Annotated in this window: 51 protein-coding genes and 1 tRNA gene (2 of these 52 running past the window's edge); 20 read left to right on the top strand and 32 right to left on the bottom strand. The window is 66.5% G+C overall.

Translation table 11 applies throughout. The features are described from left to right. Both Q8T13_19565 and Q8T13_19560 read left to right on the top strand, forming a co-directional pair. On the top strand, positions 1-966 hold the 3' end of the coding sequence (locus Q8T13_19565) for a sigma 54-interacting transcriptional regulator (GenBank protein MDP3719965.1). The gene continues 1,983 nt to the left of window position 1, outside the view; the window shows 966 of its 2,949 coding nt (coding positions 1,984-2,949); its start codon lies beyond the left edge, outside the window; the stop codon is at positions 964-966. Positions 967-1,172: 206 nt separating this feature from the next. Further along, on the top strand, positions 1,173-1,577 hold the full coding sequence (locus Q8T13_19560) for a hypothetical protein (GenBank protein MDP3719964.1): 405 nt from the start codon (positions 1,173-1,175) through the stop codon (positions 1,575-1,577). 55 nt (positions 1,578-1,632) lie between these two features. On the opposite strand, the gene Q8T13_19555 is transcribed toward Q8T13_19560, so the two are convergent. The 6 genes from Q8T13_19555 to Q8T13_19530 form a co-directional block, all read right to left on the bottom strand. Next, the gene (locus Q8T13_19555; protein ID MDP3719963.1) at positions 1,633-2,529 is read right to left on the bottom strand and encodes an MBL fold metallo-hydrolase; all 897 of its coding nucleotides are present in this window, start codon (positions 2,527-2,529) and stop codon (positions 1,633-1,635) included. Next, the gene (locus tag Q8T13_19550) at positions 2,526-3,107 is read right to left on the bottom strand and encodes a cysteine dioxygenase family protein (GenBank protein ID MDP3719962.1); all 582 of its coding nucleotides are present in this window, start codon (positions 3,105-3,107) and stop codon (positions 2,526-2,528) included. The genes Q8T13_19555 and Q8T13_19550 overlap by 4 nt, the downstream gene beginning before the upstream one ends. A gap of 38 nt (positions 3,108-3,145) precedes the next feature. Beyond that, a complete protein-coding gene (locus Q8T13_19545; protein MDP3719961.1) occupies positions 3,146-5,560 on the bottom strand; it encodes a prolyl oligopeptidase family serine peptidase in 2,415 nt (804 codons plus the stop codon). Next, positions 5,557-6,075, bottom strand: coding sequence for a GNAT family protein (locus Q8T13_19540; GenBank protein MDP3719960.1), 519 nt, complete (start codon positions 6,073-6,075; stop codon positions 5,557-5,559). Before Q8T13_19540 ends, Q8T13_19545 begins: the two co-directional genes overlap by 4 nt. A 1-nt stretch (position 6,076) precedes the next feature. Beyond that, positions 6,077-6,799, bottom strand: coding sequence for a diguanylate cyclase (locus Q8T13_19535; GenBank protein ID MDP3719959.1), 723 nt, complete (start codon positions 6,797-6,799; stop codon positions 6,077-6,079). Between the two features lie 155 nt (positions 6,800-6,954). Further along, a complete protein-coding gene (locus Q8T13_19530) occupies positions 6,955-11,118 on the bottom strand; it encodes a kelch repeat-containing protein (GenBank protein MDP3719958.1) in 4,164 nt (1,387 codons plus the stop codon). 183 nt (positions 11,119-11,301) lie between these two features. On the opposite strand from Q8T13_19530, the gene Q8T13_19525 reads away from it, so the two are divergent. Further along, the gene (locus Q8T13_19525; GenBank protein ID MDP3719957.1) at positions 11,302-14,715 is read left to right on the top strand and encodes a carboxypeptidase-like regulatory domain-containing protein; all 3,414 of its coding nucleotides are present in this window, start codon (positions 11,302-11,304) and stop codon (positions 14,713-14,715) included. On the opposite strand, the gene Q8T13_19520 is transcribed toward Q8T13_19525, so the two are convergent. After that, positions 14,692-15,990 carry a hypothetical protein gene (locus Q8T13_19520; protein ID MDP3719956.1) on the bottom strand — a complete coding sequence of 433 codons (1,299 nt, stop codon included), beginning with the start codon at positions 15,988-15,990 and terminating at the stop codon, positions 14,692-14,694. The genes Q8T13_19525 and Q8T13_19520 overlap by 24 nt on opposite strands. A 426-nt stretch (positions 15,991-16,416) precedes the next feature. Between Q8T13_19520 and Q8T13_19515 the strand changes: the two genes are divergently transcribed. Next, on the top strand, positions 16,417-17,142 hold the full coding sequence (locus Q8T13_19515) for a hypothetical protein (protein MDP3719955.1): 726 nt from the start codon (positions 16,417-16,419) through the stop codon (positions 17,140-17,142). Between the two features lie 652 nt (positions 17,143-17,794). Here the strand turns inward: Q8T13_19515 and Q8T13_19510 are convergent. Then, positions 17,795-18,637 (bottom strand): neutral zinc metallopeptidase, encoded by an 843-nt coding sequence (locus tag Q8T13_19510; GenBank protein ID MDP3719954.1) that lies wholly within the window; start codon positions 18,635-18,637, stop codon positions 17,795-17,797. A gap of 124 nt (positions 18,638-18,761) precedes the next feature. On the opposite strand from Q8T13_19510, the gene Q8T13_19505 reads away from it, so the two are divergent. Both Q8T13_19505 and Q8T13_19500 read left to right on the top strand, forming a co-directional pair. Then, positions 18,762-19,562: an Ig-like domain-containing protein gene (locus Q8T13_19505; GenBank protein MDP3719953.1), complete on the top strand. Its 801-nt coding sequence runs from the start codon at positions 18,762-18,764 to the stop codon at positions 19,560-19,562. A 46-nt stretch (positions 19,563-19,608) separates the two neighbouring features. Next, positions 19,609-19,794, top strand: a complete 186-nt coding sequence (locus Q8T13_19500) for a CPXCG motif-containing cysteine-rich protein (GenBank protein ID MDP3719952.1) — start codon at positions 19,609-19,611, stop codon at positions 19,792-19,794. 30 nt (positions 19,795-19,824) lie between these two features. Here the strand turns inward: Q8T13_19500 and Q8T13_19495 are convergent, their stop codons facing one another. The 15 genes from Q8T13_19495 to Q8T13_19425 form a co-directional block, all read right to left on the bottom strand. After that, positions 19,825-20,328, bottom strand: a complete 504-nt coding sequence (locus Q8T13_19495) for a nuclear transport factor 2 family protein (GenBank protein ID MDP3719951.1) — start codon at positions 20,326-20,328, stop codon at positions 19,825-19,827. Between the two features lie 163 nt (positions 20,329-20,491). After that, entirely contained in the window at positions 20,492-20,764 is a 273-nt protein-coding gene (locus tag Q8T13_19490; protein MDP3719950.1) for a HigA family addiction module antitoxin, read from the bottom strand. A 6-nt stretch (positions 20,765-20,770) separates the two neighbouring features. Then, on the bottom strand, positions 20,771-21,061 hold the full coding sequence (locus tag Q8T13_19485; GenBank protein MDP3719949.1) for a type II toxin-antitoxin system RelE/ParE family toxin: 291 nt from the start codon (positions 21,059-21,061) through the stop codon (positions 20,771-20,773). An 85-nt stretch (positions 21,062-21,146) separates the two neighbouring features. Beyond that, a tRNA-Leu gene (locus Q8T13_19480) sits at positions 21,147-21,235 on the bottom strand. Positions 21,236-21,376: 141 nt separating this feature from the next. Continuing rightward, entirely contained in the window at positions 21,377-21,850 is a 474-nt protein-coding gene (locus Q8T13_19475; GenBank protein MDP3719948.1) for a DinB family protein, read from the bottom strand. Continuing rightward, positions 21,850-22,197: a hypothetical protein gene (locus tag Q8T13_19470; GenBank protein MDP3719947.1), complete on the bottom strand. Its 348-nt coding sequence runs from the start codon at positions 22,195-22,197 to the stop codon at positions 21,850-21,852. Before Q8T13_19470 ends, Q8T13_19475 begins: the two co-directional genes overlap by 1 nt. Before the next feature lie 13 nt (positions 22,198-22,210). Continuing rightward, a complete protein-coding gene (locus tag Q8T13_19465) occupies positions 22,211-22,984 on the bottom strand; it encodes an enoyl-CoA hydratase/isomerase family protein (GenBank protein MDP3719946.1) in 774 nt (257 codons plus the stop codon). Continuing rightward, positions 22,981-25,107: a thioredoxin domain-containing protein gene (locus tag Q8T13_19460; protein MDP3719945.1), complete on the bottom strand. Its 2,127-nt coding sequence runs from the start codon at positions 25,105-25,107 to the stop codon at positions 22,981-22,983. Before Q8T13_19460 ends, Q8T13_19465 begins: the two co-directional genes overlap by 4 nt. Positions 25,108-25,363: 256 nt before the next feature. After that, complete coding sequence (locus Q8T13_19455) at positions 25,364-26,269, bottom strand: YihY/virulence factor BrkB family protein (protein ID MDP3719944.1); 906 nt, start codon at positions 26,267-26,269, stop codon at positions 25,364-25,366. Position 26,270: 1 nt separating this feature from the next. Continuing rightward, entirely contained in the window at positions 26,271-26,516 is a 246-nt protein-coding gene (locus Q8T13_19450; GenBank protein ID MDP3719943.1) for a hypothetical protein, read from the bottom strand. After that, the gene (locus Q8T13_19445; GenBank protein ID MDP3719942.1) at positions 26,513-27,937 is read right to left on the bottom strand and encodes a sigma-54 dependent transcriptional regulator; all 1,425 of its coding nucleotides are present in this window, start codon (positions 27,935-27,937) and stop codon (positions 26,513-26,515) included. Before Q8T13_19445 ends, Q8T13_19450 begins: the two co-directional genes overlap by 4 nt. Positions 27,938-28,170: 233 nt before the next feature. Continuing rightward, complete coding sequence (locus Q8T13_19440) at positions 28,171-28,320, bottom strand: lmo0937 family membrane protein (GenBank protein ID MDP3719941.1); 150 nt, start codon at positions 28,318-28,320, stop codon at positions 28,171-28,173. Positions 28,321-28,335: 15 nt separating this feature from the next. Further along, the gene (locus Q8T13_19435) at positions 28,336-28,713 is read right to left on the bottom strand and encodes a YtxH domain-containing protein (GenBank protein MDP3719940.1); all 378 of its coding nucleotides are present in this window, start codon (positions 28,711-28,713) and stop codon (positions 28,336-28,338) included. Positions 28,714-28,728: 15 nt separating this feature from the next. Beyond that, positions 28,729-29,220: a hypothetical protein gene (locus Q8T13_19430; GenBank protein ID MDP3719939.1), complete on the bottom strand. Its 492-nt coding sequence runs from the start codon at positions 29,218-29,220 to the stop codon at positions 28,729-28,731. Positions 29,221-29,243: 23 nt separating this feature from the next. After that, a complete protein-coding gene (locus tag Q8T13_19425; protein MDP3719938.1) occupies positions 29,244-29,684 on the bottom strand; it encodes a response regulator in 441 nt (146 codons plus the stop codon). Positions 29,685-29,765: 81 nt separating this feature from the next. On the opposite strand from Q8T13_19425, the gene Q8T13_19420 reads away from it, so the two are divergent. Further along, positions 29,766-30,419 carry a hypothetical protein gene (locus tag Q8T13_19420; GenBank protein ID MDP3719937.1) on the top strand — a complete coding sequence of 218 codons (654 nt, stop codon included), beginning with the start codon at positions 29,766-29,768 and terminating at the stop codon, positions 30,417-30,419. Beyond that, complete coding sequence (locus tag Q8T13_19415; protein MDP3719936.1) at positions 30,416-31,945, top strand: sigma-54 dependent transcriptional regulator; 1,530 nt, start codon at positions 30,416-30,418, stop codon at positions 31,943-31,945. Before Q8T13_19420 ends, Q8T13_19415 begins: the two co-directional genes overlap by 4 nt. On the opposite strand, the gene Q8T13_19410 is transcribed toward Q8T13_19415, so the two are convergent. The 3 genes from Q8T13_19410 to Q8T13_19400 all read right to left on the bottom strand — a co-directional run bounded on the left by Q8T13_19410 (position 31,942) and on the right by Q8T13_19400 (position 35,170). Continuing rightward, the gene (locus Q8T13_19410; GenBank protein ID MDP3719935.1) at positions 31,942-33,135 is read right to left on the bottom strand and encodes a sensor histidine kinase; all 1,194 of its coding nucleotides are present in this window, start codon (positions 33,133-33,135) and stop codon (positions 31,942-31,944) included. The two genes, Q8T13_19415 and Q8T13_19410, sit on opposite strands and share 4 nt — an antisense overlap. Continuing rightward, positions 33,132-34,712 (bottom strand): ATP-binding protein, encoded by a 1,581-nt coding sequence (locus Q8T13_19405; protein ID MDP3719934.1) that lies wholly within the window; start codon positions 34,710-34,712, stop codon positions 33,132-33,134. The genes Q8T13_19410 and Q8T13_19405 overlap by 4 nt, the downstream gene beginning before the upstream one ends. Positions 34,713-34,879: 167 nt before the next feature. Beyond that, positions 34,880-35,170 (bottom strand): hypothetical protein, encoded by a 291-nt coding sequence (locus Q8T13_19400; protein MDP3719933.1) that lies wholly within the window; start codon positions 35,168-35,170, stop codon positions 34,880-34,882. Between the two features lie 176 nt (positions 35,171-35,346). Between Q8T13_19400 and Q8T13_19395 the strand changes: the two genes are divergently transcribed. The 3 genes from Q8T13_19395 to Q8T13_19385 are packed head-to-tail and all read left to right on the top strand — an operon-like array spanning position 35,347 to position 37,384. After that, positions 35,347-35,565 (top strand): DUF3185 domain-containing protein, encoded by a 219-nt coding sequence (locus Q8T13_19395; protein MDP3719932.1) that lies wholly within the window; start codon positions 35,347-35,349, stop codon positions 35,563-35,565. 18 nt (positions 35,566-35,583) lie between these two features. Beyond that, a complete protein-coding gene (locus Q8T13_19390) occupies positions 35,584-35,763 on the top strand; it encodes a hypothetical protein (protein ID MDP3719931.1) in 180 nt (59 codons plus the stop codon). Positions 35,764-35,776: 13 nt separating this feature from the next. Beyond that, positions 35,777-37,384: a carboxyl transferase domain-containing protein gene (locus Q8T13_19385; GenBank protein ID MDP3719930.1), complete on the top strand. Its 1,608-nt coding sequence runs from the start codon at positions 35,777-35,779 to the stop codon at positions 37,382-37,384. 55 nt (positions 37,385-37,439) lie between these two features. Here the strand turns inward: Q8T13_19385 and Q8T13_19380 are convergent, their stop codons facing one another. Beyond that, a complete protein-coding gene (locus Q8T13_19380) occupies positions 37,440-37,940 on the bottom strand; it encodes a hypothetical protein (GenBank protein MDP3719929.1) in 501 nt (166 codons plus the stop codon). Between the two features lie 167 nt (positions 37,941-38,107). On the opposite strand from Q8T13_19380, the gene Q8T13_19375 reads away from it, so the two are divergent. The 7 genes from Q8T13_19375 to Q8T13_19345 all read left to right on the top strand — a co-directional run bounded on the left by Q8T13_19375 (position 38,108) and on the right by Q8T13_19345 (position 47,261). Next, complete coding sequence (locus Q8T13_19375) at positions 38,108-38,899, top strand: enoyl-CoA hydratase-related protein (GenBank protein MDP3719928.1); 792 nt, start codon at positions 38,108-38,110, stop codon at positions 38,897-38,899. Continuing rightward, positions 38,896-40,437 (top strand): biotin carboxylase N-terminal domain-containing protein, encoded by a 1,542-nt coding sequence (locus Q8T13_19370; protein ID MDP3719927.1) that lies wholly within the window; start codon positions 38,896-38,898, stop codon positions 40,435-40,437. Before Q8T13_19375 ends, Q8T13_19370 begins: the two co-directional genes overlap by 4 nt. After that, the gene (locus tag Q8T13_19365; GenBank protein ID MDP3719926.1) at positions 40,430-40,816 is read left to right on the top strand and encodes a biotin/lipoyl-containing protein; all 387 of its coding nucleotides are present in this window, start codon (positions 40,430-40,432) and stop codon (positions 40,814-40,816) included. Before Q8T13_19370 ends, Q8T13_19365 begins: the two co-directional genes overlap by 8 nt. Beyond that, a complete protein-coding gene (locus tag Q8T13_19360) occupies positions 40,816-41,712 on the top strand; it encodes a hydroxymethylglutaryl-CoA lyase (GenBank protein MDP3719925.1) in 897 nt (298 codons plus the stop codon). Before Q8T13_19365 ends, Q8T13_19360 begins: the two co-directional genes overlap by 1 nt. Positions 41,713-41,811: 99 nt before the next feature. Next, entirely contained in the window at positions 41,812-43,857 is a 2,046-nt protein-coding gene (locus Q8T13_19355; GenBank protein ID MDP3719924.1) for an ATP-binding protein, read from the top strand. Positions 43,858-43,942: 85 nt separating this feature from the next. Beyond that, positions 43,943-45,430 carry an OmpA family protein gene (locus Q8T13_19350; GenBank protein MDP3719923.1) on the top strand — a complete coding sequence of 496 codons (1,488 nt, stop codon included), beginning with the start codon at positions 43,943-43,945 and terminating at the stop codon, positions 45,428-45,430. Positions 45,431-45,722: 292 nt separating this feature from the next. Continuing rightward, complete coding sequence (locus tag Q8T13_19345) at positions 45,723-47,261, top strand: AsmA-like C-terminal region-containing protein (protein ID MDP3719922.1); 1,539 nt, start codon at positions 45,723-45,725, stop codon at positions 47,259-47,261. Here the strand turns inward: Q8T13_19345 and Q8T13_19340 are convergent, their stop codons facing one another. Beyond that, positions 47,262-48,101: a hypothetical protein gene (locus Q8T13_19340; protein ID MDP3719921.1), complete on the bottom strand. Its 840-nt coding sequence runs from the start codon at positions 48,099-48,101 to the stop codon at positions 47,262-47,264. It lies immediately after the preceding gene. Positions 48,102-48,345: 244 nt separating this feature from the next. Between Q8T13_19340 and Q8T13_19335 the strand changes: the two genes are divergently transcribed. Further along, positions 48,346-48,546, top strand: coding sequence for a hypothetical protein (locus tag Q8T13_19335; GenBank protein MDP3719920.1), 201 nt, complete (start codon positions 48,346-48,348; stop codon positions 48,544-48,546). 4 nt (positions 48,547-48,550) lie between these two features. Here Q8T13_19335 and Q8T13_19330 read toward each other — a convergent pair whose 3' ends face one another. Further along, positions 48,551-49,147 (bottom strand): ferritin-like domain-containing protein, encoded by a 597-nt coding sequence (locus tag Q8T13_19330; protein MDP3719919.1) that lies wholly within the window; start codon positions 49,145-49,147, stop codon positions 48,551-48,553. Between the two features lie 112 nt (positions 49,148-49,259). Continuing rightward, entirely contained in the window at positions 49,260-50,363 is a 1,104-nt protein-coding gene (locus Q8T13_19325) for an AI-2E family transporter (protein MDP3719918.1), read from the bottom strand. A gap of 89 nt (positions 50,364-50,452) precedes the next feature. Here Q8T13_19325 and Q8T13_19320 point away from each other — a divergent pair, with 89 nt between their 5' ends. Then, a complete protein-coding gene (locus tag Q8T13_19320; protein ID MDP3719917.1) occupies positions 50,453-51,118 on the top strand; it encodes a DUF4159 domain-containing protein in 666 nt (221 codons plus the stop codon). Here the strand turns inward: Q8T13_19320 and Q8T13_19315 are convergent. Next, positions 51,087-52,814 carry a response regulator gene (locus tag Q8T13_19315; protein MDP3719916.1) on the bottom strand — a complete coding sequence of 576 codons (1,728 nt, stop codon included), beginning with the start codon at positions 52,812-52,814 and terminating at the stop codon, positions 51,087-51,089. The genes Q8T13_19320 and Q8T13_19315 overlap by 32 nt on opposite strands. Then, on the bottom strand, positions 52,811-57,671 hold the 3' portion of the coding sequence (locus tag Q8T13_19310) for a response regulator (GenBank protein ID MDP3719915.1). It continues 263 nt past the right edge of the window; 4,861 of the gene's 5,124 nt are visible here — the last part of the coding sequence; the start codon falls outside the window, past its right edge; it ends in the stop codon at positions 52,811-52,813. Before Q8T13_19310 ends, Q8T13_19315 begins: the two co-directional genes overlap by 4 nt.

The raw sequence follows: 57,671 nt of genomic DNA, 5'->3' as shown, positions 1-57,671 counted from the left end.
GCCGCCATGCACCGCGTGGTCGATCAAATCCAGCGGCTGCAGGGCAACGACCTCACGGTGCTCATCACCGGCGAGAGCGGCACCGGCAAAGAGCTGGTGGCGCGGGCCATTCACGTGGGCTCGTCGCGCAACTCGGCCACCTTCCTGCCGTACAACTGCACGACCACGACCCGCGAACTGGCGGACAGCCAGCTGTTCGGGCATCGCCGTGGCTCGTTCACGGGCGCGGTCTCGGACCAGCCCGGCCTGATTCGCACCGCGACCGGCGGCACCCTGTTCCTCGATGAAGTGGGCGACTTGCCGCTCGACGTGCAACCGAAGCTGCTGCGCTTTCTCGAGCAAGGCGAGATCATGCCGGTCGGCGAAAACCGGCCGCAGCCCGTGGACGTGCGGGTGATCACCGCAACCAACGCGGACCTCGAACAGCGCGTGGCCGAAGGCAAGTTCCGTGAAGACCTCTACTATCGGCTGAGCGTCATTCGCATTCACGTGCCGCCGCTGCGCCAGCGCCGCGAGGAGATTCCCCACCTGACCACGTTCTTCCTGCGCGAGGCGTCGGATCGCCTGGGCAAGCCCGACATGCAGTTGAGCGCCGAAGTCCTCGACCTGTTCGCCCAGTACTTTTGGCCCGGTAACGTACGCCAGCTGCGCAACGAGGTCCAGCGCGCCGTGGCCATGGCCCCCGCCGGCGGCACGATCGGTCCGGAGCATCTCTCGGCCGACCTGACCGCGGCCGCAACCCCCGCCTCGTCGGCATCGAGCGGCGGCCGGGTCTCGCTACGGGGCGGCCAGACGCTGGCCTCGGTTGTCGATGAAATCGAGCGTGACTTGATCCGCGAGATGATGACCCGCCATCGCGGCAACATCTCCGAAACGGCCCGCGCCCTCGGCCTCACGCGCCGCGGCCTTTACCTGAAGCTGCGCCGCCTCGGCATCGAGGGCGGTCCAGAAGTGAATACTAAGTAGCCAATCAGTGCTGTTGGTGGATACCTGCTAACCAGTCCCCAAGCCTTCCAGCCCAGGCACACTGTGCCTCATTGTCTGCTACTGGCAGCAAGCTGTATCTAACCATCCACGGAAGTGGAAGCTGCACGGAATCGGCGTGAATCTTGGAGTGATTGCACGCATTGCAAGCCTTTGATTTTGGCAGCTAGTTTCCCTGGAGTCTCCCCGTGACTGACAAACGAATGATGACGGGACAAAACATACAACGGTCGTCGGAACGGCGGGCGCTGGCCCTGCCGGCCCGGCTGACCTGGAAAGATGCCTCTGGCGCCGTGCGGTTCATTTCGGTGATGACGCGCGACGTGAGTGAGGCGGGTGTGTTCGTTGAATGCGAGGCGGGCGCCGCCATTCCGCTGTTTCGCCTGGTCCATCTGCAGGTCGAGCGCTCGACCCGCATGTCCGAATTGCCGATGCGGATGCGCGAAGGCAAGGTGCTGTCGGCGGTGTGGCGCGTCGCGCCGTGCCGGCGCTCGACGGGCACCCCCTCGGGCTACGCGCTGCGATTCCTGGTCGAGCCGGGGGTCATGTCCATCGCCGGGCGCTCGCCACTGGTTGAGGCGATCGCCGTCTAGGGCCACAGATACCGATTAACACCGATAACGGAAACGGCGCTTGCTCCAACCAGGACTAGGTAGGCTGCTGCTTGCTCCAGTAGCGAGCCAGTCCCTGCCACAGCTGATCGAACGGCGCGGCTAATTCCGTTGCCCGGGCTTCGTGCTCGGGCAGCGCCTTCCGGATCTCGCGCCGCAAGCGTTCCACAAACACCTGCGTCCGTTCCTCGTCGGTATTCCCTGCGGCGAGCGACTCGCGCACGGCCTCGGCCTGCCGGGTCAGCACCTCGCGAAACCGCGCGAGGTGCGCCTTCGCCCCGGTCACCACGCCGAAATGCGTCAGGAACAGCGACACCGGTTGCCACGCCTCGATGTCGTCGAGGCTCTGTCGCCACGCGGCCAGATCGATATCCGGCGGCGGCGTCGGCGCCAGCAGGTAATCGCCGCTGACGCGAATGCCCCCGGTATCGCCCACGTAGGCCGTACCGGTGGTCTCGTCCAGGTAGCTGACGTGGTGCTTCGCGTGTCCGGGTGTGTAGGCGACCCGCAGCGTGGTGCCGGCGACGGCCACCCGTTCGCCGCCCTGCAGCACGTTCACGTTGGCGGCCGGCACCGGGAGAAACGCGCCCCAGAGCGTGTCCATCTGGTCGCCGTACAGCCGCGTGGCACTCGCGAGCAACTTGGCGGGATCGATCAGGTGCGGTGCGCCGCGCTCGTGGACATAAACGCGAATGCCGGGGACGCGCTCGACGATCGTGCCGGTGGCGCCGGCGTGATCCAGGTGGATGTGCGTGACGAGCAGCGCGCGCACGTCGCGCAGCGTGAGCCCGCGCTGGCGCAAGCCGTCTTCGAGCGCCGGCAGGCACGACGTCGGCCCGGGATCGACCAGCGTCACGCCGTCGGGCCCCGACAGCACGGCGGTGGCGATCACGCGATCGCTGCCACGGAACCGGAGATCGATGTAGTCGCTCATTCGTGGAACGACAGCGCCTTCATGGTTTCGGCGTAACGGCCATCGGGCGTGGCCGGCACGAAGACCTTGCAGGCGTCCAGGTCGCCGCCGTAGATATGCAGGGTAATGGACGCGGCCGCCGGCCGCGCGTTGGCCAGCACGTGATGGTCGGTCGGCGGAATCAGGCAGCCGGCCGAGCCGGTGCCGGCCAGCAGCGCGCCAATCGGCGTCACTCGAAAGAAGCCTTCGGCATCTGGCTCCACGCGATACTGCGTCACGGCGATCTCTCCGTCCACGACGCCTTCCACGCACCACAAGCCGCCGTGATCGTGTACCGCCGTGCCCTGCCCTGGTCCCCAGGTCATGACGATCGCGCTATAGCGGCCGGCGGGATCGCGATGCAGCAACCGGCGCGCATACGCGTCGGGACGCGGGTTGGTGAGCCGAGCCGGCAGCACCAACGCGCGCGTGCCCAGCACGTGCTCGAGGTCGGCCTTGACGGCGGCGGTGACGGCGCCGGCGTCGCCGGCATCGACCGATCGGTCGAGCCGGGCAATCAAATCCGCCAGTCCGGGACAACTCAAAGACGCTGGGTTCATTTATCTATGAATGGTAGCGAAAAATGAACCCGGCGTCCTTACTTCTTCAGGTTGACCTCAAACAGCTTGAGGATGCGCTTGTACTCGTCGGCCCAGCTGGTGGCCTCCACGAAGCCGTGGTCCTCGACGGGATACGACGCCAGTTCCCAGTTCTCCTTGCGCAGCTCGATCAACCGCTGGGCCAGCCGGACCGAGTCCTGGTAATGCACGTTGACGTCGACCATGCCGTGGGCGATCAGCAGCGCCGACTTCAACCCTTCGGCGAAATAGATCGGCGAGCTCTTGCGGTAGGCCTCGGCATCGGCCGGCGGTTCGTTGAGGATGTTCGAGGTGTAGCCATGGTTGTAGTGGGCCCAGTCGGTGACAGGCCGGAGCGCGGCGCCCGCGGCAAACGTGTCGGGCGAGGTGAACAGCGCCATCAACGTGATGAAGCCGCCGTAGCTGCCGCCGTAGACGCCAATGCGCCGGGCGTTGACTTTTTGCGACTTCACCAGGAACCCGGCCCCGTCCACCACGTCGTTGAGATCGTGGCCGCCCATCGAGCGATAGATCGCGGTCCGCCAGTCGCGGCCGTAACCGGCGCTGGCGCGGAAGTCGGGGTCGAGCACCACATACCCTTGCGACGCGAGCAGGTGGTGGAACATGTACTCCCGGTAGTAGCTCGACCAGTACTTGTGTGCGTTCTGCAGATAGCCGGCGCCGTGCACGAAGATCACCGCCGGCGCTTTCGGATCGCGCCTGGCGCCGACCATCTCTGGCGTGTACATGCGCGCGTAGACCTGCTGGCCGTCGCGCGCCGTGTAGGTCACCAGTTGCGGCTCCACCCACTTGAACGATTGCCACTCGGCCGACGAGCTAGTCGTGACCTTGGTGGCCGTGGCCCCGGCCTGGTTTGCCATGAGAAACACTTCGGGCGGGCGATTCGGGAACGACGAGACCAGGCCGAACATCGATCCGTCGGGGGCAATCGTGCCCTCGTGGCCACCGGCCGGGGTCGTGAGCTTCGTCCGCGGGCCGCCGTCCACGCTTAACGAGTAGAGGTGGCGCTCTCCCGGGTGCTGCTCGGTCGATTCAATGTAGAAGGTGCGGCCGTCAAGCGACACCTCCACCTGATCGATCTCAAACTGCCCCATCGTCAACTGCTTGCGCGCCGGGGCTGCCGCGGTCGCATCCACCGTGTAGAGGTGCATCCAGCCGTCGTGCTCGGCCAGGAACCACACGCGGCTGTTGTCGGGCAGCCAGCCCTGGCCGCCGTCGCGAATCCAGGCTTCGTCCCTGAGGTGATCGAGCACCGTGGTCCGGCCAGTCGCCGGATCCACCAGCGCGAGCCACCGTTCGGTGTTGTCGGCGGCGCGCACCGACACCACGGCGTGCTTGCCGTCGGGCGACAGCACGGGCGAGCCCCAACGCACGTCACGTTTCCCCTCGACTTTGCCCGGGGCAAGTGCTGCCGCGGCGGGCTTCGCGGCCCCCTCGGTGGCCGCAGGCGCCGGTTTCGTGTCGTCGTCGACCGGTTTCGGAATGGCGATCGCATCGCTCACGCCTTCGAGTCCCACCCAGAAGCCGTCGCCGCTCTCGAGGTTGAGCGTCACCAGGCGGCGGCGGTCCTGGGCATCGCCGACCTTGGTGCGGGCGTTGATCTCTTCGGTGAACGCCGACTCGCTGACATATCGCGGCACCTGCGAGGCGCGGGCTTGGGCGCGGTCGTTGACGACCAGGAACGCGAATTTCCCGTCGGCCGACACGGCGGCATCGGCAATGGTCTGGCGCTCGGTCAGGTCGAATCGCGGCAACGCCCGGGCGCGATCCAGCGCCTCGCGCCGCTTCCGGCGGGCCGTTTCATTCTCGACCCAGTCGAGCAACTGTTGCTCTTCGTCCTTGAGGTACTTCTGGCTGTCGGTCGGCTTCGGGTCGGCGCGACGCACGGCCGCATCGGTCAACTGCACGAGCGTCCCGGCAGTTACGTCCTGGACGGGCACGATGAACAGGTTGTTGTCGCGCACGAAGGTCACGTGCGTCTCGCCGCGCGCCCAGCGCGGGTTGGACTCAACGCCGGTCGTACGCGTCACGTCGAGCCGCGTGTTCGCCACCGTGTTGATGATGACGATGTCGCCGCGATCGGTGCCGAGGATGCGGCGCCGCTTCGCATCCCAGTGGCCGTTGGCCGGAGGCGCGAGCCGCCGTTCGGCGTCGGTCAACCGTCGTGGCGCGCCGCCCGAGCGGGCGACCACCCAGGTGGCCGGCAGGTCTTCCTTCGGCATCAGCCACTCGAAGTACAGCGACTGCGAGTCGCCCGACCAGCGCAGGTTGTTCGGCGGGTTGCCGACCAGCTCGGGTCCCCGCATGATGCTGTCAACGGTCAGCGGAAAGCCGGCCGTCGCCGGTTTTTGCTCGGTGGCGACCGACACCACCGTCAGCACGGTAGCGCACACAATCAGGGCGAGCTTCTTCATAGGGGTTTGTAAGCGGCGTACAGCCGTTGATCGCGAATCGTGCCGTCCTTGATGGCGCTCTGCCGCAGGTGGCCTTCCAGGGTATAGCCGGCCTTCTCGAGGATACGAATCGAGGCGTGATTGTCGGCGAACGGCAAGGCGTAGATGCGGGTCAGGTCGTGCAGCCGGAACACTTCGGCGGTCACCGCCGTCAGCGCTTCGGTGCCGATGCCGCGGCCCCACGCGCTTTCGCCGAGCCAATAGCCGATCTCGGCCGACACGCGCTCGACGTCGGTGTGCAGCTCGACGCCAATGCCGCCGGCGGCCTCCCCGCCCACTTCCAGGGCCCACACCGTCGGCGCGGGCTGCCGGACGATCCACTCGAGAAACTTCTGGCCGTGCTCACGTTCGTACGGAAACGGAAACCGATCGCGCAGGTGCATCGACACGTGGCGATTGTTGGCGTGCCTGATCAGGGGGTCGAGGTCGGCCACGGCCCAGGGCCGGACCGTGCACCGTGCGAGTTCGAGCCGCATGCTAGGATCGCGCGCCCACCAGCTCGGGCGGACCGGCCAGCCCGAGATTCGCGCGCAAGACCCGGTTGCCGCCGCCGGCCCGGGCTTCGCGCAGGGCGTGGCGGGCGGCCTTGATGAGATCGAGCTCTTCCCACGCCGATTCGCGCTGGGGCACGGCCGTCGAGGTCGCCACCGACGCGGTGATGAATTCGTCGGGGCCGTCCTTCGCCGCCGGCAGCTTCAGGTCACGAATCGCGGCGCGCACCTGTTCGGCGATCTTGAACCCTCCAGGGCCGTCGGTCGAAGCCAGCACCAGGGCAAACTCGTCGCGGTGATACCGCGCAACCAGGTCGCCTGGCCGGCCAACGAGGCTCGCCAGGCAGCGGCCGACCTGCTTCAGCACGTCGTCGCCGGCCTTGCGGCCGAATTGCCGGTTGTAGGCCCTGAAGTGATCGACGTCGATGAAGATCAGGGACAGCGGCAGGCCGTCGCGGCGGGCCCGCCGCCACTCGCGCTCGAGAAATTCCAGGAACTGTTCGTGGTTGGCGACCGCGGTGAGCTGATCCTCGGTGCTGAGGCGCTGCAACTGCAGGCGCGCCGATTCAAGCTCGGTGGTGCGCTGCTCGAGGGTCTTGTCGAGCTCGGCGGCTCGAAGTTCGAGCCGCCGCCGGCTGATGTAGACCCAGACGCTGAAGGTGGATAACGCGCCGATTAACGCCGCGGCGAATCCCCAGGCAATTTGCACTCGTTCCTCCACCCTGGGTTCGGTCGATTCAGGGTGAGCGCATTCTACCTCGGCCGCTCGATTTCGCAGTCAGACGTGCAGGAGGGCCTCAAGCCTCCTGCGGCCGATCGGCGCGTGAAGATTCGGCGGGCCCCGTCCGAGCCGGGCCCGCGCCGCTACTGAGACTGAATGCCGCCACCGTGAATGGCCGACGAGACCGTCGCCACCAGGGTCCCGGCGCCATCACGCACCGTAATCGCAAACAAATCCCCGTTCTTTCCAGGCTCGCCGCGATCAGCCGCCTCGGCCTGGAACGTGAACCCGCCTACCCCGTTCCACGTGCCCGACCCGGAGAAGTGGACGGTATCCGCCACGATGCCTTGACCCGGATCGGACCCAGGGTGGTCAGAGAATCGCACGCTGGTGAGCGCGGACGCTTCAAATCGGCCCGGCCCCTGGCCCCGTTGCTTGTAGTCCACCTTGACGTCCAGGCGGCGCAGTCCACCCCGGTCGGGAGAGCCGATGCGGAAGTTGAAGGACACGCGCGCAGCCGCTCCGTCAATAAAGCCGCTGCCATGCATCAGCCCGGAGAGGTTCTGATCGACGATCAACGTCGCGCAAGTCTGTGTGGTCAGGCAGCTGACGCCGCCCACCTCGATCACAACCAACGTTTGTCCCGGCGCCAGGGCGGTGACCAGGCCGTTCTGATCGATCGTCGCCACCGATTCGTCGAGCATCCGCCAAGTTGGACCATCGTCTTCACCGCCGCCCTGGCCGGCACAGTTCCCGCCACCCGCCGAGGTCGAGATCTGCAGGTGACTGGCCGGCGTCACGCTGTAGGACTCGAATGTCGCGAGAGAGGCGCTGCCATCGGCCGCCAGTCCGCCGGCGGCATAGATCACGTCGCCGATGGCCGCCAACGCGAACTGGGATCGCGAGGTTGGCATGCTGGCCAGCAGCGCCCACCCGTCGGGATTGCCGTTCACGCCGGGAATGAACACCTGGCCCACGCCGCACTGCGCCCCGCCGAAGACATAGAACGCGTTGCCGACCGTGGCACCGGCTCCAGCGCTGATGCCCGAAGGCATGGACGGCCCCTGCAACCACTGGTTGAGCGCCACGTTGTAGAGGAATGTGGTCTGCGCCACGGCACCACCGGGACCGGCGCCGCCAGGCGCCACCAGGTGCGTGCCGCCACCAAGCGCCCCTGCCGTGATGAACGCGCGCGCCTCGGGCAGCGGCGCCATTGTCACCCACGCGCTTGTCGCAGGGTCGAAACGCTCAACGCTGCTCAGCAGGGCACCGCCCACTGCGTTGCCGCCGATCGCAAACAGGCGGCCGTTGGCGGCCACCAGCGCAAAGTGGCTGCGGGCCGTGAGCAAGCCGGGGGCGGACGACCAGGTGTTGGTCACCGGGTCGAAGACTTCAACCGTCGTCAGGGGCGTTCCGTTGGCGCTGCCCCCAACGGCGTAGATCCTCCCGTCGAGGGCGACAATCCCCATGCCCTCGCGACGAGTCGGCATGGACGCGGCGGTGGACCACAGGTTGGTGGCCGGGTCGTAGACCTGGTTCGCATCCTGCGTGGTCGTGCCGTTGGCCCCGCCGATTGCGTAGAACTTGCCGCCGACCGTGGCGCCGCCAAGCGCGAAGCGCGAGACGCCCGGAGCGCTCGGCTTCGACGACCACCCTTTGATGACGACGCTGCCGCTCTGCCCACCGAGGGAGTATGAACCCGTGAACCGGGTCGCTGCTGGCCCGGCCCACGTGGCGGTGATTGAGCCCGGGCTCCCGTTGCCATTGGTGCAAGTCAGCGTCGCAGTGAACTGGCTTTCCGGGGTCAGCGTACCGACTGCGCGAACGACCGCCGTGTTCGGTGACCACACGACGTTCACCGCGCCGGTGGCATCGGCGGTGAATGCCTGCGAGGAGAACCCGCCGTTCACGAGACCGCACTGACTGACGTCCAGGGACGGGGCAAACTCGATCGACCACAACGAGTTCGACGGGGAACCTCCGCCCTCGTTACCACCGCCGCCGCCGGGGTCAGCCGTCGTTCGCACCGAGCCGTCACTGAAGCGAGCGGTGCCAACGAACTGCTGCGTCTCGCCCGGCAACAGCGACACCGCTCGCGGATCGACCTCGAGCGACACCAGAGCCGGCTCCACATTGACGCTGAAGTTCACGAACCTGGTATTGTTGCGCGAGTCGGACGAGGAACAACTGACGCGCGTGCTGCCCATGGGAAACTGCGAGCCCGGGGGCGGTGAGCAGCTGACCGGCCTCGGGCCGTCCACCGTGTCGATTGCAACGGGCAGCTGATAGCTGACGATCGCGCCGGCGGCCGAGGTCGCCTCGACGTTGACATTGGCGACGGGCCCGAAATTCGGCGCCGTGGTGTCATGCACCGTCACGGTGAAGAGGCGCGGCGCCGACAGGTTGCCGCGCGTGTCTGACGCCGTGCAGGAGACACTGGTGATGCCAAACCCGAACAGGCTGCCTGAGGGCACCGTACACTGCACCGGACGAGGTCCGTCGACCGTGTCGTTCGCGGTCACGTTGTAGAACACCGTTGCGCCGCCCGGACCGGTCGCCTCGCGAACGATGTTGAACATCGGTGACACGATTGGTGGCCTCGTGTCATGCACCGTAACATCAAACGTCTTCGTGGCGGTGTTGCCGGCACCGTCGGTCGCGCTGCACAGCACAGTGGTAACGCCAATCGCGAAGATCCCCGACGGAGGGGTGCAGACCGCTGTGAGCGAACCGCTTACGGTGTCGGTCGCCGTGGCAAAGAAGCTGACCGATGCTCCGGAAGGCCCGGTGGCTTCGACCGGGCCGACCGCCATCGGCGTAAACAGGCTCGGCCGTGTCGTGTCCTGAACGGTAACCGTGAAGCTGACAGGCGCGGCGCCATTGCCGGCCGCGTCGAGCGCGCTCAGCACGACCGTGGTCGTGCCCAGCGGGAACATGGGACCTGGCGGATTGGCCGTCACCATGACGACGCCGCTGCCGCCATAGTCGGTCGCGCTCGGCGTGAACGACGTGAACCCGCCGGATGACGACTGCGCTTCGACGGTCCGGTCCGCAATGGAAACCAAGACCGGCGGGGTGCGATCGATGCGAACAATCAAGGATCGCGGAATCTCGGCGTTGCCCTCGCCATCGGTTGCGTAATACGTGATCGTCGTCACGCCTTCATTGGCGACCTCAAACGAGGCGGTGTCGCCGGCGACAGTGGCACCACCGCTTTGTGCTCCCGACATCTGGTAGACGAGCGAGGCCACTCCACTTTCTTCGTCGGTGGCCTGCAGAGACACCCAAACGCTACCGTTGTTCCAGCCGTTGCCGTTCGGCAGCGAACGCGTCGCGGATGTGACCGGCGCGGTGACATCGCCGGTCTCGACCAGGGCCAGGTGCTGATCGCTAACGACCCCGCCTGTGGGCTGGAGTCCGCCCAGCACGAAGACTTGCCCGTTCAAGCTGACGGCTTCAGGCGACGTCCATGCCGACGGCAACGACGCGTGGAGCGTCCACGTATCGCTGGCCGGGTTATAGCTGGCCGTCGAGGCCTCGAAGCCTTCGCTCCCGAAACCACCAGCGATAAACAGGCGCCCTGCCGTCACCGTCACGCCGGCGTTATCCCTGCCGACATGCATGGCGGCACGCGGCGACCAGGCGCCGGTGACCGGGTCGTAGGCGTGGACGTCGGCCGTAGGCGCATGACCATAGGATCCGCCGGCTATGTAGATGATCCCGTCGATGGCCCCGGCCATCATGGCACGGCGCGGCTGAGGCATCGGCGCCAGCACGGTCCACGAGTCGGTTTGCGGGTCGTAGCTTTCCACCGAGGCCAGGGTGACGCCACCGTCCGAAGGATAGAGGCCGCCAAACACAAAGATCCGGCCGTTGACCGCCGCGATGCCGAAGTTGGCGCGCGGCGTTGTCATGGGCGCGATTGGCGACCACGAGTTGGTCGCCGGGTCGTAAACCTCACCACTGGCGAGATCGAGACTGCATTGACGGGTTCCGCCGACCACGTAGAGCAGGCCGTCCATCACTACGGCCCCGGGGTGTGCTCGCGGCACCGACATCGGCTCCGCCGGCGTCCACAGTCCGGTTGCGGGGTCGTAGACGGTGTGGGATGAAAGGAACGAGCAACTCTGCGCGCTGGTGCCACCGACCACATGGATGCGGCCAGCCATGACAACAGCCCCGTGAGCGTAGCGTGGCTCTGGCATGGGGGGCTGGGCCACCCACCCGCCGGCTGCCCAAACGCCAACCGCGCCGGCCATCAAGAAACCACCGACCACCACCCGTACCAGTGCACGTCCTGAAATCATGGGGAGACTCCAAGCGAGAGCATCGCCGCACCGTGCAAGCTGATCAATGGGCGAATGTGGGCATTAGCGTCCACACGCGATCGCTCGCCCGGTTTCGCCCAGGTTTCGCGGGGCCTTCCGCCGCCCTGTGATTGCCGGACGGGGATAGAGGCCGCGCGCCGCGCTGATATAGGATGCTGCCGGATGAGCTTGGTCCCCTCCGTGCTCTTGCTGCTGCTGATCAGCCCCTCGTCCGCCTCCGGGCAAACTTTCCACGGCAGTATTCGCGGGCGGGTGTCGGACACCAGCGCCCCGGTTGCCGCGGCGCGCATCGTTCTCAACGACGCCCAAACCGGCGCGACGACGACCACCACGACCAATGCGGCAGGCGAGTACATTTTTCCCTCGCTGCCGCCGGGCACCTACCGCCTCCAGGTCAGCGCGACCGGGTTCAAGCTCGCCGAAGGCGAGCCCCTGCGCATCGGCCCGCGCAGCGCCGTCACTTTCGACGTGCGGCTGGACATCGGCGCGGTGAGTGAGTTTGTGACCGTCACCGCGCCTGCGGTGCCCGACCGCCTGAACGGCATCCTGGGCCTGCCATTCCGTGGTGCGGAGCTCGTGGCGCAACCGACTGCGGGCCGCAATATCTTCATCATGGGAACGCTGGCGCCGACGGTGATCCCGACGGGCAATGCGCTGTTCGTCCGGCAGCAGGATCAGTCGAACTCATCGCTGATTTCCATGGCCGGCAGTGCCCGCCGCGCCAACACCTACCTGTTGGACGGCGTGCCGATCGTCGATATCCAGAACCGCGCCACGATCATTCCCGGCATGGAATCGGTGGAGGAAATGCGCGTCGAACTCGGACCGTACGACGCTGAGGTCGGACGGACGGCCGGCGGCGTCTTCAATGTCACGGCGCGAGCCGGCGGTAGTTCCTTGCGCGGCAGCGGCGTCTACCAGAATCGCCCCAGTGCGACACAGGCGCAGCTGTTCTTTGCCGAGAAAGCCAACCTCCCCAAGACCGATACCTCGTACCACCTGTTTGCCGGATCGATAGGCGGGCCGATCGTGGCCGATCGCGCGTTCTTTTTCCTGGGGGGCGAAGGGTATCGGACCGAAAGCAGCCGGAACACCGTGCTGAACCTGCCAACACCCGCCGAGCGCCGTGGCGACTTTTCTCAGTCCGGTCTCACGATCTACGACCCGCTCACCACCCGTCCGGATCCGCTGAGGCCGGGCGGGTTCATTCGCGACCCGTTTCCAAACGCTCAGATCCCGGCATCGCGCCTGAACCCGGTCGCCCTGGCCATGTTGCCGTACCTGCCGCTCGCGCCGGCCGGCACGTCACTGCCGGTCAGCGTGTCGGTACTGGATGAAGCCAGGCAGTTCACGACCAAGCTGACGCACCGGTGGACCGATCGGCTCAGCCTGTCGGTCGCCTACGCCTGGTATCGCTCCGCTGAACCCGACGCCCGGTTCTTCGGCGGCGAGCTCTTCGCCAACGGCGCCGACCCCGGCGACGGCGCGCTGGTGCGGACCGTCAACTTTCTCTCCCTCCACCAGTCGTGGACAGTCAGCGACCGTTCGGCATGGGAAGTACGGTACGGGTTGAACCAGTTCGTTGACGACAACCGCGGGGCCGACTTCGATCCGGCCACGCTCGGCTTTGACCCGCGCTTCATCGCGCAGCTGCCGCTCAAAAAATTCCCCTCGATCTCGGTCAGCGACTACGGCCAGGGCGGCGCCTTACTCGGTGATCGAGACCGTCAGCGAGGCGTCTTTTACGCCCACAACCTGTCAACCGCCTTCACGACACTGCGGGGCGCCCATCGACTACGGGCCGGCGGCGAGTTTCGGTTGACGGGGGTCGATTTCAGAAACCTGGGCGGCAGCGGTTACTACGGCTTCACTCGGGACTTCACGCTCGGGCCGGATCCCATTGCGGCGGCGCCGGCGACGGGCAACGCCTTCGCGAGCTTTCTCCTCGGCTATCCCGCATCGGGGGGCATCTATACCAGTTCGCCCGTCAACGTGTACGTTCGCTACGGTGCCGGCTTCATCCATGACGAGGTCCGCCTGCACCCGCGGCTGACGCTCAATGCCGGCCTGCGCTACGAGTTTGAGGACGGCCTGCGCGAGGTCAACAACCGAATGGCCGTGGGCTGGGCCTCGGAGACACCGTTCCCGATCCAGGTGGCGGGCCACCGGCCTGATGGCACCCCGCTCGCCCTCACCGGCGGCCTCATCTACGCTGGCGTGAACGGCGCGCCGGAAATGCAAGGCGACGCCGATCGCTGGCACCTGTCGCCGCGGATCAGCGCGGCTTTTTCCATCGACGACAGGACCGTGCTGCGCGGTGGCTACGGTGTGTTCGTCGCGCCGCAGCAGGGCATCAGCGCCTCAGAAACCGGCACCGGCACCCGCGGCTACAACGTCACGACCGACCTGGTGACCACGCAGGAAACCCGTTTCGCGCCCTGTGCCACGTGCACCTTGACCCATCCTTTTCCGGCCGGCATCGCGCAGCCGTCGGGCAATGGGCTCGGGGTGATGACCGGAGTTGGCGGCGGCGTCGAGTTCGTCGACCCCACGACTGGGCCAGGGCACCATCATCGGTATTCCGTCGAGGTGCAGAGGCAGGTCGGTGATCGCCTGACGATGAACCTGGCCTACCTCGGCTCACTGGGGCGTCACCTATCCGTCGGCGGTTCGAGCGGCTCGTTTGTCAACGTCAACCAACTCGACCCGAAGTACCTCGCGATGGGTAATGCCCTGCTGCAGCCGCTGGCGAATCCCTTCGTAGGCACTCCCCTCGCGGTGGGCATTCTCGCCGCCGGATCGGTGCCGGCGGGACAGCTGCTGCGCCCCTACCCGCAGTTCGATGCGGTCTATGCCTTACGGTCGCCCCAGGCCCGGTCCCGCTACGATGCTGTCATCGTCGGCGCCGATCGCCGCTTCGACCGCTGGGCGCTGCGCGCGAACTATACCTACAGCCGGCAGCGAGACAATCAATATTCGGAGAGCAACTTCTTCTCCGAAGGCTCGGCGATTCGCAACTATTACGACATCGATTCGGAGTACGGTCTTTCGATTCTCGACACGCCGCATCGCCTGAACGTGACCGGTACGGCGGACCTGGGATGGGGCTTTTCCGCGAGTGTGGCCGGCACGTTCCAGAGCGGCTTTCCCGTCGCCATCGGGCAGGCCACCCAGAACACTGGCCTCCTCGCGGGCAGCCAGCGGCCGAATATCGTCGCCGGGGCGAACCCGGTGCTGGCCGGCAATCCCGCCGATGCCTTTGATGCCGCGTGCAGTTGCATCCGCTGGCTGAACCCGGCGGCCTGGTCAGCGGCAACGGCGTTCACTCTCGGCACGGCACCGCGCGCCGACGGCCGTGTTCGCACGCCCGGACGGCGACTGCTCGACCTGGCGATCGACCGGCCATTCGCGTTGGGCGGCGGGGCGCTGACGCTCAGGGCAGAGATCATCAACCTGCTGAACGCCCGGGATTTCCGGGGTCCCAACGGCGCGTTCGGGTCGGCGACGTTTGGAGAAATTCGCAGCGACAGCGGGTTTCCCCGGACCCTGCAGCTACGGGCGCGCTTCGCCTGGTGAGACCGTGCTCCAGCCGGCGCTGGGGGACCAGCTGCGGATCGCCCTTGGGCCGTTGCGGTCCGGGCACCGCTCGCGCGGGTGATCGAGCTTGCCCTCCGTGTGCAGGGCGTCGTGGGTAGCCCAGTATTGCTGGCTGTAGGTGGCGCGGATCGGATCGAGGCTGGTCGTGAACTCGTAGATCGCATCCGAAGCCAGGGTGGTCGATGGCACTTCGAGGGTATGCACCACGATGCGGTCGCCGACAATCGAAACGGCTGCACGGTTGAAGCGCGAGTTCGTCACCCGGTTCAGCTCGCTGCGCGGCATCACCATCATGCGCCGCGGGAGCTGCTTGCCGCAGCTGTCACAGTAGTGTTCGGTACCGGCGGCTTCGGGGCCCTGGGCGTCGAGCTTCGCCGTGTCGAGCAACGCGACCATGCCGCCGTTCTGTGATTCCGAGAAGCCGGCTACCAACAGCGTCTCTGCATTCATCCACCTGAGCGCCTCGACCCAACCGGAATGAGCGAACGTGCCCAGCCGGCGGCCGGCGGAATCCAGGACGGCGACCAGACTGGGGCCCCAGACGTAGTGATGCGCGGCTACCGCCAGCCGGCTTGTCTTCGGCAGGTCCTCGCGGGCAAACGTGGTGATGGCCCATGGCGCAGTGAACGGCTTGCCGCCAAAGGTGACCGTGTCGTCGAACGCGAACGACCACTGGCGACGGCCGTCGCTGCCGAAGGCGACCAGTTCGCCGCTTTCGATTCGCCGGTCGCCAATGCGTTCCCGGTAACTGGTCGACGAATAGACCACCGGCTCGGCATCGCCAGACACCTGCACGCCCGGGCTAAACTCAGAGAACACCACTTCGTAGCGCTCATCCCACGCATGCCTCCAGAGTTCGCCACCGGCGGCGTCAAACGCCGTCAACGACTGCTTGGAGACCTCGGCCCGTAACCCCGCCACATCCGCGCGAGGCGCCGAGGTGCCGCGAAAAGCCAGGGCCAGCATCGCGATCAAGACGAGGGGGGCGATCACCCATCCGGACCATCGCACTGGGATGGGTTGTGGGGCGGGTTGTGAGGCGACTGGCGCTTCCGACTGAGGTCCCTTCAGCCAGGCGTCGATTTCGGTGGTGTATGCAAAGACCGAGCTGCCGCGGCCGCCGGGCACCCGCCGCACCGGAAGCCCCTGCAACCGTTCCCATCGCCGCACGGTGCCGATGTCGCGGCCCAGGTAATCGGCGATTGCCTTCCACGAATCCAGCCGGTGGTCGCCGGCCGGGCCGTTGGTCGTCATGAGGCGCCCATTCTGCACCAAATAGACGCTAATGCACAGATATGGCGATTGAGGCTCCGGTCCATGCGGACGCATCCTGTGCCGCATCCGAATGCGCCAATCCCCCATTGACGTCCGGTTGACGCCACGTGAGCGAGCAGGCGTCGCGACGAAAGGAGTTGCCCGATGCGTTTTCCCTTCTTGATCCTCCTCACATTGGCGGTCGCCCCGGCCTGCGGCGGCGGACCGTCGGTCGCAACGAGCACACCAACGGCGCCAACCGCGACCGCGCCAACACCAACCGCCACGCCGGCGCCCCCGCCGGCGCCCACAACTACCCAGGCAACTTCGATTGCGACCGGCATCGGGGGCTTGACTGCCACCGCGCTCGCCAGCGGGGCAAGCCAATTCGGTATTGCGTCCGTCGGCACCGGGAGAGTCATTCGGATGGCCGCAAGCGGATCCACCTTCAGCAGCGTCAATTGCCCGGGCAGCGGCAAGATGGACTTGATCTACGTCCGTGACTACACACCGACCAGCGCCGGCGTCGACCTGACCGCTCTCAAGGCGGTACTAACTTCATGCGTGACGACCGCCGACGCGCCCGCACTAAGTGGCGAGCTCGCCATGGCCGGCACCTACACTGGGTCGGGCCAGGCCGCACCGATCACGCTGACTGGTTCGCTAACAACGTCCGCTGGCGGTTGCGCGATCACCGGTGCCGTCACCGCAGCAGGGAGCTTCAGCGGAACGGCGTGTGGCGCCACGGTGGCCGCTACCACTCCTCCCCCGATCGCCACCCCGACGCCAGCTCCGGCGCCGACCCTCAGCGCCACCGGCACATGGACGGGGACCTGGACGAACTACGACCCGAGATTCAGTTGCGGCCGATCCGACAACAGCGTGCGCATGACGCTGACGCAGTCGGGTGCGAACCTCTCCGGTAGCATGACGTGGACGATCACATCGTCGTACTACTCGCCGGACGTCGGCAAGACCCAAACCTTCGAGATCACGGGGACGGCAAACGGTAGCGCCGTGACGCTCACGCTTGGGCCCGCCAGCGGCACGGCGACGATGACGGCGACGAGCATGACGGGCGCGTTCACCATGCCTGCGCCGGGCACCACCCCGTGCCCGCTGCCAAACAGTTTCACCCTGAGCCGCCAATGAACTCACCGGCAACGTCGTTCACGGAGGATCGGGCATGAGAGTGGGACGAGCAGGAACCGTGCTGGCGGCGCTGCTGTGTGTGGGCGCCTGTGGCGGCTCCGGCGACTCTGGCGCTGGAGCCTCTCCGACCAGCCCCACCGCCGCGACCCCTGCCCCTCTGCCGGCAGGAACGGGCGCTACCCCGGTAGGACAGACTGGTTGCAGCGCGACGTATGCCTGCCCCAATGTTGACGCGGACGGCAACGCCAATCCGTCGACCCCCACCTTCGATCGGGTCACGTTAGGCAACGGCACCTCGGCGACGTGTCCCGTAGAAAGGCTGCCAGATGGGACCGGGGCGGGTCCCATCCCCACGTTCCCCGTGGAGTTCAGTATTCGCAATCCCTCGCCACAGTTCCTTTGGCGCAGCAACAGCGGGAGCAGTGCCTTCTTGCAGGAGCCGCCCTCGGGAAGCGCCGGGAGCAGCGGGCCCTTCCAGGCGACCGCGCGTATTGCGGGACCGCAAGGCTCCTTGGCGGGCCAGATTGCCAGCGACATCTTGACGCTCGAGATTAGGAGGTTCAACGACATGAACATCGTGGTGGCAAGGTGCGCCATGACGGTGTGGTTTCTCCAAAGGCCAACGATTCGCTAGCGCTTCTGGGACCGACCGCTACGATGAGTTGCCGCGAAACGTGTCGCAGGCGTTCATGTCGCCGCTCGACAGCCCCTGGCGCAACCAGCGGGCGCGCTGCTCGGAGGTGCCGTGGGTGAAGCTCTCGGGCGAGGCCCGTCCGCCGCTCAGGCGATCGTCGCCAATGGCGGCGGCCGCCGCCAGGCCTTCTTCCACATCACCCGGATCCAGCAGTTCCTTGCGCCTCGCGTGATGCCCCCAGACGCCGGCGAAGCAATCGGCCTGCAGTTCCAGCTGCACCGATAGCGCGTTAGCGTTGGCCTGGCTGGCCTGCTGTTGTGCCTGCGCGACCTGCCGGTTGATGCCGAGCAGGTTCTGGATGTGATGCCCGACCTCGTGCGCGACCACGTACGCTTCCGCGAAGTCGCCGGGCGCGCCGAAGCGCTTATCCAGGTCGCGGAAGAACGACAGGTCGAGATATACCTTCTGGTCGGCCGGACAATAAAACGGCCCGCTCGCCGAGGACGCCGATCCGCACGCCGACCGCACCGAATCTTCAAACAAGACCAAGACCGGCTCCTGATAGCGCTGTCCGGCCGCCTGGAACACGCGTCCCCAGGTCTCTTCGGTGTCGGCCAGGACGAACGCCACGCGCTCGGCGGCCGGGTCGCCGGTGGGCGCCCCGGTTGGGACCGACTGCGCCTGCTGGCCGGGATTCGCCTGCTCGACGACCTGCAGCAACGTCAGCGGATTGGTGCCGGTCAGGCACGACACCGCCAGCACGATCAGGACCATGCCTATGCCACCAGCGCCGACGGTGCCGCCGCTAAGGCCACGGCGATCCTCAATATTGGTACTGCGACGACCTGTTTGCCACTTCATGCCGCCAGAGCATGCCAAATCCGGGCCAACCGCGGGGCGACCCGTGGTGGCGCGAATCTGCAGTTTCGATCCGTCTTTTCAGCGATAGGCGCCTTCGTAACCCCCGAGGAGGAATCAGGCGGGCGTGTGCGCCACCCCGCCAGCGAACCCGACATTCTTCGGACAGGTCATCGCGGTCAAGGACGACGGCACGTTCACGGAAACGTGGTCGGTCGTCTCCCCGGTCATCGCCGTGAGCGGCACCTGGACGCCCACGAACGTGCACGTGGACCTCTCATGCGTTGACCCCAACATCAGCGGCATCACCGGCACGATCGACGTGACGTGGACCGGCACGCAGTACGACGGCACCTACAACTTCAGCCCCAGCGGCGTCGCGGAACTCGCGGGGCTGATCTGGACCTCGAGCGATCCCTCCGTGGCGATCGTCAACCAGCGCGGCCGCGTCACGGGAGTCTCGCCAGGGACCACGATCATCACGGCCACCTACGGCCGCACCTGCTGGCCGGGCGAGCCGCAGCCTGCTGGCGGCTGCCGTGGAACCGTGGCCGGATCGACTACCGTGACGGTGTCACCCGCGGCGTGCCCGCCGCCGACCATCACCGACCAGTCCGTGTCGCCCGACCTGCTGTGGCCGCCCAATCACAAGATGCGGGGCGTGCAGGTCACCCAGTCCGCGTCGAACTGGTGCTCGCAGCCGGTCAGTTGCAAGATCGAGTCGATCACGAGCAGCGAACCGGCGAACGGGATGGGCGACGGCGACACGGCTCCCGACTGGGAGATCACCGGCGACCTGACGGCGCGGCTGCGGGCCGAGCGGTCGGGTGACGGCGACGGCCGCACCTACACCATCGTCACCGCGTGCACGAACAGCGCCGGCACGGCCCGCCGCGCCAGCATCGTGACGGTGCCGCACAACCGCTAGCGCGGATCCGCAGGGCGGGTCACCAGCGTGTTGCTATGCTTGACGCATGGACGACACCCACCTGGTGACCTGCCCGTATTGCGGCGAAGAGATCGAGATCTACGTCGAGCCCGACGTCCGCGGCAGCTACGTCCAGGATTGCGAAGTGTGCTGCAATCCGTGGACGGTGCGGGTGTCGCGTGACGAGGATGAGACGTACGTGGAGATCGGGCGGGCGGACGGGTCTGAGTGACGTCTCGAGGGCCGCTCCGAATCGTCGCGCTTACGGCGGCGAGAGATCGAAAGTGGACGCGTGGAGGTGAACGATCTTCCAGTCGGCACCAATTCGGCGAAACACCAAGGTTCGTCGACTAACACGCGTGTCGGTGCCGAGGTGAAAGGTCAGCACAGCGAGTCCGTCGTACTCCTGAATCAGCAAATCGCGCGGTTGCAGGTCCTGGTACGGTCCAGTCGTTCGGCCGCCTCGGATTAGATCGAAGACGACCTGGAAGGTTCTTTGAATCTCCTGCTTGCCTTGAACGCGTTTCGGAAACGTGCGGGGCGGGCCTGACGGCGGGTGGATGATCGTGGCATCGTCCGCGAAACGATCCAGGAACGCCGTCATGTCCAAGTTGTTGAACGCGACGATGAAGCGGCGCGCCGCCGCTTCGACAGTTGATGAGTCCTGAACACGCTCCCCTGCGGAAACTGCCGTCGAATACGCGCGGGTCGGCGCGACGAAGCACGACGGGAGAACGAGCAAACATAACGCAACTCGGAAACTCATGTGGTGTTCCTCCGAAGACGTGTCGACTTCAGATTGGCAAGGGCTGGTAGAAGAGCGAGCGCCAGTGTAGTGCAGCTTCCGAGGGAGGAGCCTTACGAAATTGGCCCGGGGGTGGGAATCGGTGCCGCTGGCGCGAGCCGAAGGCTCGCGACGCCAACGGAGTTCATGTGCTCATCGCGTGCTGGGCTTCGTACAGGTCGTAGGCATTCTGGAGGTTGAGCCAGAATTCGGGCGTGGTCTTCAGGAGCTTGGCGAGCCGAAGCGCGGTGTCGGCGGTGACGCCGCGCTTCCCGCGAATCAATTCGTTCAGACGGTTCAGGGAGATCCCCATCTTTTCGGCGGCCTGGACCTGCGTCAGGTTCAGCGGCTTCAGGAATTCCTCGAGCAGGATTTCCCCGGCGTGCGTGGGCGGGCGGTGCTTGGGAATCATCGTCATCCTCTCCTAGTGGTAATCCTCGCAACGGACGTCGAACGCGTGTCCGTCCTGGAACCGAAAAGTGATCCGATACTGCTGGTTCACCCGAATGCTGAACCGGCCTGCTTGGTCGCCCTTCAAGGCTTCGAGCTGGTTGCCGGGTGGCACGCGGAGATCCGGCACGGCCGCCGCGGCGTTGACCATGTCGAGCTTGCGCCGCACGACCGGCCAGATAGCCTTCGTGATCGCGCGAGCCGCCTTCGTGTTCGCGCCGTGGAACAGATCGGCCGTCGCCGAGTCCGCGAAGGTCTGAATCACTCAGGCAATTATACACGGATACCGTGTAAACGGACAGCGGCCACAATAACCGAGTGGAACCGCCAGTGGCTTGCCATGAGTCGAATGGTGCCGGGGGTGGGAATCGAACCCACACGACGCTTGCGCGTCTCAGGATTTTAAGTCCTGTGCGTCTGCCAGTTTCGCCACCCCGGCTAACGGAGTTGAAAGTTGAGAAGTTGGTAGTTGGTAGTTCTCGCTGTCCCCGGAACTGTCCCTAGAACTGAAACTGAAACTGAAACTGAAACTGTCACTGAAACTACCAACTTCAACTTCCAACTATCAACTCGTCAACTTTCAACTGTCCTGCAACCGCTTGAGTAACTGTATCTGCCCGGCATGATACAGGTCGTGAGCGGCGACGCCTCTCACCAGCTTTTCGAAGTTGAACGGTTTGCCGGGCGCCTGGCGCGTCCAGCGCGATGCCGGGAACGCCGCGACCGCCGCGCGCAGCTTCGCATGCTCGTCCTCGAGCAGTCGCAGGTCGCGACGCCACTCACCCGGTGTGCCTTCGAGCGGACGCGTCCAGAAGTTGCTGCCCTCGATCGCAAAGCTATGAGCCTTCTCTCCCGTCAGCCGGCGGCGGATGTCGTACTTCCAGTACGCCGCGTGCACCATCAGCTCCCAGATGTTGTGGCGATCGGGACCAACCCGCCAGGCGGCCTGCTCCACCGTGACACCGCGCAGCGAGCCGCGGAGATTGGTGCCATGCCACGACCGCGTGTCGAACGCCTCGTCGATCGACGCCAGCAACAACTCCGTCAACGTCATCAGTGCACCAGCTTGGATTCCCTTGGCCCGCCGATGACACGCGCGATCATGTCGCTCAGCTTGGTCTCGTCAATCGCAAACGGTCCGGCGCTGGCCGTGCCGACCTGGACCTCGAGGTGCACCAGCACGCCGCCCTGATCGGGGCTGACAATCCAGCTGAAGCCGCGCATCGACACGGGCGGCGGCTCGCCGTTGGGATCGCGCGTGCGCTCGAGCGCCTTCAGCATCTGCTCCAGCAGCAACTTGACGTCGGCCACGGTCCACGAGTCAGCGTCGGCCGACACGCCCTTCATCTTCTGGGTCACCGCCTGGGTGGCCCCACGCACCCACACATCCACATCAATCATCGCGATGGTCCTTTCACGAATTCTTCCAGTTCGGCGCGCGCTTGTCGATCCAGGCCTGCACGCCCTCGACCGCGTCGTGGGTCTTCAGCAAGCCAGCCAGGTAGTCGCGCTCGGCCTTGTCGAGCGCCGGTTCGGCCTGGGCGCGCAGCGTCAGCCGGGCGGCGGCGACGCCGTGCGACAGCGCAGTGGCGGAGTGCGGCGACAGGTGCGTGTCGAACCAGTTGCCGGCCGCCTCTACCAGGCTGGCGGTTGGGGCCACGATCGACAGCAACCCGGCGTCGTGCCAGTAGCCGGCCGACTGCTGTTGCCCGGTGACAATCGCGCGCGTGGCGCGTGATGCGCCCACCCGCAACGGCAAGACGGCGGCGGCGACCGGCGGAAACGCCGCCAGCCGAATCTCGGGCAAGCCAAAGGTGGCCGAGTCGGTGGCGAGAATGTCGTCGCAGGAGAGCGCCAGCTCGAAGCCGCCGCCCAGGCAGCGGCCGGCCACGAGCGCCGCGGTCGGCGCCGGAAACGACCACAGTTGCCTGATCACCCGATGGGTTTCCGGCAACACGGTCGCCATCATCTCCGGCTCGTGCTCCTGGATCTTCGCGCCAAACGAAAAGTCATCGCCGGCGCCCTCGACGGTCAGCCACTTGATGCCCGGGACGGATTCAAGCTCGTGCAGCGCGCTGCCGAGCGCCCGCACCAGGTCGAGCGACAACAGGTTGCCCGGTGGTGCGTTCAACTGGACGCGCCGCCACGCGCCATCGCGCGCCGCCTGGATGCGAACCAGGCCGCTCACTGGAACACGCCCGGTTCGGTCGCCGGCGCGCCACAGGCAAAATCGCGACACACGTAGGCAGTCGCCTTGTCCTCAATCATCTTCATCTCCGCGACCCAGGGCATGTGCGCCGACAGGGCCGCCTGCTCTGACGGATCGGCCGGCACCATCACGGCAAACGGCCGGTAGGCGCGGTTCGCCGCGCGCCACAGCGCCCGGGTGTCGGCCGCATCAGCGTGTCCGACAATCACAATCTGTTCTCCGCCGGCTACCGACGCCGAGAGCACCGCCGCCATGAACGGCACCGCCCGGCCCTGCTCCTCGAGCCTGCCGCCAAACGAGGCTACGGCCGTGTCGGCGCGAGTGCCATAAGACGCCTCGCCGGTCAGGTGCGACAGCGCCCAGCAGTTCAGCGCCGACACCGCGGTCGGCGATGGTTCCGCCCCATCGTAGTCTTCTTTCATGCGCAGCAGGACCGACGGGTCGAGGCCGGTCGTGCTGAACCACCCGCCACCCTCGGCGTCCCAGAACAGCTCGTCCTGGCGGGCCTGCAGCACGCGGGCCCACTCCAGCCACTCGGCACGGCCGGTCGCCTGGAACACCTCGAGGACGCCGAAGATCAAGTACGCGTAGTCTTCCGCATACCCATCGATGGCCGCATCGCCGCCGCGGTAGCGGCGCAACAACCGCCCGGAGGCCGCGTCCCACATCGTGTCGCGGATAAACGTCGCCGCCCGCACGGCGGTCGCCAGGTGCCGGCCACCGGGGTCGCCATCCTCGACGTGCTGCGGCAACACCCGCGAGGCGCGCGCGAACGCGGCGATCATCAAGCCATTCCACGCGGTCAGCACCTTGTCGTCCAACTGGGGCCGGGGCCGGCGATTGCGCACGTCGAACAGCACCTGGCGCGCCCGCAACAGCACCTCGGCAATCTCGACCGGCGTCTTGCCGCTGGCCCGCGCCAGGTCGGCAATCGACTGGGCGGTATGCAGCAGGTTCCTGTTCACGAACTCCTGCTGCGGATCGAACGGGGCGTTGCCGTTCGGCAACACCCCGTAGCGGCCCTCGAACACCAGGCTGTCTTCGCCGAGGGCCGCCCGAATCTCGTCCTGGCCCCAGATGTAAAACGCGCCTTCCGTCTTGTGCTCGGGCACTGGCGTGCCCCCGGCGGAGACGGGGGGGAGGCTGTCGGCGTCCTCGGCCGAATAAAACCCGCCCGCCTCGTCCGTCATGTCACGCTCGACGTACTGCAGCGTGTCTTCGGCAATCTGCGCGAAGAACGGATCGTCGCTGGCCTGCGCCGCTTCGAGATACGCCAGCACCAGTTGGGCCTGGTCGTAGAGCATCTTCTCGAAGTGCGGCACCCGCCAGTTCCCGTCAACCGAGTAACGGTGAAAGCCGCCGCCGATGTGGTCGCGCATGCCGCCAAGCGCCATCGACCGCAGCGTCTGCACCACCATGTTCAAGGCCGCCGCGTCTCCCGTGCGCTTGTGCTCGCGCAGCAGGAACAGCAGTTCGCTCGGCCGCGGAAACTTCGGCGCATCGCCGAAGCCACCGCGCCGCGTGTCAAAGGTCTGCGCGAACTGTTGCACGGTCCGGGTCAGCGTCGCGGCATCGGGCACGCGGCGATCGTCCTGGCCACGCGCGAGCTGGGCCAGGCGGGCCACGATCTCACCCGCCGACTTCACGACGTTCGCACGATCGTCGCGCCAGGCCCGGTTGATTTCGGTCAGCACGTCCACGAAGCCGGGCCGGCCCCACTGCGACCGGGGCGGGTAATAGGTGCCGCCGAAAAAGGGCTGCAGGTCCGGCGTCAGCCACACGCTCATGGGCCACCCGCCCGAACCGGTGGTGGCCTGCACAAACGTCATGTAGACGCGGTCAACGTCTGGCCGCTCTTCGCGATCGACCTTGATCGCGATGAAGTGGTCGTTCAGCACCTTGGCCACGCCGTGGTTTTCGAACGACTCGCGTTCCATCACGTGACACCAGTGGCAGGTCGCGTAGCCAATCGACAGGAAGATCGGCTTCTCCTGCGCGCGCGCCGCCGCAAACGCAGCCTCGCCCCACGGATACCAGTCAACCGGATTGTTCGCGTGCTGCAGCAGGTACGGACTCTGTTCGGCCGCGAGGCGATTCGGCATTCCTTCGATGATACTTCGGGCGTCCCAGGCGCCGCCCCGTCCTTGAACTCAGCCACAGATTTCGCGGATTAAACACAGACACCGTTCGCTGGCTCCGGCCTTCGGCCGGAGCGTGGTCCGGTGAGGAAGCCGGCGGGATGAGTCTTGTGTGAAACAATCCGCCGACTCATCCTGCCGGCGTCCTCACCGGACCCGCGCCGCGAAGCGGCGCCAGCGAACCCAGTCTGGTGGGCGGCCAATCGGTGTCTAATCGGTGCTAATCGGTGGCTTTGATGACGGCGGCCGCCAGATCCGGATGGTGCTCGGCGGCGTCTTGCAGGCGGGCGTAGATCGCGGTGATCTCCACGCCGTACAGCAGGATCACGACGCTCACGTAGATCCAGATCAGGAACACCACGACGGCGGCCAGCGAGCCGTGGATGACGTTCCACGTGGCCAGGTCGCTGGCGTACCAGGCAAACAGCGAGAAAGCCATTCGCCAGAGGATCCCCACCATGAGGGCGCCCGGCCACACGTCGCGGAACCGCACCTTGGTGTTGGGGATGAAGTAGAACACCAGCGCCACGCACATGACCAACAGCGCGGTGGCCGTGGCATGGCCGGTCATGCCGCTCGCCCAGCCCACCCAGGGGGCCTGGCCGATCGCTTCGCCGAACCGGCTGCTCTCGGCGAGCCGCACCACGCTGGCCAGGATCAGGCCGACCAACAGGACTCCGCCGGCCGAGGCCAGCATCAGGAACGAGACCAGCCGATGCTTCAGGAAGCTGCGCCGTTTCTCGACGCCCCACGCGTGATTAACGGCGGAGGTCAGCGCGTTGAACACACCGGTTGACGCCCACACCAGCATGAGGAAGCCGCCGGCGCCGAAGCTGACCGGCGCGGTCTGGAACGAATCGAGTTGACCGGTGATGAAGTCGAACTGGCGCGGGAAATAGCGAAAGACGAAGCGGACCACCGCGTCGCGCTCGGCGGCGTTGGCGGTGACCTCACCCAGGATCGCCAGCGACAACAGCAGGAACGGGAACAGCGAGATCAGCGCGTAGTAGGCCACCGAGGCCGCATGGGTCATCGCGTCACTGTCGTAGAGCTCCCCCACGCCCCGCCAGGTCGCGAGGCCGATCAGGCGGACTTGTCCGCCCGGCCGTTCGCGGCCCGCGGTCACGCTACGAGGTCCGCCTCGGCCACGCTGCCGGCCCGGCAGCCGCGCTCCCCTTGTCGGCGGGCGCGCCCGCCTTGAACTCGTCCATCGCCTGCGACAGGCGCATGGCCTCGCGGACCATGGTTTCGATCTCGGGCTGCAGCTCAGCCCGCAGTTGCCGCCCGCGCTCGGTGAAGAGCACGAAGCCGACGCCCACGCCGACGACGGCCCCCAGCATGCCGCCCAGAATCATCAGGTTGCGTTCGTTCATCCGGTCTCCTCTACGACCCGCCCCGCGGCGCGCGGATCCTTAATCTCATGTTTCTTGATCTTGCTATATAACGTGGGCCGGTATAAACCCAAAATCTGGGCGGCCTCCTGTTTGTTCCAGTTGGTCCGCTGCAACGTCTGCAGCACGGCCATCCGCTCGATTTCGGCCAGCGTGTGATGCGGCGGCACCGTAAACGCGTCGTCGGCGGTCGAGTCGCCGCGAATCGGCTCGGGCAAGTCCGACGGCTGGACCTCGGCCGACTTGGCCACCAGCACGGCGCGTTCGATCGCGTTCTCGAGTTCGCGGACATTGCCCGGCCACCGAAAGCGAATCAGCAGGTGATACGCCGCCGCGGAGATGCCTTTCACGCTCTTCTGGTAGCGGCTGTTGTACTTGTCGAGGAAGTGTGCGCACAAGAGCGGCAGGTCTTCGGTCCGTTCGCGCAGCGGCGGCACGCGCAGCGTGACGGTGTTGATGCGGAAGTAGAGATCTTCGCGGAGCCGGCCGTCCTTGAGCGCCGCCTCCGGGTCGATGTTGGTCGCACAGATCAGGCGGAAGTCCACCTTGACCAGGCGGTCGCTGCCAATCGGCCGGTACTCGCGCTCCTGCAGCACGCGTAACAGCTTGGTCTGGAGCAAGAGCGGCATCTCGCCGATCTCATCGAGCATCAGCGAGCCGCCGCCGGCCAGTTCGAGCAGCCCCACCTTGTCGGTGGTCGCGCCGGTGAACGCGCCCTTCTTGTAGCCAAACAGCTCCGACTCGATCAGGTCCTTGGGCAGCGCCGCGCAATTGATCTTGATGAACGGGCCGCCCGAGCGGCCGCTGCGCACGTGAATGGCGTTGGCGATCAGCTCCTTGCCGACACCGTTCTCGCCCTGGATCAGGATGTTGGCGTCGCTTTCGGCGACCGCGTCAATCAGCTCGAACAGCTCGCGCATGTTCTTGCTCTTGCCAATGATGTTGGCGAACGCGTACTGCCCGCGCATCTGCTCTTTCAGGCGCTCGTGCTGGGCACGCTCCACGTGCAGGCTGGACGCGCGATCGAGAATCGACAGCAGGCCGGCCGGATCGAGGTTCGACTTCTCGAGAAAGTAGAAGGCGCCGGCCTGCCCGGCTTCGAGCGCCCGCGTGATCGTGCCGACGCCGCTGATCACGATCATCTCCGGCGCGGGGTCGATCTCCTTGAGTTGCCGCAGCAGCGTGATGCCGTCGATGTCGGGCAGGACGATGTCGAGCAGCACGACGTCGGGCCGCCACGAGCGAAACAACTCGATCGCCCGGGACCCCACCGCCGCCGCCCGCACTTCGTAGCCAGGGTTGCGGTCGGCCTGCTCCACCACCATCTTCAGCCACTCAGTGACCATGGGTTCATCGTCTACGACGAGGACCCGGCGCCGGCTGGACGACTTGAGGACAGGCATGAAATTTGAAGCTTAACTATACAGAACTGCAGTGTACCCATACATGTAGGGCCATGGATTTGGGGATCTGGTGATTTGGTAGATCTTGTGATTTGGGAAGCAGACTTGGCGATTTTTCGATTTGGGATACTTGATCTTGCGATTTGTCGCCAAATCCCAAAATTCCTTAAATCCCCAAATCCCGATCCCAAATCCCCAAATCACAAGATCACCAATTCACCAGATAACCTTGATCAGATTGGATTTCTCCCCTGAATCACGCGGATCAGCATCAGCGCGACCGCCACGACCAGCAGGAGATGGATGAAGCCGCCGAGCGTGTATGAACTCACCATACCGAGCAGCCAGAGGACAACAAGCAGCACCAGAATCGTGGTCAACATGATTGAGTCTCCAAGTTAAGAGTTACGGGGATTGGTCGGCCCGCCGGCGCTGGCGTCGCGAATCGTCGAAGCCGCCCGCGAGGCAGCAGCGCCCAGGCGGCTCGACGCCGCGTCCACGGCTTCGCGCGCCGATGACTCGAGCTGGTCGGCCAGCTGGTCGGCCTTCTCTTCGATGTTGTCGAGCTGCACGCCGGCACGATCGGCCATCTCACGATAGCGTCGGGCGGCGGCTTCGCGCAGCGAGCTCCAGCCGGCGTTGATGTCCTGGCGCATTTCGGTGCCGGCCTTCGGCGCCATCAGGAGCGCCACGGCCGCGCCCACCAGTGCACCGGCAGCGGCGCCCAGCAGGAACATGCCACTACCAGCCGATTCGTTCTCGTTCATCATTCTCATTGCGACTCTCCTTTTTTACGATTCCGACAGTTGAACATCCGCAGCCAGCGTTGGCTGAACGTCCGCAGCCAGCGTTGGCGGCCGGCGGTTCGACGCGCGGCGGCGACGCCACATCGCGACGCCGCGCAACACCCCGATCGCCATGGCCGTGCGGGGTGCCGCCACGACCGAAGCGACGCTGTGTAGCGAGTTGCCGACCGTGCCCACGACGTCGCGCACTTCGGTCACGACGTCGCCGGCAGCTTCGGTGCCGCGGCGCACGGAACGGCCGACCTCTGCAACCGTGCCGGTGATGCGGTCGACGTGCCCATCCAGGCGGTCGATGTGCGCATGCATGAGCGCCATCTGCGCGTTCATGGCCAGGCGGGCGTCATCCACGGCCCGGGCAGCCTTGCCCCAGGCCAGCGCGGCTCCAATTGCCGCACCCACAAACAGCAGGGCTTGCACACTCATGGCGATGGCCATGACCCAAAGGGCGCGTTCAATTAAGACAGTGTCTGTAGTCATTTGCTCCACCTGTAGGTATCTAGCTACCCATTCTCGTGAGTTGATTCCACACCAGTCGGTGCGACCTGGGCATCCCGGACCGCCACCGCCAGTAGGCGCTCAACCTCCTGGACGAGCACGTCCGGGTCGCACGGCTTGACCACAACGGCGTCAAAGCCGCTGGCCCTGGCCAGGTCGAGCTGGCGGGCGTGTGAGTATCCGGTGGCGGCGATCAGCGGGATGGCCGCGGTTGCTTTATTGGCGCGCAGACGAGTGGCCACTTCGAAGCCCGTCAGCCCGGGCAATTCGAGGTCCAGGACGATGAGGTCCGGCAGCAGTTCCTCGGCCTTCGCCACCGCGCTCAGGCCGTCGGCGGCGGTTGATACGCCGTAGCCGATCGAGCGCAGGTAAATCGCCCAGATATCCAGGGCGTCCACGTAGTCGTCAACGATCAAGATGTGCTTCGCGGCCGGGGATTTGTTCATCAAAACGGTTCTACCTGGCCAATTGCATTACAAGCGCCGTGCCAGACCGGTCCAGCCGGCCGCGCGTGCTAGATTGAGGGCATGCAGCCAAACATGGCGCAAGTCTTGAATACATTGGCTCACGAGATTCGAACGCCACTCGCTGTGTCACAGGGATATCTAAAGCTCTATGTTGATGGCCGACTTACAAAGCCTGACGATCAACAACGCGCGCTCCAGCAGACGCGCGAGGCGCTTGGCGTGATTGCAGTGCTCTGCGCAGACATCGGCAAGGTCAGCGCGCTCGCCGAGGCCGGCGCACCGGCGCTGGCCGAGCGTCTTGATGCCACGCAGCTGGCGGCCGACTTGCGTGAGCGCAGCGAACTGGTGGGTGCGACGGTCGGCGGCGAGCCACCGGCCGGCGGCATCGCGACCAACGCGCCGAAGGATCTGGTCAAGGCCATTGCGACCGTTATCAAGTCGGCGTTCGACGAAGCGAAGCAGGAACCGCACCACTGCGAGTGGCAGGCCAACGGCGAGGCGCTGGTCATCCGGGCCGGCACCATCGCAGGCGTGCGCGCGCTGCCAGCCACCGCCGATGGCGACGGCGCAGCGGCCGTCAACGTGGTCCGTGGCGGCAAGGGGCTCACATTGATCTGGGCGGCCTTCGTGCTCGAACAACACGGTATACAAACGTGGCACCACCCGGCCCACAAGGCCTCGGTCGGGTTCCACATTCCAATGGTACGACTATGAGCAGCGCTACTCTCGCGATCGTTGACGACGACAAACCCTTTGCTGAATATCTGCAGACCCTGTTGCGGTCTCGCGGCTACAACACGGCGGCCTACGACAGCGGCGACGCGCTGCTGGCGGCGCTGCGCGAGGGTGCGCTACCCGATGTCATCCTGCTTGACGTGTTGATGCCGGGGCTGGACGGCCTGGAGACCCTGCGCGCGATCCGGCTGGCACACCCGGCGGCCCAGGTGGTCATGCTCTCCGGCGGCCAGACCCCCGCCACCATCGTCGAGGCCGTCCGCCTCGGCGCCATCGACTACGTCGTCAAGCCGGGTGATCCCGACGGTGTGGGCGAGGTCGCCCTCGAAGCCGCCATCCGCAATGCCCTCGAGCGCCTGTCGCTGACGAGCGAGGTGCAGCGCCTGCGCACGCAGGTCGGCCAGGACCCCGACGGCGCGCAACCGTTCTGGAGTTCCGGCAAGGCCATGCAGCCGGTGATGACGATGGTCGATCGCGTGGCCGACAACGACGTCAGCGTGCTGCTGCGTGGCGAAAGCGGCGTCGGCAAGGAAGTGATCGCCCGCGAGATTCACCGCCGCTCGCCGCGCCGCAGTTCGCCGTTCGTGAAGGTGAACTGCGCCGCGCTGCCCGCCGAACTGCTCGAGAGCGAGTTGTTCGGCCACGAGCGCGGCGCGTTCACCGGCGCCGCCTCCACCCGCGTCGGCAAGTTCGAGTTCGCGCAGCACGGCACCATCATGCTCGACGAAATCGGCGAGATGCCGCAGGCGCTGCAGGCGAAGATCCTGCACGTGCTGCAGGACCACGAGTTCACCAAGCTCGGGAGCAACCGCACCATCGAAGTGGACGTCCGGGTGATTGCCGCCACCAATCGCGACCTCGAGGCGATGATGCGCGCCGGCACCTTCCGCGAGGACCTCTACTATCGCCTGCAGGTGATCGAGGTGCACGTGCCGCCCCTGCGCGAGCGCCGCGAGGAGATCTCGCAGCTGATCGAGTTCTTTCTGTTGAAGTTCGCGGCCGTCTATCGCCGGCCGGCGGTACGGCCGTCGCTGGTGTTGCAGGACGCGCTGCTCTCGTACGAATGGCCGGGCAACATCCGCGAACTCGAGAACATGATGAAGCGGCTGGTGGTGCTGCAGGATGAGGCGCTGATCCTGGCGGAACTCAACCGGCTTCGCCACGCGCGCGCCGCGGCCGAGCACGAGTACCCGACGGCCAATCCCGCCTACACGACCGCCCCGGCGCCGCGGTCGGCGGCACCGCCCCCGCCGCCGGCGCCCGTGGCCGCCGTGGCCGCGCCACCGCCCGAGGCGCCGGCCCCGTTCGTCAACCCCGCCGACGGCGTCAACTTGCAGGAATTGGCCCGCCACGCCGCCATGGGGGCCGAGAAGGAAGCCATTCAGCTGGCGCTCGAGCGCTTCCGCTGGAACCGGCGCAAGACCGCCGAGTACCTGCAGGTCAGCTACAAGACGCTGCTGAACAAGATGAAGGAATGCGGGATCAGCGAATCGCCGACCGCCTAACGCTCAACGGGCATTAACGCGACCGGCCACGTCAGGGTGAAGGCCGTGCCAACGCCGTCTTGCGACGTCACGGTGACCGTGCCCTTCATGGCCTCCATGCACTCGCGCACGATCGCCAGGCCCAGGCCCAGCCCCTGCGCACCCAGCTCCTCGTCGCGATCCGAGTGCGCCCGCACGAACTGCTCGAAGATCATGACCAGCTTCGGCTCGGGAATGCCGATGCCGTTGTCCTCGATCACGATCGCGCTGACCGGTCCCGACACCCGCCGCACGCGAACGTAGCGCTCGGGCTTCTCGGGATCGCTGTACTTGATCGCGTTGGCGATCAGGTTGATTAGCGCTAGTTCGATGCGACCCGAGTCGAGCACCAGGGTCGGCAGGTCGTCGCTGATGTCCACGGCGACATTGCGGGTCGTCGCCATGTCCTCGAGTTGCTTCGCCACATCGGCCGCCAGGGCCGACAGTTCCACTTCCTGCTCCGTGGGCAGGTTGTCGTCGCTGGCGCGGGTCAGGCGCGCCAGCCGCTCGAGCTTGCCGGCGACGTCGCCGAGCCGGACGACATTGCGCTCGAGGGTCGCGACCAGCTGCTGCCCTTGTGCATCCGGCGCCGTAAGCATCCGCGACAAGACCTGCAAGACGCCGAGCGGCTGCCGAATCTCATGACTGATGAGCCGCGTAAAACCGCGCAGCTGGTTGGTCTGCCGCTCGATCGTCTCGGCGTACTTGCCGACAAACGTATCCACGGTTTGCTGCTGCAGCACCCGGACGGCCTGCGAGACGCAGCTGAGCGCGTCGAGCGCGTCAACGGCATTCGCACCGGCGCCCATGCGCCCGACTTCGAGGGTGATGAATTCCTCGAGGATGGTCCCCAGCATGTGGTACTCACGCAGCAGCTGGTGCACCGACGAGCGCTGTTCATAGCGCAGCGCCCCCAGCTCGGCGGCCTTGGTCATCACCGCCGTATTGGCGGCAATCGCTTCGTCGCGCGGCGCGCGCAGGAACTGCGCAATCTCGGCAATCAGCTCGGGAATGTGATCCAGCAGTTGCGCGGACGGAAACACGTCGCGCTTCTCGACCGGCAGGATCTCGGTGAGGGCCTCGAGCCAGCGCGAGGCCAGCTCCCGTTGTGACGCGTGGAGACGGGCAGCAATCGACGCGCCGGTAGATTCGGCTGAGGGTCTCGGTTTCATCGTGAGGGCAGGCTGGCCGGCTGCACCGCTGATGCTATCTCACGAAGCAGGCTGGCCGGATCGAGGGGCTTGCACAAGTGGGCGCGAAAGCCCGCGGCAAGCGCCCGGGCGCGGTCTTCGGGCCGCGCCCGGGCGGTCAGCGCGATGGCGGGAATGCGCCCGCCATCGGGCAGGTTTCGCAGTCGCCTCAGCAGGCTGTAACCATCGTCGTCGGGCAGCCCGATGTCGCAGACCAACACGTCGGTGGACCACTCGCCGGTAATCCGCAGGCACTCGGCGGCGGTACCGGCGGTTTTCGTCTCGCAGCCGTGCAGCCTGAGGATGGCCGTCAACGCCGCCGCCGAGTCGACATCGTCTTCGGCCACCAGGACGTGCAACCGGTTGAACAGGGGCTCTGGCCGGTTAGCGACGGTGACCGTCTGCAGCGACTCAGGCGCCAGCGGCAACGCGACCTGGAACTGCGCGCCATGCCCGACACCGGCACTGGTGGCCGTGATGCGGCCGCCGTGCAGTTCAACCAGGCGCTGGACGATCGCCAGGCCGAGGCCCATGCCGGTGCGCATGCTGGACGAGTTGCCCTGGCGGAACGGCTCGAAGATGTGCGGCAGGAACTCCGGACCGATACCGTCACCGGTGTCGGAGACGATAATTTCGGCGCGCGCCGCCGCGTTCTTGACCTCAACCGAGATCGTGCCGCCGCCGGGCGTGAACTTGACCGCGTTCGCCAGCAGGTTCCACACCACCTGCTGCAGCCGCGGTGCGTCTCCGATCACCGGGACTGACTCGAAGGGCGCGACCACCCGAACGTCGATCTTCTTCGCGATTGCCGACGGCCGAATCGACTCGACCGCCGCATCGACCACGGCGCGGACATCGATCGGCGCCACCGTGAGGGTAACCCGCCCCTGGTTCATCCGCGACACATCCAGCAGGTCTTCGATCAGCCGGGTCTGAACCTTGGCATTGCGGTCGATCGCGCCGACCGCGTGCAGCCGCTGCTCGGCGTCGAGGGCGGCGCCCGATTGCAGCACGTGCACCCAGCCGACAATCGCGTTGAGCGGCGTGCGCAGCTCGTGCGACGCGGTCGCCAGGAACTCGTCCTTGAGGCGGCTGGCATCCTCGGCCACGCGCCGCGCCGCTTCCGCCCTGGCCAGCGCCTCGGCCCGCTCATCCAGCGCCAGGTGCAACTGGTCGGTGAGCAACCGGAACTGCTGTTCACTCTCTCTGAGCTCGGCCATGGCCCGCGACAGTGCTTCGGTGCGGTCGGTCACCTGGTGCTCGACCGACGCCAGCGCCTCTTGCAGTTCGATCTCGATTTGTTCTCGATGCCGGGACTCGGTCCGCACCTGGAGCGCGGCAATCAGCACCGACAGGATGGCGAGTGCGGTGCTGACCACCACGATGCCCTGCGAGACGCCGACATCTGAGGTCGGTGCCGTCACCGCCACTCGTGTGCCATCGTCGCGGCCAGTGATCCGCTGAAACGTGAGGGTTCCAAGGATCAGTAGCAGCACGGCGGCCAGGGCCAGCCAGTTCGCTACGCGACGGTGCGTGGGCATCGGCAGAGAGCTATCCACTCACCTGAAGCCTGCATACCCTGTTCCGGGAATCGACCTAACCGAACGCTGCCGCCAGGCGGACGGGTGCCACACCTGAGCAGAGCGATGCCCACCCTCGGAGGCGTGGTGGGGCCTACTGATACCAAGCGCGCGGCCCTGGGCGGGCCGCTGTCGCTGGGTACCGCTTATCGCTGCGCGGCCTTCGACTGCTGCGCGCCGACGAGGTGGAGGCGCCGATCGCGCCGATCGATAGTCCATCCCGTGGTTTCATAGCCACACAGCAAGCACTGCTGGTACAGGCGCGTGTCGGTCCGGGCACGGTAGAGCTCGTGGCCACCGTGGAGCACGCCGCACAGGCTGTGGCGGCATTTCTGAGCGAACCGGGCCATCATCTGCTTGAACGTGGTGACAACGTCCACATTCTCGGTAACCAGTGCCATCGGCGACTGCCCGATGTGGTGATCAAGACCTCTCATCACTAACCTCCGCTATTTGCTATAGCAAGGTTGATTCCGCTTTTTCTGGAACGCGTGTTGCAACGATTCCTGACAGATTCGTTATTGGAGGAGAGACATATGAAGTACGGAGTCGCGTGGTTGCTGGGTGTGCCGGGTTCGTTAATCCTGTTGTGGTTCGTCGCCAGCCAGATGGGATGCGGCGTTTGAGCGGGACGAAGATCGTCGGCATCGTGTTGGTGGTCCTCGGCATCCTCGGTCTGGCGTACGGTGGTCTGTCGTGGACCAGCCGTGAGACCGTGGTGGATGCGGGCCCGATCAACATTACCGCTGACAAGACCGAACGCTTCCCGCTGCCGCCGCTGGCGGGTGGACTGCTGCTGGTCGCCGGCGTGGTGCTGATTCTCAAGAAGTAAGGCCGGTATAATGACCGGGTGGACAAACCCCCGGTCAAACTGGTTGTCACGCCCATCGTCTCGGCGCTCGGGTCCGCGCCACCGGCGTCGCCCGACGACGCCATGAAGTGCGAACGCTGTGGCGCCGAGATGTACCGCATGCACGCGGTCTGGCGCTGCCCGGCGTGCCGGTTCAAGACGGACTGCTGCGGATGGTAGCCGCCGGCACGTAATGGATCCCCTCACTTCGCACATCGATCCCAACGCCGCCGAGTTCCGCGCCAACCGCGAGCGCATGCAGGCGCTCGTTCAGGAGTACCGCGATCGCCTGGCCCAGGCCAGGCTCGGCGGCGGCCCCAAGTACCTCGCCCGTCACCGGGAGCAGGGCAAGATGCCGGTGCGCGAGCGCATCGAGGCGCTGATTGATCCCGGATCGGCGTTCCTGGAACTGTCGCCGCTGGCCGCGTGGGGCATGTACGAGAACGACGCGCCCTCGGCCGGCGTCGTCACCGGCATTGGCCGGGTGTCTGGCCGCGACGTCATGATTGTGGCCAACGACGCCACCGTCAAAGGCGGGACCTACTACCCCCTCACCGTGAAAAAGCACCTGCGCGCGCAAGAGGTGGCGCTGCAGAACCGCCTGCCCTGCGTGTACCTGGTGGATTCGGGTGGCGCGTTCCTGCCGCTGCAAGCCGAGGTGTTTCCCGATCGCGATCACTTCGGCCGCATTTTCTTCAACCAGGCGCGGATGTCGGCCGAGCAGATTCCGCAGGTCGCGGTAGTGATGGGATCATGCACGGCCGGCGGCGCCTACGTCCCCGCGATGTCGGACCAGACCATCATCGTCAAGAACACCGGGACGATCTTCCTGGGCGGCCCGCCGCTCGTGAAGGCCGCCACCGGCGAAGAGGTGACGGCCGAAGACCTGGGCGGCGCCGACGTGCACACGCGCCTGTCGGGGGTTGCCGATTACCTGGCCGATGATGACGCGCACGCGCTGCACCAGGCGCGCATTGTCGTTTCCACCCTGAACACGCACAAGACGCTGCCGCCCGACATGGCCCGGCCCGAAGACCCGGCCTACGATCCGGCGGAACTGTACGGCATCGTCAATCTCGACCTGCGCAAGACCTACGACGTGCGCGAGGTGATTGCCCGGCTGGTGGACGGCTCCCGGTTCGACGAGTTCAAGGAACGCTACGCGACCACGCTCGTCTGCGGTTTCGCGCGGGTCCACGGGTTCCTGGTCGGCATCATCGCCAACAACGGCGTCCTGTTCTCGGAGTCGGCGCTGAAGGCCACGCACTTCATCGAGCTCTGCAACCTGCGCGGCGTGCCGCTGGTGTTCCTGCAGAACATCACGGGCTTCATGGTCGGCAAGCAGTACGAGCGCGGCGGCATTGCCAAGGACGGCGCCAAGATGGTGCACGCGGTGGCGAATTCAGTCGTCCCGAAGTTCACGGTGATCATCGGCGGCTCGTTCGGGGCGGGCAACTACGGCATGTGCGGACGCGCGTATGAACCGCGGCTGTTGTGGATGTGGCCCAACGCGCGCATCTCGGTGATGGGTGGCGAACAGGCGGCGGGCGTGCTGGCCACCGTCAAGCGCGATCAGGTCGCGCGCGAGGGGGGCGACCTGTCGGCGGCGGCCGAGGCGGCCATCCGCGAGCCCATCCTCCAGAAGTACGACTCGGAAGGATCGCCCTACTACTCCACCGCGCGCCTGTGGGACGACGGGATCCTGGACCCGGCCGAGACGCGCTCGGCACTGGCCCTCGGCCTGTCGGCGGCCTACAACGCGCCGATCCCGCCGCCCAAGTTCGGCATCTTCCGCATGTAGCGTCCGGCTTCAGCCGGACCGTTCCGATGTGGCGTCCGGCTTCAGCCGGACCTGGCTAACTACACGTCGCCGAGATCATCTTCACGCTGCGAACCGTCAGCGTCGGCATGGTCTTGATGTCGGACTTGTTCTCCGGATTCTTCATCGGCGCGTTCACGGTTTCCTGAACCGTTTGCGGCATCGCGGCGGCCTGCTCGACGCCGGTAATCTCGACCTTGTGATTCTGATGGGCGGCGAAGTTCGCCGTCGCGCCTCCAACCAGCAGGTACGTGGGCAGGTCAACGTTCTTCTTCACCGGGTCGGGGTTGATGGGCGTCAACACATAAGCGCCCGACTTGGGCGGCTGGGCGTCCCTGGTCGCATCGGCGGCACCAGGCTGCCACGCCTTCAGGCAGCCGACGCGGGTCACGTCCTGCATCAGGTTCTTGGCCTGCGGCTGGGCGGCGGCGGTCTCGGTCTGCGGTTTCGGTGCCTGCGGCGTCTGCAGCGTCTGGGCGGCGGCGAGCGGAAGGGCCAACGAGAGCGCCACGAGCGTGGCCGGAAGTGTGCGTGTCATGTCAATCAACCTCGCTCGGCTGACTGCACAAACCACGCCAGAGGAGCTGATGTAGCGTCCGGCTTCAGCCGAACCGTATCCGCACCAATGTAGCGTCCGGCTTCTTGACTCGCCGAAGCCTTGGCGAAGGAGGTTAGCCGGACCCTATAATGGAACTCCCTGCATCCATGAGCTTCCAATTCCTCACCATCGAGCGCCGCGGCGCGGTCGAGTACGTCATGCTCAACCGGCCCGACGTACGTAATGCCTTTAACGAGAACGTCATTGCCGAGCTCACGGCCTGGGCGCGTGGCGCGCATGCCGACCCGGCGTTGCGCGTGGTCGTGTTCAGCGGCGCGGGCAAGGTCTTCAGCGCCGGCGCCGATGCCGCGTGGATGGCGAAGATGGCGGGCTATTCGCACCAAGACAACGTGCGCGATGCGACCGCGGGCGCCGAAATGTTCCTGGCAATCGACACCATCCCCGCGATCGTGATCGGCCGCATCCACGGCGCCGCGCTTGGCGGCGGCTCCGGCCTCGCCGCCGTCTGCGACATCGTGATCGCCGAGACCGCCGCGGTGTTTGGCTTCACCGAGACCAAGCTGGGCATTCTGCCGGCAATGATCTCGCCGTACGTAATCCAGAAGATCGGGGTGTCGGCCGCTCGGGAGTTGTTCCTGACCGGGGCGCGCTTCGATGCGGCACGGGCCAAGGAGATTGGCCTCGTCCACGCCGTCGTGGCGTCGGACCAGCTCGACGCGACGGTCGCGAAGCACGTCACCGAGGCGCTGACGGCCTCACCTACCGCCGTCGCTCGGGCCAAGGCGCTGATCCCCCGCGTGGCGGGCCGCGCGCCGGGTGAGGTCATGGCCATCACCGCCGAAGCCATTGCCGCCCAGCGCGTCTCGCCCGAAGGACAGGATGGGTTGACGGCGTTTCTGAACAAAGCCACGCCGGGCTGGGTCAAGGAATCGCAGTGACCGGCTCCCGTGGACCTGTCCACCGTAGCCTTGGCGGCGGTGGAATTCGCCGGCTCCTAATCGCCAATCGCGGCGAGATCGCGGTCCGCGTGATTCGCGCGTGCCGCGACCTGGCGATCGAAACGGTGGCGGTCTATTCCGACGCCGACGCTGACGCCGAACACGTGCGCGCAGCAGACTACGCCGTCCACCTTGGCGCCGCACCCGCCCGCGACAGCTACCTCGACGCCGCGAAGGTGATCGCCGCGGCGCGCACCGCCGGCGCCGACGCCGTGCACCCCGGCTACGGCTTTCTCTCGGAGCGCGCGCCCTTCGCACGGGCGTGCGCAGAGGCCGGGCTGGTGTTCGTGGGCCCGCCGGCCGAGGCGCTCGAGCGAATGGGTTCGAAGGTCGGCGCGCGCCAGTTGATGGTCGCCGCAGGCGTCCCGGTCGTCCCGGGCGAGGCCCCCGCCGACCAGTCGGATGCGTCGCTCCAGGCGGCCATCGCGCGCGTGGGGTTTCCAGCGCTGATCAAGCCATCGGCCGGTGGCGGCGGCATCGGGATGAAGATTGTCCGCACGGCCGCCGAGGCCATCGATGCCCTGGCCGCGGCGCGACGCGAAGCCAGTGCCTCGTTCGGCGACAGCACGCTCTACATCGAGCGCCTCATCGAGCGGCCGCGGCACGTCGAGATCCAGGTGTTTGCCGACGCGCACGGTACTGTCGTGCACCTGTTCGAGCGCGAGTGCTCGGCGCAGCGCCGGCATCAGAAGATGGTCGAAGAAAGCCCCTGCCCTGCGCTGGCTCCGTCAGTTCGCCAGGCGATGGGCGCCGCCGCCGTAGCCGCGGCGCGAGCCGTGGGCTACCAGAACGCCGGCACCTGCGAGTTCCTGCTCGAGGGCGACGGCGAGACGGCGCAGTTCTACTTCCTGGAGATGAACACGCGCCTGCAGGTCGAACACCCGGTGACCGAATGCGTGGTCGGCGTCGACCTGGTGCGCGCCCAACTGCTGGTGGCCGGTGGCCGACCCCTGCCCTTTACGCAGGACAGCCTCACGCAGCGCGGCCACGCCATCGAGTGCCGCATCTATGCCGAAGACCCGGCACAGGGCTTTATTCCACAGGCCGGGACCATCCTGTTGTATCGGGAACCACAGGGGCCCGGCATTCGCGTTGACAGCGGCGTGACCACCGGCACCACCGTATCGGTGTACTACGACCCGATGCTGGCGAAGCTGATCGTCTGGGGCGAATCGCGTGAGGTCGCCCGGCGCCGCGCCCTCACCGCCCTGCGCGACTTCGCCCTGCTCGGTATTCGCACCAATATCGCCTTTCTGCTGCAGCTGCTCGAACACGAACAGTTCATCGCCGCGACCATCGACACGGGCTTCCTGGATCGCGAAGGCGCGGCGCTGGCCGCCGCCACCGTCAGCGAGCTACCGCCGGCCGCGCTCGCCGCCGTCGCCGAACACCGCCGTACGAGCACCCCAGGCACCCTAGGCACCCTAGGCACCCTAGGCACCGATCCCTTTTTAACCCTCGGAGCCTGGCGTGGCTGAGCCCGTGGTCACTCCACTCGGCGATGGTTGGTATCTCGTGGACGATGGCGAGCGGCGGTGGCGCGTGGCCGTGGCGGGAGCCGGTGACACGCAGTGGGTGTTCGTCAACGGCCAGGTGGCGACGCTCGACGTGTCGAGGCCCGGGCGCCGGCGCGGTAAAAAGACCGACGCCGGCGTCATGTCGCCCATGCCGGCCACCGTCGTCGCCATCCATGTCGCGCCGGGACAGGCCGTGTCCGAAGGCGAGTTGCTGATCGTGCTCGAGGCCATGAAGATGGAGCTGCCCATCCGGGCGCCGCGCGACGGCGTGGTCAAGACGGTGGGCTGCCGCGTCGGCGAGCTGGTCCCGCCGGGCGTCAACCTGTTGGAGTTCGCGTAGTGCGCCTCCCCGCGCGGGTGTCGCTCGTCGAAGTCGGCCCCCGCGACGGACTGCAAAACGAGCGCGCGCTGATCACGACCGCCGACAAGATCGCGTTTGTCGATCATCTGTCGGCCGCCGGCTGCGCCACCATCGAGGTGTCGGCGTTCGTGTCGCCGAAGTGGGTGCCGCAGATGGCCGACGCGCGCGAGGTCCTGGCCGGCATCACCCGGCGCGCGGGCGTCCGGTATACGGCGCTCGTGCCCAACCGTGCCGGCCTGGCGCGCGCCATGGAGGCGGGCGTGACGGAGATCGCGATTTTCGCCGCCGCTTCCGAGACGTTCAGCCAGCGAAACATCAACCAGTCGATCGACGCCTCGCTCACGACCTATGCCGAGGTGTGCCGCGAGGCGCTGGCCGCCGACCTCACGGTGCGCGGCTATCTTTCGACCTGCTTTGGCTGCCCGTACGAGGGGCCCATCGCGCCGGCGCAGGTGGCCGCCGTCGCGCGCCGCTTGCTGGATCTGGGTGTCTTCGAGGTCGCCATCAGCGACACGATTGGCGTGGCGCATCCGGGCCAGGTGCCGCAGGTGCTTGACGCCGTCGCCGCGGCGCTGCCGCTGAACCAGGTCGCCCTGCACTTCCACGACACACGCGGCACGGCGCTCGCCAACGTGCTGGCTGCCCTCGACTACGGGGTCACGACCTTCGACAGTTCGGCGGGCGGACTGGGCGGCTGCCCGTTTGCGCCCGGAGCCGCCGGCAACCTCGCCACCGAGGACCTTTTGTACATGCTGAACGGACTGGGCGTAGACACCGGCGTCAGCCTCGCCCGGGTCGCCGAGGCCTCGCGGTTTCTGGAGTCGCGTCTCGAGCACCGGCTCCCCTCTCGCTACCTGCAGTCGATGCCCGAGTAGGCCGGGTACTGGATTTGCTGTATCCACACGAATCAGGTCCCCCAGTGGATGCAGTAGCCCATATTGGGTAGAACCGTGCCGGGATCCTAACCAGTCAACATGCGCCACCAAGCCGCGGCTACCGCGAGGCAGACGACCGTGTGGGAGGACCTCGGCCTGGGGGTCGCCGCCTTTGCCCTCTGTCTCGCCCTCACGATGGGCCTTGGGCTGTGGTTGAGCTACGTGACCGGCGCGCTGTTTACCCTGGGCGTGGCCATCCTGGCGTGGCACCGCGGTTTTGGGCCCGCGCTGGTCGCCGCCGTTCTCGGCACGGCCGCGATTGGTCCACTCACCGTAGCGATGGATGCCAGCGCCGAGGCAATCAACCTCCCCCTGCGCGTGGTCCTGGTCGGCGTCGTCTCGCTCGCCGTCGCCTGGCTGTGCGGCAACTTGTATCGGTCGCGAGAACGACTGCTGATCGAACAATCCCGATTGCGCGAGAGCGAGGGTTTCCACCGGCTGATTGGCGAGCTGGCCTCCGACTTCGCCTTCCATGCGCGCATCGAACCCGACGGCCACATTGTCATCGACTCGGCCACGAGCGGGCTTCACGCCCTGCTGGGCTACACGCTCGAAGAGCTGCAACGGCGGCCGGGCCTGGCGCTGATCCATCCCGACGATCGCGATGCGCTGCAGTCGGCATTGGCGCGCGCCGGCGGCGGCGCCGACGTGCACGGCGACGCGCGGGTGATCGCGAAAGATGGCCACCTGGTTTACGTCGAGTACAGCGCGCATCCCGAGCGCCGCGAAGACGGCATGCTGACGGGCGTGCTGGGCGCCTTCCGCGACGTCACGATCCAGCGGCAACAGCAGGTGGCGCTCGCCGAAGAGCGGCAACGGCTGTTGGTGGACATCAAGATGCGCCAGGAGGCGGAAGGCCAACTCCGGCTGGCCAAGGATGAGGCCGAACGCCGCGCGAATGAAGCCGAGGAGGCCCGCGCGGCGCTGAGAGACCGCGAGCGCCGCCTGCAGTACGAGGCGCAATTAAAGGACGAGTTTCTGGCCACGCTGGCGCACGAGCTGCGCAACCCGCTGGCGCCGCTGCGCAACGTCACCGAGATCCTGCGGCTCGAACCCCTGTCCGACACCGCGCGCCAGGCCACCGGGGTGATGGAACGGCAGATCGGGCAACTGGTCCGGCTGATTGACGATCTGATGGACGTGAGCCGCATCACCCGCGGCCACCTCACGCTGCAGCGCCAGCCGACCGACCTGCGGACGATCATCGAGAGCGCGATCGAGACCGCGCAGCCGCAACTGGCCGCCGCCGGCGTGAGCCTGTCCACCGACATTCCCGCGCAGCCCTGCCTGCTCGACGTGGATGCCACGCGCATCGCGCAAATCTTCCTGAACCTGTTGACCAACGCCGCCAAGTTCACGCCCACCGGCGGGCGCGTGTGGCTGACCGTCAAGCCGGGCACCGACCGCGTCGCGGTGGTGGTCCGCGACAGCGGCATCGGCCTCGCGCCAGAGGACCTGGACCGCGTGTTCGGCATGTTCGTGCAACTCAATCGCGACATGCGCCGGTCGCAAACCGGGTTGGGCATCGGCCTGACGCTGGTGAAGCAGATGGCCGAGTTGCACGGCGGCAGCGTGGCGGTCTGGAGCGAGGGGCTCGGCCACGGCAGCGAGTTCACGGTGACCCTGCCGCTCGCGCCGGTCGCCGCCCAGGCGGCGTCGGCCGACCGGCCGGCGCCGGCGCCGCGGCCGACGTGGCGAATCCTGGTCGCTGACGACAGCGAGGACGGCGCCGACAGCCTGGCGTTCCTGCTGCGGGCCGCCGGCCACGAAGTCCATACGGCCTATGACGGGCGCACCGCGATCCGGCTTGCTGAAGAGCTGCTGCCGGACGTGGTGCTGCTCGACATCGGCATGCCCGAGGTGTCCGGCTACGACGTGGCCCGCGCGATTCGGCGCGAAGGCTGGGGCCGCACCATGCGGTTGATTGCGCTCACCGGTTGGGGCCAGGCCGAGCATCGCCGCCGCTCGCTGGAGGTGGGCTTCGACGAGCACCTCGTGAAACCGGTTGAGCTGGATGTGCTCGAGGAGGTGCTCCAGTTGGGTATGCCGGCACCCATTTCAGGCAAGCCCCACTCGACCAGTTAGCCTTTCCGAACCCGAGCGGTGGCACGCGGTTTGTAACAGTTCTGATTGATGCGCCTGAGTGGCGCACAGAAGGAACGGAGAACCGATGAGTGCCACATCCTGGATAGTCGCAGGACTTCTCGTAATCGCAGGACCCGCGGCCGCGCAACAGACGGCCACGACCGGCAACCCGTCACAGGCAAGTTCGCAGCCCGCTGATGAGCGCGGTCGAGTCGCGGTTACTCCCGACGGAGACGCCGGTCTCTGGTGGGTGCCGGTCGCCGACACCAACGGCAAGGGCAACTGGCGCGGCTCCGCCCAGCGCAACTCGCGCAACACGCCCCAGGGTCTGATGAACATTGCCGATTTCACGGCCAATGTGTCCTACGGCTTTGGTGACCGCTTCGACGTCTACGCCGCCTGGGACTTCATCGAACGCATCGACCGCGACATCGCGACACTGTTCGTGCCGTCCGATCCGGACCAGGGGGGCATCGACACCTTCAGGCCCTACGCCCGCGAGCGCTGGACCGGCAACAAGCGCGGTGACATGCGTGTCGGCGGCAAGTACGCGCTGCTCAGCGAGGGCTCGGGCGACCCGTTCAGCCTGGCCGCGCGGGTGACAATGAACCTCCCGACCGGCGACTCCGACAACGGCACCGGCGAGGGCTCGGTCGCCGCCGACTTCTCCGGTGTGCTGAGCCGCTGGATCTCGAACAAGGTCGTCCTCTCCGGTACCGCCGGTTACTACCTCCGCAAGAATCCGCAGGATCCGGTCGTGATCCACGTCCCCAACAATTTCCACTGGGGCGCGGGCATTGGCCTGACGCCGAGCCCGTCGTGGCTCATCCACGGCGAGATCCTGGGCGATCATCCCGTGCGCGACAACGCGGCTCTCGAAACCCGGCTGATCGGTGAAGACGGCAGCGTCAGCACGGACAACAGCTTCGTGGACCGCCAAACCTCGTTCACGACCGGCCTGACCTGGTTCGCAAGCAACGGGTTCTTCGTCGGTGCGGAGGTCAGGCTCGACACGCCCAGGCCCGCCCGCATTGCCGCTTCCGAGTCTTCGCGCTCGGACTACCTGGACTACCACGTCCGCATTGGTTGGAGCCCGCGCCGTACGCCTCCGCCGCCACCGGTCGTGACGCCTCCGCCGCCCGTCGCGCCGGCCGCGCCGGTCGCACCGCCTGCCCCGCCACCGGCGAGGGTCGAACCGCCGCCACCGGCCCCGCCGGTCAAGGTCTACACCTTCGAAGACGTGCACTTCGACTTCGACCGCTACACCCTGCGCGCCGAAGCGCAGCGCGTGCTCGAGCAGGCCCTGGCGGCGATGAAAGAGAACCCGACATTGCGGCTGACCGTCGAAGGTCACACCTGCAGCATCGGCACCTCGGAATACAACATGGCCCTGGGCGAGCGCCGCTCGAACGCGGTGCGCGATTACCTGGTTCAGAACGGCATCAACGCCAGCCGTCTCGAATCGGTGAGCTTCGGCGAAGAACGGCCCAAGCACGACAACATGCGCGAAGAGACTCGCCGGCTGAACCGCCGCGCGGCGCTCGTCGTGCGCCTGGATGCAGCCCCGCAGTAGCTCGGCGCTTTTCATAACCGTCGCCGGGTGTGGTCCCCGTTATCCATCATTTGGTGGGGCCACACCCGGTTCGTTTTTGTCAGGAGCTGGCACATGTCACCCGAACAACAGCAACAACAACCCGAAGCGCCCCGCGGTCCGGTTCCCGGCCCGCCTAATTCTCCCGGGCAGCCGGAACCCGCAAGTAATCCGCCCTCGACGGAGCCGCCGGTGACCATGCCGTCGGAGCACCCGGGCATCAGCGAACCACCGAGTCCCCGCGCATCGGGGTCACCCCAAACCTGATTCGCTCATGAGTCGCCGCCTGAAGCTCGCCTCCGGGGGCCTCATCCTGGCGATCGCCGCCGCCGCCGGCGTGCTCGTCGCGCTGCGCGGTCTCGAGCCGCGCCTGCACCGCTCGGTGACCGGTGCGCTCAGCGAAGCGCTGGAGAGCGACGTGACGCTCGGACGGGTCTCATTGGCCCCATTTCCGCTTCGCCTCACCGCTCGCGACCTGGTGATCCGTCACCATGGACGCACCGACATTCCCCCGCTGATCGTGGTGCAGTCGTTTGTCGTCGACTTGAAACCGATGGACTTGTGGAGTTCCACGGTCGAGCACGTCAGAGTTGACGGCATGGAAGTGCACATCCCGCCAAAGGACGAGACCGGCAAGCGGCCCTTGCCGAAGGCCGGCGACGGCGGCGGCGGCGAAGGACCGCCGCTCGTGGTGCGCCGATTCACGGCCACCAATACACGCCTGGCCATCATCCCAAGGACCAAGGACAAGAACCCAAAGGTCTGGGACATCTACGAGCTCGAAATGGATGACCTTGGAGCCGAGGCTCCGGCGCGGTTCAGGGCGGCGCTGACCAATCCCATTCCCTACGGGACAATTGAATCGGCTGGTCGCTTCGGTCCGTGGGACGCGGCCGAGCCGGGCGCCAGCGCCCTCGAAGGCGAGTACGCCTTTGCCGCCGACCTGGGAACCATCAAAGGCCTGCGCGGCCACCTGGACGCTTCTGGGAGCATGGGCGGCACCCTCGAGCAGATTGTGACGCGCGGGGAGACCCGCACGCCTGACTTCACGCTGACGGCCCTCGAAGGCGCCAGCCTGCCGCTCACGACCACTTACGATGCGCTGGTCGACGGCACCAAGGGCGACGTCGAACTGAAGCGCGTGGACATCATGCTGGGCAACTCGCCGCTGCAGGCCCGGGGCGTGATCGAAGGCACGCACGGCTTGAGGGGCAAGCGGGTCGTGCTCAATGTCACTGCCACGGCCGTGAACCTCGCCGAGCTGTTACAACTCACCAGCAAGGCGAAGCCGCCCATGGCCCGCGGCACCGTCAGTGTCGATGCCGCGTTCGACCTGCCGCAGGGCGATGCTGACGTCATGGACCGGCTGGAACTCGAGGGCTCGTTCAAGGCGGAGCGCTTGCGATTCGCCGATGCGGGGGTGCAGGACAAGATCGACACCTTGAGCCGGCGCGGCCAGGGCCGTCCCACCGACGAGTCGATTGATAACGTCGCCTCGAACGTGACCAGCAAGTTCGCACTGCGCAAGCGGGCGCTCACCTACCGCGGACTCGCCTTTACCGTGCAGGGCGCCTCGATCAAGCTGGACGGCACGCATCGGCTCGGCTCCCGGACGCTGGCGCTCGAGGGCGAAGTGCTGCTGAAGGCGTCGGCGTCGAACACCCTGACCGGCTTCAAGCGCTGGATGGTCAAGCCGTTTGATTCGCTGCTGCGCAAGAACGGCGCTGGTACCCGACTGGTAATTCGCGTGGAAGGCACCCAGGACGAGCCCAAGGTTGGGCTCGAACTGGGCAAGACGCTGCGAGGACAGTAGTCAGCGGCGGCTGACGAGCACGATGAACTCGCCGGCGTTGTCGCCGCGCTCGTCATCGTTGACCGCGAGATACAACATGCCCGCGTCTGGCATCGGCACGCTGGCCTGATCGCCAATGCCAAAGGGCCGGCCGTTGTTACCGATCCGGCCGATCAACGCGCCCGCATTCACGGTGGGCAGCGGCGCCATCTGCGCTGTCCGGGTCGTGCCCGCCGCCTTGGCGCGATCGGCTGCGTTGTCTGACAACTGCACTTCACCCGAGGTGGTGAACGAGACCAGGTCGCCCTTGCGAACGGTCAGGCCGGTCGCGACCCAACCAGACGAAGCGGGCACGCGAATGGCCCCAGCCGGGACTTGCGGCGCCGCGGCGACGTCGCTCTGTACCGCGGCTGCGAACGGATACAGCCCCAGGTAGATGCGCGCCACCTGCTCTGGCTGGTAGCTACGCTCCTCGCCCGCTGCGGTCCTGAACACGTACGTCCGCGGACCGGCGTCGCCTGAACCCTCGCCCCCGCGAATCTGAACCAGCTGGCCTTTGACACTCGACCCGCCGGTCAAGAGCAGCAAGTGCTCGGCATTTCGGGCCTCGCTGATTTCGGTATCCGGCAGGCCGGCGGCGGCGCCCTTCCGGTCGATCAGGGCAACAGTGGAGATGGGAATTCGCCGCTGGTCGTCACGCGAGACGCGCAGGAACAAGATGCCCTGTCCGAGCTCTTCAATGCGACCTTCGACCTTGGTGCCATCGCGCAGCTGCACGGTGGCGCGGTCCTGCTCCTGGGCAGCGAGCGGGACCATGGAGAGAGCGATCACGGCGGTAGCGAGAATCAATTTGAGATGCATGCTCGTGGCAGTGCAATTGTCCCGCCACTTTGCCGGCAATTCTTAAATCGCCCGGTTCTGCGCTTGTGAAGCGCATGGGGAATCTTCGGCACGCGATTGCAAGGATTGCGCACTACTCGACCGCGCTCATTCTCCTGCGCAATCAGCAAGTCGTGAAAGTCGCCGCCTTTTGTCGTCCACTTGATGGCATCCAAAGTGCATCAAGTCGCGCCGGGGAGACGGCACGATGAACAGACCACAGACGATGCACGAACTCACCGACTTGGCCGCGCGTGCCCGCGCGGAGTTTCGCGAGATGCCGGGGATGTGTTTGACCACGGCCCAAGCGGCACGCCTGTGGCAGCTCAGCCCTGATCAGGCGCAGAACCTGTTGCACGAACTGGTGAAGGCAGGCATTCTCGTCCGCCCCGATGGGCAGCGTTATCGCCTGCCTTCCTCAGTCTAGGCTCCTACCCTTTCGCCCGACGTTTCGCTGACCGGGCCAGCGCGCCGACCCGTGTGGATTCGGTCTTCGCTGGCTCGTCTTCGTCGTCCTCGTCCATTTCGTCCGGGTCGTCAGTGGTCGCGGCGTCGTTGATGCCCGCTTCGGCCATGGCCGACAGCTTCATGTCGGCGGCCTTTTCCTCCTCCAGGGTCTCGGTCAGCAGCTGGGCGACCTCGGTCAGCCCGAGCGCCTCGGCCCAGGCGATCGAGGTGCCGTAGGCGGCCATCTCGTAGTGCTCGGCGCGCTGGCCGGCCGCGATGATGCACGCGTCCATGACCGCACCTTCGAAGTCCTCTTGCAGCATGTCACTGCCCTCTTCGATGATGCCGGCCATGCCGGCGCAGTGCTTGCCGCGCGGCTTCTCGTCGAGCAGTTCGAACACCTTCTCCAGGCGGGCGACCTGCCCCTGGGTTTCCTCGAGGTGGCTTTCGAGCGCCGTGCGCAGCTCATCGCTGCTCGCCGCCTTCGCCAGCTTGGGCAGCGCCTTCAGCAGTTGCTTCTCGGCGTTGTACATATCCCGAACCTCGTCAACGAACGCATCTCTCAACGTGTTTCCAGCCATGTCACTCTCCTGATGTTGCCGCCAGACCGCGGCGCATATGTGTGGGCTCGATGCGGTCTCGAGGTGCAATGGCCGTACCGGCCGCTAAAGCTACGGCGGGCCAAGCTGCGCCTCAATCGGAGAGCAACTCGCGCAGTCCCTGGAGCGATTCCACGTGATCCGCGACTGTTTTCACAATCATCAACACCGGCACGGCAATGATGAGGCCGACGCCTCCCCATAGCCAGCCCCAGAACATAACCGCGACGAACACGGCCACTGAATTCACATGGGCCGCCTGCCCGAGAAACAGCGGCGCGAGCAGGAAGCCTTCAAGACCGGTGATGCCCACCGACACGCCCGCCACCAGCATCACCATGCCAACCGACTTGAACTGGATCATCGCCGCCACCGCGGACGCGATCATGATGAACGTGGGACCGGCATACGGCACGGTGTTGAGCACCCCCGCGGCCACGCCCCACAGGCCCGCGTAGCGGACCCCAATCCACCAGAAGGCCAGCCAGGTCAGCAGTCCGACCAGGACGCCGCTCCACGCCTGGTAGAACACGAAGCGACCGATCTTGAGGTTGATTTCCTCGATCATCTGCAGCGTGATCTTCCGCTCGGACAGTCGGCGGCCGCCAAGCTTGACGAGCTTCTGCTTGAACATGTCGCCAGACGCGAGCAGGAAGTAGACCAGGAACAACATCATCACGCCCTGGCCGAGGTAGTTCGCCAGTCGGCGCGCGCCTGTCAACACGCCCCGCTGCACGTCAACGGGTTCGACGATGGTCACCGGCGTGCTGCCATTGCGGGGACTCGATGTTGACCGTTCCAACTCGCTGACGGCCTGCTGCAACTGCGTCAACAGTCCCTGCCGCGGCGACGCCGACAGCACCGCCGATCGCACCTCCCGCACCAGGCTCGGCAGGCGGCGGCTGAACGCGGTGACCTGGTCGGACAGAAGATACGCGGTCGTGCCGAAGGCCGACGCGATCAGGAGCACGACCACGGCTGAGGCGGCCCAGCGCGGCACCAGTCGCGACAATGCGCGCACCGGCGGCGCCAGGGCAAGGGCAACCAGCACCGCAACCATCAGGGGCGCCAGGACCCCCTCCGCATAGCGCAGCGCGAACAGCAGCAGCAGGCAGGCAATCACCTGGATCGCAGTGATCCGGGTGGGTACGGTGGCGAGGGCCGCCGGTTTGTCCTCTGGACGCAGCTCGTCAGGCATGTTCATCCATAAACACAAACCGTGCCAGCCACCTCCGGTGCTGGGGTGCTACGGTGCGGACGTGCTGGAGTGCTGATATCGTTGATTTGATGACGCTGGATCAGGTGCCGCGCCCCGTTCGTGGCCAGCCACGGTCGCACGAGTTTGTGTTTGCCCGCCTTCGCTATGAATCCGGGGACTGGGACTACAACCCGAAGGTGGCCGCGAACATCCTCAATTCGGTCGTCGAGTACACGAGTATTCCCGTGTACCCGGAAGAGATCGTGATCACCGCCGACTCCGAGGAACTACTCGCCTTTCCATTCCTGTTCATGACCGGTCACAAGCTGGTGCGCTTCTCGGAGGCCGAACGCGCCCAGCTGCGCCGTTTCGTGGAGCGCGGCGGGCTGCTGTTCTCGGACGACTGCAACCACGATGTCGCCGGCTTGTACGCGACGTCGTTCGAGCAGGAGATGCGCCTGGCCTTTCCGGGACCGGGCGTCCTCGACAAGCTGCCGCGCACCCACCCGCTGTACCGCGCGTTCTTCCCATTCCCCGACGGCCCGCCGCAGACCGCGCACGAACTAAACGGCTGGGGCGACGACATGGTGCACGACTACCTGCGAGGGGTGTCGGTGAACAACCGCGTGGGCGTGCTGTATTCGAACAAGGACTACGGCTGCGAGTGGGACTACGACTGGCGCAACAAGCGCTTCCAGCGCGACGACAACACCCGCTTCGGCGTCAATATTGTGGTTTACGCGATGACAAGTTAGACGCTTCCACAATTCCCTTAATCGCCCTGATCAATTCCGCCGGCGCCACCGGCTTGGGCAGGTGGCAGTCGAAGCCGGCGCCAAGCGCGGCCTCGGCATCCTGCCGCCGCGCATAAGCCGTCAGGGCAATCGCGGGCAGCTTTCGCGCCAGGTCGGCCGGCATCTGCCTGACCTGCCGAATCAGCGAATAGCCATCTTCATCCGGCATCCCGATGTCGCTGACCAACACGTCGGGCCGCCGCGCGGTGAGCCGATCAAGGGCTTCGCGTGCCGACGCGACCGCCTCCACCAGGGCGCCCAGCTTCCGCAATAGCAGCGCCAGTACGTTACGTGAATCCGCATCGTCTTCGACGATCAGGATGTGCACGCCGTGCAGGTGCTCGAGCGCCGCGTCCTCTTCGTCGCGGTCCTCGACCCGCGCCGCAGCGGTTTCGGCTACCCGGGGCAGGTCGGCGCCCCGCGGCAGCCGCAGCCGAAAGGTGGCGCCCTTGCCCTCGCCCGCGCTTTCGGCGCTGACCGTGCCGCCGTGGAGCTCCACCAGGTGACGCACGATCGCCATGCCCAGGCCCAGGCCGCTATGGCGGCGGCTCTTGGAACTGTTGGCCTGCCGGAACCGGTCGAACACGAACGGCAGGAAGTCACTCGCAATGCCGATGCCGGTGTCGGTGACGCGAATCGCCGCATCGCCGTCGGCATCCTGCAGCTCAACTTCGATGCGGCCCCCCTTGGGCGTGAACTTGAGCGCGTTCGACACCAGGTTCCACACGACCTGCTGCAGGCGGTCGCGGTCGCCGTGCACGAGCACGCCGTCGGCCAGGCGGCGGACGATCTGGATGTTCTTGGCCGCTGACGCCGGCGCCAGCGAGTCGATGGCGTCGTCGATTACCTCCCGCAGCTGCACCGGGCGGGCATCGAGCACGAGCCGGCCGCCGACAATGCGCGAGACGTCGAGAATGTCCTCGATCATCTGGGCCTGGGCAGTCGCGTTCTGGCGGATGACGTCGGCGGCGCGCTGCACCGTGGGCCGATCGCCGGTGCTCTGGTTCAGCACATGGGCCCAGCCCATGATGGCGTTCAGCGGCGTCCGCAGCTCGTGCGACAGGGTCGCCAGGAACTCGTCCTTCAAGCGGTTGGCGGCTTCCGCCTCCAGGCGCGCGGCCTGTTCGCGCGTCAGCAGCCTGACTCGCTCCTGTTCGATTCGCCGGCGTTCTTCGACCTCGGCCGAGAGGGCGACGTTCGCAGAGGCCAGCTCGCGCGTCCGCTCGGCAATCCGCTGCTCGAGCTCAGCTTGCGCCAGCCGCAGCGCCTCCTGCCTGTTGAACAGCTCGACGAACACCGCGACCTTCGACCGGAGCACGTCCGCCGACACCGGCTTGACGAGGTAATCAACCGCGCCGACGGTGTAGCCGCGAAACACGTGCTGCGAACCCCAGTCATTGGCGGTCAGGAAGATAATGGGCGTCTGCCGGGACCGCGGCCGCTCGCGAATCAGCACGGCCGTTTCGTAGCCATCGACGCCCGGCATCTGCACGTCGAGCAGGATCAGCGCGAAGTCCTGGTCGAGCACTTCCCTGAGCGCCTCCCGGCCCGAGCGCGCCCGCACGATGCGGTAGCCCGGATCGCTCAACACCGCCTCGAGGGCCAGCAGGTTCTCGTCCCGGTCGTCCACGACCAGGATGTTGACGGGTGTGCTCACTTGGACAGCCACACCCGCAGCAGCGAAATCAGCTGGTCGGTATCGACCGGCTTGGTCACGTAGTCCGAGGCGCCGGCACTGATGCACTTCTCCCGATCGCCCTTCATGGCCTTGGCGGTAATCGCGATGATGGGCAGGTCCTCGAAGGTGCTGTTATCGCGAATGCGCCGGGTGGCCTCGTAGCCATCCATCTCGGGCATCATCACGTCCATCAACACCACGTCGATGTCGGGGTTCTCGCCAAGCAGCCGCAACGCGTCGTGGCCATTCTCGGCATACTGTACGTCCATCTCATACCGCTCGAGGATGCTGGTCAGCGCGAAGATGTTGCGGATGTCGTCGTCCACGACCAGCGCCTTCTTGCCGGTCAGGGTGGGATCGCTACGGTGGAGCTGGTCGAGCAGGCGCTGCTTGTCGGGCGACAAGGCGCTCTCGACCCGGTGCAGGAACAGCGTGGTCTCGTCGAGCAACCGGTCGGGCGACTGGACGTCCTTGATGATGATGGTCTGGGCCAGCCGGCGCAGCTCGACCTCCTCGCTGCGCGACAGCTCCTTGCCGGTGTAGACAATCACCGGAACCTGCGACAGGGCGCGGTCCGACCGCATCTGTTCGAGCAGGTCGAGGCCGCTCATGTCACTCAATCCGAGATCCAGGACAATGCAGTCGAACTGCTGCTCGGTGAGCTGGGCCATCGCCTCGCGGCCGCTGCCAACCGCGGTGATCTGGACGTCGCGGTCGCCAATCAGCTCGACCAGCGTGCCCCGCTGCACCTCGTCATCTTCGACGATCAGCAGGGTCTTCATCTTCCGGTCGTTGAACTCGCGAATGGCCTCGAACGCCGCGCCCAGCTCATCCGCGTCCGACGGCTTCGCCACGAAGGTCTTGGCACCGAGGCGCATGCCGCGGCGCGGATCGTCGGTGACCGAGATCACATGGACCGGGATGTGGCGGGTGCTGGGATCGTGCTTCAACCGATCGAGCACGTTCCAGCCGTCGAGCCCCGGCAAGTCGAGGTCGAGGGTGATGGCGTCGGGGCGGAACTGGCGGGCCATCTGCAGCCCGATGTCGCCGCGCACCGAGGCCAGGCAGCGGAACTGGCGCTGGCGCGCCAGGTCCATCAGGATCCGGGCGAAGGCCATGTCGTTCTCGATGATCAACAGCACCGGGTCTCCCGGCTCGATCAGCGACCGGTCGTCGTGCAGCGGGTTGTCGTCAACCGGCGTGTCCTCGGCGGCCAGCGCGCGGTCGACGGCGAGTCGCCTTTCGACCGGCACCTCGGCGCGCTCGCCCGCGGTCAGGGCCGCGACGTAGACCGACGGCAGGTACAGGGTGAAGCTGCTGCCCTTGCCGACCGCGCTGTTCAGGCGAATCTCGCCGCCGAGCAGCTTGGCAATCTCACGGCTGATCGACAGGCCGAGGCCAGTGCCGCCGTACTTCCGGCTGGTCGTGCCGTCGGCCTGCTGGAACGCCTCGAAGATGACCTGGTGCTTGTCGGACGCGATGCCGATCCCGGTGTCGTCCACGCGAAAGGCCACCACGTTGGTGGCGCGATCGAGGGAGGAATGGCCGGGGGTCCAGCCGGTCGTGGCCGGCTCGATCGTCAGCGTCACCGCCCCGTGCTCGGTAAACTTGATGGCGTTCGAGAGCAGGTTCTTGAGCACCTGCTGCACGCGCTTCTGGTCGGTGATGATCGACTGCAGCGCGCGCGGGTCGAGGTCCACCGAGAAATGCAGGCCCTTGCTGCCGGCCACCTCGCGGAAGGTGCGCTCGACGTACGACTGTACCTGGGCGAGCGACACCGGGACGGCATCCACGTCCATCATGCCCGACTCGATTTTCGACAGATCGAGAATCTCGTTGATCAGCTCGAGCAGGTCCGAGCCGGAGGCGTGAATGGTCTTGGCGAACTCGACCTGCTTGTCGGTAAGCGTCTGCTCGGTGTTCTGCGCCAGCAGGCGCGACAGGATCAGCAGGCTGTTGAGCGGCGTCCGCAGTTCGTGCGACATGTTGGCCAGGAACTCGGACTTGTAGCGCGAGGTCAGCGCCAGCTGCGCCGCCTTGTCTTCGAGCGACAGGCGCGCCTGGTCGATCTCGAAGTTCTTCTGCTCCACTTCGGCGTTCTGGGTGGCCAGCAGCTCGGCCTTCTCTTCCAGTTCTTCGTTGGTCTTCTGCAGCTCGGTCGCCAGCGACTGCGACTGCTTCAGCAGCTCCTCGGTGCGCATCGTCGCCGTGATCGTGTTGAGGACGATGCCGATTGACTCGGTGAGCTGGCCGAGGAAGTTCAGGTGGGTGTCGTTGAAGCGGTAGAACGAGGCCAGCTCGATGACGGCCTTGACCTTTCCCTCAAAGAGCACCGGCACGACGAAGATGTTGGTGGGCGCGGCGGCGCCCAGCCCGGAACTGATCTGCACGTAGTTGTGGGGCACGTCGGTCAGCAGGATCGGCTGGCGCTCGACCGCGGCCTGGCCGACCAGGCCCTCGCCGGCGCGGAAACGCGTGCGCCGGTTCTCGCCCTCGGCATAGGCGTAGCTGGCCAGCAGCCGCAGGTCCGGCGCTTCGGTCGTCGACTCGTTGAAGTAGATGACGCCGTGCTGCATCGGCACGAGCGGCGCCAGTTCCGACAGGATGGTGCGCGACACGGTGGCCAGGTCGCGCTGCCCCTGCAGCAGGCGCGTGAACTTCGCGAGGTTCGTCTTCAGCCAGTCCTGCGCGGTGTTCTTCTCGGTCGTCTCGCGCAGGTTGACGATCATCTCGTTGATGTTGTCCTTCAGCGCCGCCACCTCGCCGGCCGCTTCGACGTTGATCGACTGCGACAGATCGCCCTTGGTGACGGCGGTGGCCACCTCGGCGATGGCGCGGACCTGGGTGGTGAGGTTGGCGGCGAGGCGATTGACGTTGTCGGTCAGGTCCTTCCAGGTACCCGCGACGCCGGGCACGCCGGCCTGGCCGCCCAGCTTGCCTTCGGTGCCCACTTCCTTCGCGACGCGGGTCACTTCGGCGGCGAACGAACTGAGCTGGTCCACCATGGTGTTGACGGTGTCCTTCAGCTCCAGAATCTCGCCGCGCACGTCGACGGTGATCTTCTTGGAGAGGTCGCCGCGGGCCACGGCGGTCGTGACTTCGGCGATGTTGCGCACCTGGCTGGTCAGGTTGGCGGCCATCGAGTTGACCGAGTCGGTCAGGTCCTTCCAGGTGCCGCCGACCCCGGGCACGTCGGCCTGGCCGCCAAGCTCACCCTGGGTGCCCACTTCCTTCGCGACGCGGGTCACTTCGGCCGCAAACGAACTGAGCTGGTCCACCATGGTGTTGACGGTGTCCTTCAGCTCGAGAATCTCGCCACGCACGTCGACGGTAATCTTCTTGGAGAGGTCGCCGCGGGCTACCGCGGTGGTGACTTCGGCGATGTTGCGCACCTGGCCGGTGAGGTTGCCGGCCATGGAGTTGACCGAGTCGGTCAGGTCGCGCCAGGTGCCGGCGACGCCGCGCACGTCGGCCTGGCCACCGAGCTTGCCCTCCGTGCCGACTTCGCGCGCCACGCGCGTCACTTCCGACGCAAACGCGTTCAGCTGGTCGGTCATGGTGTTGACGACGTTCTTGATCTGCAGGATCTCGCCCTGCGCCTGCACCGTGATCTTCTGGTTCAGGTCGCCGGTGGCGATGGCGGTGGCCACCTTCGACACGTCGCGCAACTGCACGGTCAGGTTGCCGGCCAGTTCGTTGACGTTGTCGGTGAGGTCTTTCCAGGTACCGGCGACGCCGCGCACGTCGGCCTGGCCGCCCAATTGCCCTTCGGTGCCCACTTCCTTGGCGACGCGCGTCACTTCGGAGGCAAACGAGCTCAGCTGATCGACCATCGTGTTGACGGTGCTCTTCAGCTCGAGAATTTCGCCACGGGCGTCAACCGTGATCTTCTTGGAGAGGTCACCACGCGCCACGGCGGTGGTCACGTCGGCGATGTTGCGCACCTGGTTGGTCAGGTTGCTGGCCATGCCGTTGACGTTGTCGGTCAGGTCCTTCCAGGTGCCGGCGACGCCGACCACTTCGGCCTGGCCGCCAAGCTTGCCTTCGGTGCCGACCTCCTTCGCCACGCGCGTCACTTCCGACGCGAACGAGCTCAGCTGGTCGACCATCGTGTTGATGACGTCCTTGATCTGCAGAATCTCGCCACGGGCATCGACCGTGATCTTCCGCGACAGGTCGCCGCTGGCGATGGCGCTCGAGACCTTCGACATGTCGCGCAACTGCACGGTGAGGTTGCCGGCCATGGCGTTGACGTTGTCGGTCAAGTCCTTCCACGTGCCGGCGACGCCGCGCACGTCGGCCTGGCCACCCAGCTGGCCTTCGGTGCCGACTTCCTTCGCCACGCGGGTCACTTCCGAGGCGAACGAGCTCAGCTGGTCCACCATGGTGTTGACGGTGTTCTTCAGCTCGAGAATCTCGCCCTTGACGTCGACAGTGACCTTCTTCGACAGGTCCCCCTTGGCGACGGCCGTGGTCACCTCGGCGATGTTGCGGACCTGGCTGGTCAGGTTGGCCGCCATCAGGTTGACGTTGTCGGTCAGGTCTTTCCAGGTGCCGGCCACGCCCTTGACGACCGCCTGCCCGCCCAGCTTGCCCTCGCTGCCCACTTCGCGGGCCACGCGGGTGACTTCCGAGGAGAAGGTGCCCAGCTGCGCGACCATCGTGTTCACGACCTTGGCGGTGCGCAAGAACTCGCCGGTCAGCGGGCGGTCGTCAATCTCGAGCGACATCGATTGCGTCAGGTCACCCTTGGCCACCGCGCCAATGACGCGTGCCACTTCCGTGGTCGGCTGCACCAGGTCCGAGACCAGCGCATTCACCGACTCGATCGCAGTA

Source organism: Acidobacteriota bacterium (assembly GCA_030697165.1).
GTDB lineage: Bacteria > Acidobacteriota > Vicinamibacteria > Vicinamibacterales > UBA2999 > 12-FULL-67-14b.
Note: the sequence above shows the minus strand (reverse complement) of the source record. Positions and strands in the feature narration are given on the sequence as shown.

Excerpts from the sequence above, each read along its gene's own strand:
- Q8T13_19345 (MDP3719922.1), top strand. The coding sequence starts at position 45,723 with ATGAGTCGCCGCCTGAAGCTCGCCTCCGGGGGCCTCATCCTGGCGATC.
- Q8T13_19555 (MDP3719963.1), bottom strand. The coding sequence starts at position 2,529 with ATGAGCGACTACATCGATCTCCGGTTCCGTGGCAGCGATCGCGTGATC.
- Q8T13_19435 (MDP3719940.1), bottom strand. The coding sequence starts at position 28,713 with ATGAGAATGATGAACGAGAACGAATCGGCTGGTAGTGGCATGTTCCTG.
- Q8T13_19330 (MDP3719919.1), bottom strand. The coding sequence starts at position 49,147 with ATGGCTGGAAACACGTTGAGAGATGCGTTCGTTGACGAGGTTCGGGAT.
- Q8T13_19420 (MDP3719937.1), top strand. The coding sequence starts at position 29,766 with ATGCAGCCAAACATGGCGCAAGTCTTGAATACATTGGCTCACGAGATT.
- Q8T13_19495 (MDP3719951.1), bottom strand. The coding sequence starts at position 20,328 with ATGAGTTTCCGAGTTGCGTTATGTTTGCTCGTTCTCCCGTCGTGCTTC.
- Q8T13_19425 (MDP3719938.1), bottom strand. The coding sequence starts at position 29,684 with ATGAACAAATCCCCGGCCGCGAAGCACATCTTGATCGTTGACGACTAC.
- Q8T13_19550 (MDP3719962.1), bottom strand. The coding sequence starts at position 3,107 with ATGAACCCAGCGTCTTTGAGTTGTCCCGGACTGGCGGATTTGATTGCC.
- Q8T13_19335 (MDP3719920.1), top strand. The coding sequence starts at position 48,346 with ATGCACGAACTCACCGACTTGGCCGCGCGTGCCCGCGCGGAGTTTCGC.
- Q8T13_19450 (MDP3719943.1), bottom strand. The coding sequence starts at position 26,516 with ATGAACGAACGCAACCTGATGATTCTGGGCGGCATGCTGGGGGCCGTC.
- Q8T13_19460 (MDP3719945.1), bottom strand. The coding sequence starts at position 25,107 with ATGCCGAATCGCCTCGCGGCCGAACAGAGTCCGTACCTGCTGCAGCAC.
- Q8T13_19430 (MDP3719939.1), bottom strand. The coding sequence starts at position 29,220 with ATGACTACAGACACTGTCTTAATTGAACGCGCCCTTTGGGTCATGGCC.
- Q8T13_19410 (MDP3719935.1), bottom strand. The coding sequence starts at position 33,135 with ATGAAACCGAGACCCTCAGCCGAATCTACCGGCGCGTCGATTGCTGCC.
- Q8T13_19355 (MDP3719924.1), top strand. The coding sequence starts at position 41,812 with ATGCGCCACCAAGCCGCGGCTACCGCGAGGCAGACGACCGTGTGGGAG.
- Q8T13_19520 (MDP3719956.1), bottom strand. The coding sequence starts at position 15,990 with ATGACGACCAACGGCCCGGCCGGCGACCACCGGCTGGATTCGTGGAAG.
- Q8T13_19545 (MDP3719961.1), bottom strand. The coding sequence starts at position 5,560 with ATGAAGAAGCTCGCCCTGATTGTGTGCGCTACCGTGCTGACGGTGGTG.
- Q8T13_19350 (MDP3719923.1), top strand. The coding sequence starts at position 43,943 with ATGAGTGCCACATCCTGGATAGTCGCAGGACTTCTCGTAATCGCAGGA.
- Q8T13_19515 (MDP3719955.1), top strand. The coding sequence starts at position 16,417 with ATGGCCGCAAGCGGATCCACCTTCAGCAGCGTCAATTGCCCGGGCAGC.
- Q8T13_19540 (MDP3719960.1), bottom strand. The coding sequence starts at position 6,075 with ATGCGGCTCGAACTCGCACGGTGCACGGTCCGGCCCTGGGCCGTGGCC.
- Q8T13_19525 (MDP3719957.1), top strand. The coding sequence starts at position 11,302 with ATGAGCTTGGTCCCCTCCGTGCTCTTGCTGCTGCTGATCAGCCCCTCG.
- Q8T13_19415 (MDP3719936.1), top strand. The coding sequence starts at position 30,416 with ATGAGCAGCGCTACTCTCGCGATCGTTGACGACGACAAACCCTTTGCT.
- Q8T13_19475 (MDP3719948.1), bottom strand. The coding sequence starts at position 21,850 with ATGACGTTGACGGAGTTGTTGCTGGCGTCGATCGACGAGGCGTTCGAC.
- Q8T13_19320 (MDP3719917.1), top strand. The coding sequence starts at position 50,453 with ATGACGCTGGATCAGGTGCCGCGCCCCGTTCGTGGCCAGCCACGGTCG.
- Q8T13_19510 (MDP3719954.1), bottom strand. The coding sequence starts at position 18,637 with ATGAAGTGGCAAACAGGTCGTCGCAGTACCAATATTGAGGATCGCCGT.
- Q8T13_19500 (MDP3719952.1), top strand. The coding sequence starts at position 19,609 with ATGGACGACACCCACCTGGTGACCTGCCCGTATTGCGGCGAAGAGATC.
- Q8T13_19325 (MDP3719918.1), bottom strand. The coding sequence starts at position 50,363 with ATGCCTGACGAGCTGCGTCCAGAGGACAAACCGGCGGCCCTCGCCACC.
- Q8T13_19375 (MDP3719928.1), top strand. The coding sequence starts at position 38,108 with ATGAGCTTCCAATTCCTCACCATCGAGCGCCGCGGCGCGGTCGAGTAC.
- Q8T13_19340 (MDP3719921.1), bottom strand. The coding sequence starts at position 48,101 with ATGCATCTCAAATTGATTCTCGCTACCGCCGTGATCGCTCTCTCCATG.
- Q8T13_19445 (MDP3719942.1), bottom strand. The coding sequence starts at position 27,937 with ATGCCTGTCCTCAAGTCGTCCAGCCGGCGCCGGGTCCTCGTCGTAGAC.
- Q8T13_19395 (MDP3719932.1), top strand. The coding sequence starts at position 35,347 with ATGCGGCGTTTGAGCGGGACGAAGATCGTCGGCATCGTGTTGGTGGTC.
- Q8T13_19380 (MDP3719929.1), bottom strand. The coding sequence starts at position 37,940 with ATGACACGCACACTTCCGGCCACGCTCGTGGCGCTCTCGTTGGCCCTT.
- Q8T13_19470 (MDP3719947.1), bottom strand. The coding sequence starts at position 22,197 with ATGATTGATGTGGATGTGTGGGTGCGTGGGGCCACCCAGGCGGTGACC.
- Q8T13_19385 (MDP3719930.1), top strand. The coding sequence starts at position 35,777 with ATGGATCCCCTCACTTCGCACATCGATCCCAACGCCGCCGAGTTCCGC.
- Q8T13_19490 (MDP3719950.1), bottom strand. The coding sequence starts at position 20,764 with ATGACGATGATTCCCAAGCACCGCCCGCCCACGCACGCCGGGGAAATC.
- Q8T13_19400 (MDP3719933.1), bottom strand. The coding sequence starts at position 35,170 with ATGAGAGGTCTTGATCACCACATCGGGCAGTCGCCGATGGCACTGGTT.
- Q8T13_19530 (MDP3719958.1), bottom strand. The coding sequence starts at position 11,118 with ATGATTTCAGGACGTGCACTGGTACGGGTGGTGGTCGGTGGTTTCTTG.
- Q8T13_19440 (MDP3719941.1), bottom strand. The coding sequence starts at position 28,320 with ATGTTGACCACGATTCTGGTGCTGCTTGTTGTCCTCTGGCTGCTCGGT.